This is a genomic window from Bowmanella denitrificans (assembly GCF_039522935.1).
Taxonomy (GTDB): Bacteria; Pseudomonadota; Gammaproteobacteria; order Enterobacterales; family Alteromonadaceae; genus Bowmanella; species Bowmanella denitrificans.
Genome location: NZ_BAAAEI010000010.1, coordinates 218,529 through 276,199 on the forward strand (window position 1 = coordinate 218,529; position 57,671 = coordinate 276,199).

Annotated in this window: 52 protein-coding genes and 1 other RNA gene (2 of these 53 cut by a window edge); 26 read left to right on the plus strand and 27 right to left on the minus strand. The window is 50.1% G+C overall.

Annotated features, from left to right (window positions below; translation table 11 throughout):
• Both ssrA and smpB read right to left on the minus strand, forming a co-directional pair.
• Positions 1-109: a transfer-messenger RNA gene (gene ssrA / locus ABD028_RS10565) on the minus strand (it extends 251 nt beyond the left edge of the window).
• Positions 110-209: 100 nt separating this feature from the next.
• Positions 210-689, minus strand: coding sequence for an SsrA-binding protein SmpB (gene smpB / locus ABD028_RS10570; protein ID WP_102798465.1), 480 nt, complete (start codon positions 687-689; stop codon positions 210-212).
• A 102-nt stretch (positions 690-791) separates the two neighbouring features.
• Between smpB and ABD028_RS10575 the strand changes: the two genes are divergently transcribed.
• Together ABD028_RS10575 and ABD028_RS10580 are read left to right on the plus strand one after the other, a co-directional pair.
• Positions 792-1,226 (plus strand): type II toxin-antitoxin system RatA family toxin, encoded by a 435-nt coding sequence (locus ABD028_RS10575; RefSeq protein WP_102798466.1) that lies wholly within the window; start codon positions 792-794, stop codon positions 1,224-1,226.
• Positions 1,219-1,572, plus strand: a complete 354-nt coding sequence (locus ABD028_RS10580; RefSeq protein ID WP_102798467.1) for an RnfH family protein — start codon at positions 1,219-1,221, stop codon at positions 1,570-1,572. The genes ABD028_RS10575 and ABD028_RS10580 overlap by 8 nt, the downstream gene beginning before the upstream one ends.
• A gap of 76 nt (positions 1,573-1,648) precedes the next feature.
• Here the strand turns inward: ABD028_RS10580 and ABD028_RS10585 are convergent, their stop codons facing one another.
• The 3 genes from ABD028_RS10585 to ABD028_RS10595 all read right to left on the minus strand — a co-directional run bounded on the left by ABD028_RS10585 (position 1,649) and on the right by ABD028_RS10595 (position 3,160).
• Positions 1,649-1,999, minus strand: coding sequence for an outer membrane protein assembly factor BamE (locus ABD028_RS10585; protein WP_102798518.1), 351 nt, complete (start codon positions 1,997-1,999; stop codon positions 1,649-1,651).
• Between the two features lie 182 nt (positions 2,000-2,181).
• Positions 2,182-2,739: a PepSY-associated TM helix domain-containing protein gene (locus ABD028_RS10590; RefSeq protein ID WP_343844742.1), complete on the minus strand. Its 558-nt coding sequence runs from the start codon at positions 2,737-2,739 to the stop codon at positions 2,182-2,184.
• Positions 2,732-3,160 (minus strand): DUF4920 domain-containing protein, encoded by a 429-nt coding sequence (locus tag ABD028_RS10595; protein WP_343844744.1) that lies wholly within the window; start codon positions 3,158-3,160, stop codon positions 2,732-2,734. The genes ABD028_RS10590 and ABD028_RS10595 overlap by 8 nt, the downstream gene beginning before the upstream one ends.
• A 214-nt stretch (positions 3,161-3,374) precedes the next feature.
• Between ABD028_RS10595 and ABD028_RS10600 the strand changes: the two genes are divergently transcribed.
• A complete protein-coding gene (locus tag ABD028_RS10600) occupies positions 3,375-5,609 on the plus strand; it encodes a TonB-dependent receptor domain-containing protein (RefSeq protein WP_343844746.1) in 2,235 nt (744 codons plus the stop codon).
• 135 nt (positions 5,610-5,744) lie between these two features.
• Here the strand turns inward: ABD028_RS10600 and recN are convergent, their stop codons facing one another.
• From recN to ABD028_RS10615, 3 genes are all read right to left on the minus strand, one after another.
• Positions 5,745-7,412, minus strand: a complete 1,668-nt coding sequence (recN, locus tag ABD028_RS10605) for a DNA repair protein RecN (protein ID WP_343844748.1) — start codon at positions 7,410-7,412, stop codon at positions 5,745-5,747.
• Positions 7,413-7,589: 177 nt separating this feature from the next.
• Positions 7,590-7,766 (minus strand): hypothetical protein, encoded by a 177-nt coding sequence (locus tag ABD028_RS10610; RefSeq protein WP_343844750.1) that lies wholly within the window; start codon positions 7,764-7,766, stop codon positions 7,590-7,592.
• A gap of 56 nt (positions 7,767-7,822) precedes the next feature.
• The gene (locus tag ABD028_RS10615; RefSeq protein WP_343844751.1) at positions 7,823-8,485 is read right to left on the minus strand and encodes an arylesterase; all 663 of its coding nucleotides are present in this window, start codon (positions 8,483-8,485) and stop codon (positions 7,823-7,825) included.
• Between ABD028_RS10615 and ABD028_RS10620 the strand changes: the two genes are divergently transcribed.
• Both ABD028_RS10620 and ABD028_RS10625 read left to right on the plus strand, forming a co-directional pair.
• Positions 8,466-9,164 carry an ABC transporter ATP-binding protein gene (locus ABD028_RS10620; protein WP_343844828.1) on the plus strand — a complete coding sequence of 233 codons (699 nt, stop codon included), beginning with the start codon at positions 8,466-8,468 and terminating at the stop codon, positions 9,162-9,164. The two genes, ABD028_RS10615 and ABD028_RS10620, sit on opposite strands and share 20 nt — an antisense overlap.
• Positions 9,154-11,676, plus strand: a complete 2,523-nt coding sequence (locus tag ABD028_RS10625; protein ID WP_343844753.1) for an ABC transporter permease — start codon at positions 9,154-9,156, stop codon at positions 11,674-11,676. Before ABD028_RS10620 ends, ABD028_RS10625 begins: the two co-directional genes overlap by 11 nt.
• Before the next feature lie 32 nt (positions 11,677-11,708).
• Here ABD028_RS10625 and ABD028_RS10630 read toward each other — a convergent pair whose 3' ends face one another.
• Positions 11,709-12,608, minus strand: a complete 900-nt coding sequence (locus tag ABD028_RS10630) for a TIGR01777 family oxidoreductase (RefSeq protein ID WP_343844754.1) — start codon at positions 12,606-12,608, stop codon at positions 11,709-11,711.
• Positions 12,609-12,631: 23 nt separating this feature from the next.
• Positions 12,632-12,997, minus strand: coding sequence for a dihydroneopterin triphosphate 2'-epimerase (folX, locus tag ABD028_RS10635; protein WP_102798470.1), 366 nt, complete (start codon positions 12,995-12,997; stop codon positions 12,632-12,634).
• Positions 12,998-13,086: 89 nt separating this feature from the next.
• Between folX and ABD028_RS10640 the strand changes: the two genes are divergently transcribed.
• Complete coding sequence (locus tag ABD028_RS10640) at positions 13,087-14,133, plus strand: AI-2E family transporter (protein WP_102798471.1); 1,047 nt, start codon at positions 13,087-13,089, stop codon at positions 14,131-14,133.
• Here ABD028_RS10640 and ABD028_RS10645 read toward each other — a convergent pair.
• From ABD028_RS10645 to ABD028_RS10665, 5 genes are all read right to left on the minus strand, one after another.
• Positions 14,105-15,424 (minus strand): ATP-binding protein, encoded by a 1,320-nt coding sequence (locus ABD028_RS10645; protein ID WP_343844756.1) that lies wholly within the window; start codon positions 15,422-15,424, stop codon positions 14,105-14,107. The two genes, ABD028_RS10640 and ABD028_RS10645, sit on opposite strands and share 29 nt — an antisense overlap.
• Positions 15,425-15,429: 5 nt before the next feature.
• Complete coding sequence (locus ABD028_RS10650; protein WP_102798473.1) at positions 15,430-16,104, minus strand: response regulator transcription factor; 675 nt, start codon at positions 16,102-16,104, stop codon at positions 15,430-15,432.
• A gap of 6 nt (positions 16,105-16,110) precedes the next feature.
• Positions 16,111-16,377 (minus strand): PepSY domain-containing protein, encoded by a 267-nt coding sequence (locus ABD028_RS10655; protein WP_102798474.1) that lies wholly within the window; start codon positions 16,375-16,377, stop codon positions 16,111-16,113.
• 54 nt (positions 16,378-16,431) lie between these two features.
• The gene (locus ABD028_RS10660; RefSeq protein ID WP_172449459.1) at positions 16,432-16,908 is read right to left on the minus strand and encodes a glycine zipper 2TM domain-containing protein; all 477 of its coding nucleotides are present in this window, start codon (positions 16,906-16,908) and stop codon (positions 16,432-16,434) included.
• Positions 16,909-17,034: 126 nt separating this feature from the next.
• A complete protein-coding gene (locus tag ABD028_RS10665) occupies positions 17,035-17,460 on the minus strand; it encodes a hypothetical protein (RefSeq protein ID WP_343844759.1) in 426 nt (141 codons plus the stop codon).
• A 93-nt stretch (positions 17,461-17,553) separates the two neighbouring features.
• Between ABD028_RS10665 and ABD028_RS10670 the strand changes: the two genes are divergently transcribed.
• Both ABD028_RS10670 and ABD028_RS10675 read left to right on the plus strand, forming a co-directional pair.
• Entirely contained in the window at positions 17,554-18,231 is a 678-nt protein-coding gene (locus tag ABD028_RS10670; RefSeq protein ID WP_343844761.1) for a 1-acyl-sn-glycerol-3-phosphate acyltransferase, read from the plus strand.
• Between the two features lie 92 nt (positions 18,232-18,323).
• Positions 18,324-20,276, plus strand: coding sequence for a methyl-accepting chemotaxis protein (locus ABD028_RS10675; protein WP_343844763.1), 1,953 nt, complete (start codon positions 18,324-18,326; stop codon positions 20,274-20,276).
• Positions 20,277-20,336: 60 nt separating this feature from the next.
• Here ABD028_RS10675 and ABD028_RS10680 read toward each other — a convergent pair whose 3' ends face one another.
• The 4 genes from ABD028_RS10680 to ABD028_RS10695 all read right to left on the minus strand — a co-directional run bounded on the left by ABD028_RS10680 (position 20,337) and on the right by ABD028_RS10695 (position 24,616).
• On the minus strand, positions 20,337-21,524 hold the full coding sequence (locus ABD028_RS10680; RefSeq protein WP_102798479.1) for an amino acid aminotransferase: 1,188 nt from the start codon (positions 21,522-21,524) through the stop codon (positions 20,337-20,339).
• A 102-nt stretch (positions 21,525-21,626) separates the two neighbouring features.
• Positions 21,627-22,397: an NRDE family protein gene (locus ABD028_RS10685; RefSeq protein WP_343844765.1), complete on the minus strand. Its 771-nt coding sequence runs from the start codon at positions 22,395-22,397 to the stop codon at positions 21,627-21,629.
• A 3-nt stretch (positions 22,398-22,400) separates the two neighbouring features.
• Positions 22,401-23,360 (minus strand): FHA domain-containing protein, encoded by a 960-nt coding sequence (locus tag ABD028_RS10690; protein WP_343844767.1) that lies wholly within the window; start codon positions 23,358-23,360, stop codon positions 22,401-22,403.
• The gene (locus tag ABD028_RS10695; protein ID WP_343844769.1) at positions 23,351-24,616 is read right to left on the minus strand and encodes a S1 family peptidase; all 1,266 of its coding nucleotides are present in this window, start codon (positions 24,614-24,616) and stop codon (positions 23,351-23,353) included. Before ABD028_RS10695 ends, ABD028_RS10690 begins: the two co-directional genes overlap by 10 nt.
• 138 nt (positions 24,617-24,754) lie before the next feature.
• Between ABD028_RS10695 and ABD028_RS10700 the strand changes: the two genes are divergently transcribed.
• The 3 genes from ABD028_RS10700 to ABD028_RS10710 all read left to right on the plus strand — a co-directional run bounded on the left by ABD028_RS10700 (position 24,755) and on the right by ABD028_RS10710 (position 28,736).
• A complete protein-coding gene (locus ABD028_RS10700) occupies positions 24,755-25,348 on the plus strand; it encodes a lysophospholipid acyltransferase family protein (RefSeq protein WP_102798482.1) in 594 nt (197 codons plus the stop codon).
• Between the two features lie 71 nt (positions 25,349-25,419).
• Positions 25,420-26,658 (plus strand): cystathionine gamma-synthase family protein, encoded by a 1,239-nt coding sequence (locus ABD028_RS10705; protein ID WP_102798483.1) that lies wholly within the window; start codon positions 25,420-25,422, stop codon positions 26,656-26,658.
• 353 nt (positions 26,659-27,011) lie between these two features.
• Positions 27,012-28,736, plus strand: a complete 1,725-nt coding sequence (locus tag ABD028_RS10710) for a potassium/proton antiporter (RefSeq protein WP_343844772.1) — start codon at positions 27,012-27,014, stop codon at positions 28,734-28,736.
• A 56-nt stretch (positions 28,737-28,792) separates the two neighbouring features.
• On the opposite strand, the gene ABD028_RS10715 is transcribed toward ABD028_RS10710, so the two are convergent.
• Complete coding sequence (locus tag ABD028_RS10715; RefSeq protein ID WP_343844773.1) at positions 28,793-30,202, minus strand: DUF4397 domain-containing protein; 1,410 nt, start codon at positions 30,200-30,202, stop codon at positions 28,793-28,795.
• 196 nt (positions 30,203-30,398) lie between these two features.
• Here ABD028_RS10715 and ABD028_RS10720 point away from each other — a divergent pair, with 196 nt between their 5' ends.
• Positions 30,399-31,010: an FMN-dependent NADH-azoreductase gene (locus ABD028_RS10720; RefSeq protein ID WP_343844776.1), complete on the plus strand. Its 612-nt coding sequence runs from the start codon at positions 30,399-30,401 to the stop codon at positions 31,008-31,010.
• 89 nt (positions 31,011-31,099) lie between these two features.
• On the opposite strand, the gene ABD028_RS10725 is transcribed toward ABD028_RS10720, so the two are convergent.
• A complete protein-coding gene (locus ABD028_RS10725) occupies positions 31,100-31,588 on the minus strand; it encodes an isochorismatase family protein (RefSeq protein ID WP_343844777.1) in 489 nt (162 codons plus the stop codon).
• 149 nt (positions 31,589-31,737) lie between these two features.
• Here ABD028_RS10725 and ABD028_RS10730 point away from each other — a divergent pair, with 149 nt between their 5' ends.
• The gene (locus ABD028_RS10730; protein ID WP_343844779.1) at positions 31,738-32,718 is read left to right on the plus strand and encodes a GlxA family transcriptional regulator; all 981 of its coding nucleotides are present in this window, start codon (positions 31,738-31,740) and stop codon (positions 32,716-32,718) included.
• A gap of 12 nt (positions 32,719-32,730) precedes the next feature.
• Here ABD028_RS10730 and ABD028_RS10735 read toward each other — a convergent pair whose 3' ends face one another.
• Positions 32,731-33,276, minus strand: a complete 546-nt coding sequence (locus ABD028_RS10735; RefSeq protein WP_343844781.1) for a glutathione peroxidase — start codon at positions 33,274-33,276, stop codon at positions 32,731-32,733.
• A 159-nt stretch (positions 33,277-33,435) separates the two neighbouring features.
• On the opposite strand from ABD028_RS10735, the gene ABD028_RS10740 reads away from it, so the two are divergent.
• Both ABD028_RS10740 and ABD028_RS10745 read left to right on the plus strand, forming a co-directional pair.
• Complete coding sequence (locus ABD028_RS10740) at positions 33,436-35,925, plus strand: S9 family peptidase (RefSeq protein WP_343844783.1); 2,490 nt, start codon at positions 33,436-33,438, stop codon at positions 35,923-35,925.
• A 60-nt stretch (positions 35,926-35,985) separates the two neighbouring features.
• Entirely contained in the window at positions 35,986-36,903 is a 918-nt protein-coding gene (locus ABD028_RS10745; RefSeq protein ID WP_343844785.1) for a Gfo/Idh/MocA family protein, read from the plus strand.
• Positions 36,904-36,911: 8 nt separating this feature from the next.
• Here the strand turns inward: ABD028_RS10745 and ABD028_RS10750 are convergent, their stop codons facing one another.
• Both ABD028_RS10750 and rrtA read right to left on the minus strand, forming a co-directional pair.
• Positions 36,912-37,328: a GFA family protein gene (locus ABD028_RS10750; RefSeq protein ID WP_343844787.1), complete on the minus strand. Its 417-nt coding sequence runs from the start codon at positions 37,326-37,328 to the stop codon at positions 36,912-36,914.
• Entirely contained in the window at positions 37,325-37,924 is a 600-nt protein-coding gene (rrtA, locus tag ABD028_RS10755; protein WP_343844789.1) for a rhombosortase, read from the minus strand. The genes ABD028_RS10750 and rrtA overlap by 4 nt, the downstream gene beginning before the upstream one ends.
• A gap of 114 nt (positions 37,925-38,038) precedes the next feature.
• On the opposite strand from rrtA, the gene ABD028_RS10760 reads away from it, so the two are divergent.
• The 4 genes from ABD028_RS10760 to ABD028_RS10775 all read left to right on the plus strand — a co-directional run bounded on the left by ABD028_RS10760 (position 38,039) and on the right by ABD028_RS10775 (position 45,111).
• Positions 38,039-38,803 (plus strand): enoyl-CoA hydratase, encoded by a 765-nt coding sequence (locus ABD028_RS10760; RefSeq protein ID WP_343844791.1) that lies wholly within the window; start codon positions 38,039-38,041, stop codon positions 38,801-38,803.
• A gap of 83 nt (positions 38,804-38,886) precedes the next feature.
• Entirely contained in the window at positions 38,887-40,587 is a 1,701-nt protein-coding gene (gene ggt, locus ABD028_RS10765; RefSeq protein ID WP_343844792.1) for a gamma-glutamyltransferase, read from the plus strand.
• Positions 40,588-41,042: 455 nt separating this feature from the next.
• Entirely contained in the window at positions 41,043-44,393 is a 3,351-nt protein-coding gene (locus tag ABD028_RS10770; RefSeq protein WP_343844794.1) for a dockerin type I domain-containing protein, read from the plus strand.
• Positions 44,394-44,460: 67 nt separating this feature from the next.
• A complete protein-coding gene (locus ABD028_RS10775) occupies positions 44,461-45,111 on the plus strand; it encodes a hypothetical protein (RefSeq protein WP_343844795.1) in 651 nt (216 codons plus the stop codon).
• A 157-nt stretch (positions 45,112-45,268) separates the two neighbouring features.
• On the opposite strand, the gene ABD028_RS10780 is transcribed toward ABD028_RS10775, so the two are convergent.
• The gene (locus ABD028_RS10780; RefSeq protein WP_343844796.1) at positions 45,269-45,640 is read right to left on the minus strand and encodes a hypothetical protein; all 372 of its coding nucleotides are present in this window, start codon (positions 45,638-45,640) and stop codon (positions 45,269-45,271) included.
• Between the two features lie 157 nt (positions 45,641-45,797).
• Between ABD028_RS10780 and ABD028_RS10785 the strand changes: the two genes are divergently transcribed.
• The gene (locus ABD028_RS10785; RefSeq protein WP_343844797.1) at positions 45,798-46,151 is read left to right on the plus strand and encodes a DMT family protein; all 354 of its coding nucleotides are present in this window, start codon (positions 45,798-45,800) and stop codon (positions 46,149-46,151) included.
• Positions 46,152-46,176: 25 nt separating this feature from the next.
• On the opposite strand, the gene ABD028_RS10790 is transcribed toward ABD028_RS10785, so the two are convergent.
• On the minus strand, positions 46,177-46,614 hold the full coding sequence (locus ABD028_RS10790) for a hypothetical protein (protein WP_343844799.1): 438 nt from the start codon (positions 46,612-46,614) through the stop codon (positions 46,177-46,179).
• A 300-nt stretch (positions 46,615-46,914) separates the two neighbouring features.
• Positions 46,915-47,880: a cysteine synthase A gene (cysK, locus tag ABD028_RS10795; RefSeq protein WP_102798498.1), complete on the minus strand. Its 966-nt coding sequence runs from the start codon at positions 47,878-47,880 to the stop codon at positions 46,915-46,917.
• 156 nt (positions 47,881-48,036) lie between these two features.
• On the opposite strand from cysK, the gene ABD028_RS10800 reads away from it, so the two are divergent.
• From ABD028_RS10800 to ABD028_RS10825, 6 genes are all read left to right on the plus strand, one after another.
• Positions 48,037-48,873, plus strand: coding sequence for an AAA family ATPase (locus ABD028_RS10800; protein WP_343844801.1), 837 nt, complete (start codon positions 48,037-48,039; stop codon positions 48,871-48,873).
• A complete protein-coding gene (locus ABD028_RS10805) occupies positions 48,873-50,048 on the plus strand; it encodes a vWA domain-containing protein (protein WP_343844803.1) in 1,176 nt (391 codons plus the stop codon). The genes ABD028_RS10800 and ABD028_RS10805 overlap by 1 nt, the downstream gene beginning before the upstream one ends.
• Entirely contained in the window at positions 50,048-51,199 is a 1,152-nt protein-coding gene (locus tag ABD028_RS10810; RefSeq protein ID WP_343844804.1) for an RDD family protein, read from the plus strand. The genes ABD028_RS10805 and ABD028_RS10810 overlap by 1 nt, the downstream gene beginning before the upstream one ends.
• Before the next feature lie 5 nt (positions 51,200-51,204).
• Positions 51,205-51,987, plus strand: a complete 783-nt coding sequence (locus ABD028_RS10815; RefSeq protein ID WP_343844806.1) for a hypothetical protein — start codon at positions 51,205-51,207, stop codon at positions 51,985-51,987.
• 112 nt (positions 51,988-52,099) lie between these two features.
• Entirely contained in the window at positions 52,100-53,623 is a 1,524-nt protein-coding gene (locus tag ABD028_RS10820; RefSeq protein ID WP_343844808.1) for a S10 family peptidase, read from the plus strand.
• A 190-nt stretch (positions 53,624-53,813) separates the two neighbouring features.
• A protein-coding gene (locus ABD028_RS10825) for a PAS domain S-box protein (protein WP_343844810.1) crosses the window boundary here: on the plus strand, positions 53,814-57,671 show its 5' portion. It continues 606 nt past the right edge of the window; only the first 3,858 of its 4,464 coding nucleotides appear in the window; the start codon lies at positions 53,814-53,816; the stop codon falls past the right edge of the window.

Consider the following 57,671-nt stretch of genomic DNA (forward strand, 5'->3'; position numbering starts at 1 on the left):
TAGTTTTCGTCGTTTGCGACTACTTTAAAGTGGCTTTTTTAAGAGGCCAGCCACAACCTCTGCATGCACCTCGGGCGTCCAGAATCCTGTCGAATCCAAAATCAGCCCCGAAATGTGTATTGCGCGGCCAAACACCGAACAATTGTTGTCAGTTTAACACAACTAAACTGGCTTTGTCTCACACCTTAATGCAAGTGCTTGATTTTCAATCAAGCTTTATGTTTCATCAGGCGTTCTTTCTGACGCGCCCAGTCTCTGTCCTTAATGCTGTCGCGTTTGTCCTGGCTTTGTTTACCTTTCGCCAGGTAGATCTCTACCTTGACCCAGCATTTCTTCCAATACATCGCTGTCGCAACAATGGAGTAGCCCTTTTGCTCGCGAGCACCGATTAAGCGGTTGAGCTCACGTTTATTAAGCAACAGCTTGCGGGTGCGGTCCGGATCGCAAATAACATGACTTGACGCTTCCTTAAGTGGCTGGATTTTACAACCCAACAGAAAGGCTTCGCCGTTTTGAATGATCACATAGCTGTCGGAAAGATTGGCCTTACCGGCGCGAATGCTTTTGACTTCCCAGCCCTGCAACGACACACCAGCCTCGAATTTATCTTCAAGGAAGTATTCATGCCTGGCTTTCCTGTTCAGCGCTATGGTGCTGCTTTGATTGGATTTGGTGTTCTTCTTTTTCATGGCGGCGTATTATACTGCAACGAATTTTTTTGTCTGCGACGGTGAACAAATTATTTTACGCCAAGATGTCGCCACCCCAGGAGGGGCTTTAGAGGAGAATAGATGCCAAACGTGAATCGCAGTGCGCTAGTCAGTTACAGTGCCGAATCCATGTTTGACCTGGTCAACGATGTAAATGCCTACCCCAGCTTTCTGCCTGGCTGTGCTGATACCCGGGTACTGGAAGCCGACCAAGATTGTATGAAAGCGTCCTTGCTAGTGAGCAAAGGCGGATTAAAACAATGGTTTACCACTCAAAATCAATTAAAACGCGGTGAATATATTCAGATGCAACTAGTGGATGGGCCTTTTACCCATTTACGCGGTGGCTGGCGTTTTACCCCCCTGTCTGAGCAAGCCTGTAAAATAGAATTAAATCTGGAATTTGAATTCACCAGCCGGTTGGCCGAGATGGCATTCGGTAAGGCGTTTTCCAGCATAGCCAGTAATATGGTGGCGGCTTTTACCCAACGAGCCAGAGAGGTTTACGGTGACTGAAAAGCAAATACGGTTGGAAGTGGTGTATGCCTTACCGAATAAGCAGGCTTTATTAGAAGTCGTGGTTGAAAGGGGCACTACGGTGCAAGAGGCCATTCAGGCGTCTGGATTGTTAAAGCGTTTCCCGGACCTGGATATCAGTCAAAGCAAGGTAGGGATCTGGTATCGTACCTGTAAATTAACCGATGTACCCAAAGACGGCGATCGTATCGCTATATACCGCCCTTTGATTGCCGATCCCAAGGATGCCCGGCGCAGAAGAGCTGAAAAAGCTAAAGATGAGGGCAGGGCAGATAAAGTCACAGGTGGGCGAGTTAACCCCCTGCGTTCAGGTCAGGATGAGTAACAGTGGTGAGCTAGTGGCACAATGCTTTGGTGTGCAGGCATTCCCCGCTAAGAATACGGGGAAGCCCTGACGAGTATTATTGATCTAACGGGGTATTAAAGGTCTCAGGTAGGGTGAAATCACCACTTACCTGGCTTATCTTGCCCTGGTCGAAGTCGATGATCAGTTCCTTACGAATATGTTCGTCACTCATACCACGCTTCATCGTGTAAACGTAATACCATCTGTCCTGATTAAAGGGGTCATTAACCACAGGTTGGCCCAGAATGTAGATGACCTGTTCTTTGGTCATCTGAATACGCAGTTTATCTACATCTTTCTGATCCAGATAATTGCCCTGGGGAATATCAATACGGTAAATCCAACTGCTGCAAGCTTGCAGGCTGGCCATTACCATGAGTCCTAATGCGAGTTTTCTATACTTCATATGCTTTATACTGTCGCGTGCGAGGCTGCATCCTACCCCAGTTAGTCTGCCACTGTCCATGTGCATCCAGGCATTATTCTGCTGCTGCGCGTTGATGTTTGTCATTGACCCACAGGCAAGCAACTCGAGCAACACAATTGCCTTGAGTAATGCTTTGAGCCAACAGCCTCAGATTAGTTCCGTTACAACCATAGCAGCCAGGCGATGGCGGGCAGTGTTATCCCTGATGCAGTAAGCCAGTATTTATACTTACCTTTACTCATCCACAGTCCACTAAAGGCAAGGAAAAGCAGGAACAGTGCAAAGATATCCGCTATCCACACCCACAAACCGCCAGCTTCGTTCAGATGCAATTGGTTAAATTGCTTTAGCAACGGACGAGCCTGAAGCTTTTCCTGTCTTGCCATTCCTTGTTGACGGTTGATTGATATAGTACCTTGCTCCTCAGTGAAAATCTTCAACTGATGAGGGCTTTCCCAAATGCGGGCTTTGATACGAACTGACAACCCTGATTTCTGTTGAAAACTCTTTACCATCTCGGTTGCATCGCTTTGTTCATCGATATCATCTAGTTTGAATTCGTGCAGGGCAACCTTGTAATTGGGATCCCAATCTCGGCTGTGATTCAATGCCAGGCCTGACAGACTGAACACGACTACCAAGCCAATACAGACAAAACCCACATCGCCATGTAACCGACGGATTAACCTGTGCCAGTTTGTTGAGTTGGCTCTAGTCAAGAATAGTGACTCCTGTGGGGCTGAAGCGATAGATTCGAATGCCCTCTGACATCGCTTCCGATTCCACTGGCTGGCCAACCTCTTTGGCCTGATGACTCATATATTCACGGGTTTGCTCTGGGTCCAGGTCGATAGCCTGTAATTGTCCGGTGGCCAGCGCCTTATGGCCCAATTTACTCATCGGGAAAACCATATCTCCATCTCTAACCTTAATCACAAGGCGATCAAAACTTTGTTCTGTGGCAAGTTCCATCCAGCATCCCCGTTTTTTGCAAACCTTAGTAATCACCCCTTCAATGGTCAGTTTCTGACCTAAGTATTCGTCTGGCTTTTGCATCAGGATGTTAAGTGACAGCGGAGTGGTGTCGTCTGCACCTGTGCCGAAGGTTAATGGTTCCGCCTGAGCGGACAGCGTTATCAAGGACAGAAGGCCTATAACATTAAGATGCTTTATGAGTATGTTCACTCCGTTCTCCTTTCCAGAAAGTGCCTTAAACACAATGTGTTAACAAAATATACATATATCAATTAGTAATAAATTATTATTGCATTTGCTGATTTGTATCGCTAGTCTGTGCGCGCATTTTATAATAATGCGAATGGTTAGCATTACAATTAAAGGATGAAAACAGCACATGAAATTAGGAATCTCTCATTCCCTTGTCGCCTTCGCCGTTTCCAGCGCATTGCCTCTCACCGTAAAAGCACAGCCCAATCAAGAGAACCAAATTGAGAAAGTGGAGGTCATTGGTCACAAACTGAGTCTGGTGAATCAGGACGTTGCCGCCTCGGTATCCATTTTGGGCAGTGAGGAAATACAGCGTAATCAGGAATCAGAGCTGACTAACCTGCTAAGGGAACTGCCAGGAGTAGAAATGAATGGCAGTGTCAGTCCCTTGTCGGGTCAACCAGCCATCCGTGGCTTGTATGGAGAACGGATCCATATCTCTGTTGACAATGTTAAGCGTAAAACAGAATCCGATGGTTCCAGTAATATTGCAACTATCAACAGCCTGGGGGTGGATCCGGCGCAACTGAAACTCGTGCAGGTGCTACGTGGTGCCGACTCTCTGACCGTGGGCTCTGGTGCAGTGGGCGGCAGTATTCGGATGGTTACTAAAGATGCCGCCGACTACCTGAATCACCAGGATGGTTTAGGTGTCAGACTGTCATCCGCTTATCAGGGAGCCAGTGATGCAGTGACGCTGGGCGCGTCTTCATTCAGCCTTAATGGTAACTTGGACACTGTGTTTAATGTTAGCCGGGTAGATTTTTCTGATGTGGATATTGTCGGCGACAGGCAGATCGGTGGCGAGGGTATTCCCGCTTTAGAAAAGATTCGCAATGACTCATCCCGTAGCAATGTGTCGCTGAAAAGTACCTGGCAGATTGGTCCAGTACACAGGCTAAAAGGTAAAGTTGACTGGAGTGAGACCGAATCCAAAGATCAACCATATAGTCAGCGTATGGATCTGGCACTAGCCTATCCAACTTTGAAAGAAAACTACCAGAATGACTATCTGGAAGGTTCACTGTTGTACAGCTATCAACCCGACAGCCATTGGGTGGATCTGGATATTCATGCGACCTTCTCTGAAAAGAATATGGAGAAACAAACTCGGGGTTATATTCCCAGAGGGGAAAACCGAATCAGCTACGATGCGGACAACAACTGGAGTAACAAAAGAAAAGGTCTGCGCTTGTCCAACCTGTCAATTGTGCAAGCTGCAGTTGAACATAAAGTCGCACTTGAGCTTAATTATGAGCGGGAAGACTTCAGTCAGAAGCAATGGGATCTGAGTACTGCTGAAAACAAACTGACGAGTTTTTATGGTAACAGTAATGCTACTAACGTCTCTGTGTCGCTGATTGACCAAGTCGAGTTGTTTTCCCAGCGCCTGTTGCTCACAGCGGGTGGCCGATACGACAGCTACAAAAGAGACAATAGCCTGTTTGCCAGCTATGCAGGTAATGATGATGGCGAGTTTTCCAGTGAAGTGGGATTAACCTTCAGGGCAACCGATAACCTGAATTTTTACCTGAAACGCGCTGAAGCGTTTCGTGCGCCATCAGTGCAAGAACTGTATAAAAAAGATGAATGGCGCTGTCATATAGGCGGTAAGATTTGCTATCAGGAGCCGCAGCCTGACTTGAAGCCGGAAACCTCTGACAATCTGGAAGCCGGTTTTGGCTTGCATTGGACAGACACCGCCTATGCCGATCAATTTGGCTTTAAGTTTATCTACTTTGACAATGAAATTAACAACTACATCGATAACGTTCCTTTTATGTACTACTTCGACAGCGAAGGTAACAAGCAGTTGGGCTCCCCGGGCCCTGAGCCAGCGAATGGCGTACCAGTAGCGACCCATAGGGATTACAGCGCAAAAAATATCAGTCAGCTGAAAAACCGGGGCATTGAAGTAGAAATAGACTATCGTCTTGGTGCTTTGTCAGCGTATCTGGGCTATTCCACCATAAATATGGATGTTTTTGGTGTACCGAATTTCTTCCTGGGGACGGTGGAGCAACAATGGCAGCCATATAGCGAAGCACCAGCAGACAAGATGACTTTGAATCTGAATTACCAGTTACGGCCGGATCTTAATATTGGCGGGCAGATGTTGGCCTATGGGAAACAGGACAGGCTGTCCCAGCTGTACCTTGAAAATGGTTATGGTACTGAATCCTACCGCGTGTTCAATTTGAACCTGAGCTATCAGGGGCTGGGCGTGTTCGAAGGGGTAACGCTGGTGGCTGGGGTGGACAATCTAACTAACGAACGTTACTTGCGAGCACCGGCTAGTGAAGCAAGAGATCCTGCTGAAGTGGGCAGAAACTACAAAGTCAGTTTGTATTATCAATTCTAAAGAGTTGATCGAAACACTAAAAAAGCCCGCTACTCTTGCTGATATTTGTGAGTAGCGGGCCCTCCACGCTTAACACTTTTCTTATCCCTTAATGGGGCAGTATTTATAAAACCCAATACTTGTTTGTTGGATATATTATAGGCCTAATAGTTCCCGGGCATTGGCGATTGCTGTATCCGTCAACTTATCGCCAGCCAATAGTCTGGCCAGCTCTTCAATACGTTGTTGTTGTTCAAGCGCCAGCATATGGGTTTCTGTGGTTTTACCATCACTGAATTTGGTGACCAGCATCTGATGCTGAGCACAAGCGGCTACCTGAGGTAAATGGGTCACACACAATACCTGCAGCCTTTCTCCCAATCTTCGCAGTAACTGCCCTACCACTGATGCGGTTGGCCCGCTAATGCCGGTGTCCACTTCGTCAAATATCATGGTGGGCACCTGGTGACTGGCACTGGCAATAACCTGTACCGCCAGGCCGATACGCGAAAGCTCACCACCTGAGGCGACTTTTTCGAGCAGATCAGCGGGCTGGCCTGGATTGGTGGCCACCATAAAATGAACCTGATCCAAACCATAGCGGCTGGCTGCTTGCTCGGCGGTAAAATCCACTGCAATACAAAAGCAGGCCTGGTTCATATTCATCAGCCTGATTTGGCTTTGCACCTCACCCGCCAGCTTTTGCGCGGCTTTTGTACGGGATTCACTCAATGCTTGTGCCGATTCAATATAGGCTTGCTGCAACGCATCAAGCTTACTGGCTAATTCGCCGAGCAGGTCATCATCCTGTTGTAACTGAGCAAACTCATCCAGTAACTGCTGGTGGTATTGGTAAAGTCCTTCCGGCAATATCTGGTGTTTGCGTGCCAGCTCCATCGCGCGGGAGAAGCGTGCTTCCACTTGCTGCATCCGGAAAGGATCTACTTCAAGACTGTCTATATAATCACGTAGTTGTTGCGACGCTTCGTCCACCTGAATATTGGCTTCGGTCAACATCTCTACTATTGGGGTCAGGCTGGCATCGTGTTCCTGTAGCTCTGAGAGTCTGTCTACTGCGTGCTGAATAATCGACAAGGCATTGATATCATCCGCATCGTATAACTGGTGAAAGCTCATTTGCGATTGTTCCAGCAATGACTGGCTATGGCTCAATCGTTTATGTTCCACTTCCAGTTGCTCGAATTCCCCTTCTTCAATGGCAAATTCGTTTAATTCCTGAACCTGATAATCCAGAAGCTGACGTCTGGCTTCACGTTGTTGCTGACTCTCCTGCAAGGCTTGATAGTGTTTGCGGCTTTCCTGTAACTGCTGATAACAAGCGGCCACCTGTTGTAACAGGGCAGGGTGGGCAGCATAGCTGTCCAGTAATTCGCGCTGTACATCCGCTTTGAGTAATTGCTGGTGGGCGTGTTGGCCATGAATATTCACCAGATACTGCCCCAGGTTTTTTAACTGCTGCAACGATACGGGGGAACCATTGATATATGCCTTGGAACGCCCTTCGGCAGAAATAACCCGGCGGATAACACATTCTTCGTCATCTTCCAGTAGTTCCTGATCTGCAAGCCACTGCCGGGCAACAGGAAGAGTTGGCAGAGAAAAGCACGCAGTAATCTCCGCTTTATCCGCTCCTTTTCTTACCATGCCGGCTTCTGCCCGGTCTCCAAGGCACAACCCCAGTGCATCTATTGCAATGGATTTACCGGCACCGGTTTCACCGGTAATGGCGGTCATCCCCTGTTGAAAGTCAATTTCCAGCGATTGGACAATAGCGAAGTTACGTACAGAAAGTTGCAGCAGCATATAGTTACCTGGTTATCCATACAGATTTATATGTAACTATATACAGTATTTTGGGCTTGTCTATACAGTAGCGGATAAATAATTTTGTAATCAGCAACAACCAAAGTCTGAAGCTGGCTTATCCAGATATACCTTTTGCTTCCTGATGCCTGATTATTGCTGGAAGGTCTGCTTCACTCAGGCCTGAGTGTCTACAACCGTCCCTACGCGCTGATTGGGATCGGGTTGACTACGCTGATTTTCCAACTCTGCCTGACGTTGCTGCTGGTCTGCCTGCCGCACTTCCTGCTGCTCCTGGCGGGGTTGTGGCTGTACACTTTGTACATTGGTACCTGAGACTGAACCGACTTCCATTTTAATTCACCTTGTTTTGGAATCTATTGGTTGACAAAGTGTAGACCAAAGTGGGTTTATTGGCTTGCCAATAGAATAGGCTCAAGTTGTTTACGCATAAACTCGGCAATCAATGGCTGTGCTTCTGCATTGGGATGAATACGGTCTTTTTGCATCAGCTCTGGCTTAAGCGCAATATCTTGCAGCAAGAATGGTAACAGAGGCACCTGATGATTGTCGGCCAGCTCATTGTAGCTGTCGGTAAACATTTTGGTGTAGCGTCTGCCGTAGTTGGTGGGAATTTGCATCTGTTGCAGCAGCACAGATACCCCATTTTGGCGGGCCAGTTCGATCATGGCGCTGATATTGTTTTTAAATTTGTCTACCGGGTAGCCGCGTAAACCGTCGTTACCACCAAGTTCTATCAGCAGATGGCTGGGCTGGTGTTGTTCAAGTAAACGTGGCAGCCGTGCCAGGCCACCATCGGTGGTTTCGCCACTGATGGCAGCATTAACGACAGTTATTCCTTTGTCCTGCCACGAATTTTGTAACAAACTCACCCAGCCTTGTTCTTGCTTCATGCCATAGGCTGCGCTTAGGCTGTCACCTAATACCAGTAATTTGACCTGCGCCGCCTTTAGTTGATCCGAAAAGCACAGCAGCGGTATAACAATCAGGATAACCTTGAGAGCAGAATACACGATGACGTTGACCTCCAATATGATTAGTACCAAGGCCATTACCAAAATAGTGACAACCAGCCAGGGTGAGTTGCAGATCCTTCAGCCTATCAGTTTTGATGTCAAGGCCGGTGAGTCTGTTGCCATTGTCGGTGCGTCAGGCTCCGGCAAGTCCACTTTGTTAGGTTTACTGGCCGGACTGGATCAGGTGTCTGCCGGTGAGATTATTCTTGATGGTCAGCCCCTGCACGCTATGGATGAAGAACAGCGCGCCAGGCTGCGCGGTGAAAAAGTCGGCTTTATCTTTCAGAGTTTTATGCTGGTGCAAAGCCTGACCGCACTGGAAAATATTATGTTGCCTGCTGAAATTGCCGGGCTCAGCGATGCGCGTAAACGTGCCACTGAGGCACTGGAACAAGTTGGTTTGTCGCATCGGGGTAATCATTATCCCAACCAGCTCAGCGGTGGTGAGCAGCAACGGGTGGCTATTGCCCGCGCGTTTATTACTCGTCCCAGAATTCTATTTGCCGATGAGCCGACCGGAAATCTTGACGCCGCTAACGGTGAAAAAATCGAAAATCTGTTGTTTGATTTAAACCAGCAACTGGGAACAACATTGATTCTGGTCACGCACGACAGCGAATTAGCTGCGCGCTGTCAGCGCCAGCTTCGCATGCATGGTGGTGTATTGGAGGAAGCGCCGGTGTCTGGCTTTGAGGATAAACGCCATGCGGGTTGATGCAATGTCGTTAAGCTTGTCCTGGCGGTTGTTTCGTCATGAAGCCCGGCGTGGTGAACTCACCGTAATTTTGCTGGCTATCGTGTTGTCTGTTGCTTCTGTGTTGTCGCTGTCTCTTTTTAGTGAGCGTCTGCAGTCGGCCTTGACCGACAAAAGTGCCGAGTTTCTGGCTGCAGACCGCCTGCTGGGCTCAGACAAGCCGGTGCCACCAGAATGGCTGGAAGAAGCCACACAACGTGGCCTTAAGGTCGCCCAGCGCAATCAACTGCGTTCCATGGCATTTGCCAATGACAAAATGATGCTGGCGGATGTCAGAGCGGTAGACAAACAGTATCCGCTGAAAGGTAAGGTTAAAATTTCCGAGACGCCCTTTGGTCTGCCGCAAGTGACTGATAGTTTGCCTCAACCAGGGGAGGTCTGGATTGGCTCGCGATTGTTCCAGGTTCTGGGGGTTAATCTTGGTGACCAACTGGAAATAGGTGATAAGGCATTTGTGATTACCCAGGCGGTGATTGAACTGCCTGATGGCGGCTTTAGCCTGTTTGGTGGCGATCCTGTAGTGTTGATGAATCAATCGGATTTAGCTGCTACCAATGTCACCGGACCGGGCAGTCGCACCGACTATGATTATCTGTTTGCCGGTGATGATGCCGCCCTGGATGATTATTACGAATACCTGAAACCTCAGCTTAATCGGGAGATCCATTACTGGCGCTCGGTTAAAGATGACGATTCACCACTGGGGCGTTCGGTTAAACGTGCCGAGCAATATTTTCTGCTGGCCAGCCTGCTGGCCATTGTGCTGGCCGCCGTGTCTATTGCTGTGGCGGCACAGCGATACAGTCAGCGCCATTACGATCCTGTTGCCATTATGAAGACCCTCGGCGCATCCGCCGCTTTGGTGCGGCGGGTATATTTACTGCAAATTCTGTTTATCACCGCCTTGGGTATCTTAATTGGCGGTATTGTGGGCTATGGGGTGCAACAGTTCATCGCCAGTTTAATTGCCGAAAAGGTTCAGGTGGCACTCGACAGCTGGTACTGGCGACCATTTTTAATCGCGGTATTTACCGGATTGGTATGCGCCATGTTGTTTTCACTGTACCCGCTGATGAAGCTCTTTTCTGTACCTCCCTTAAGAGTCTTGCGCCGCGATCTTGGCGCCAGCATGGGTTCCAGAAGTGTGCAGTTCGCCGTGGCCGGTTTGGCTATTTTTCTGTTGATGTGGGCTTACAGCGGCAATTTGACTATCAGTGCTATCCTGCTGGCTTGTGGGCTATTGTTAGTGGTGGCGCTGATGCTGGTGACGCTGGGGTTAATTGCCCTTGGCCGCAAATTGGGGCAGGCAAGAATGGGCGCTTGGCAACTGGCCTGGGCACGGATTTCCCGTCGCGCCATGGACAATTCGGTGCAGCTTATCAGTTTTGCGGTCACTATTATGCTGCTGTTGGTGGTTCTGGTGATGCGCAATGATATGGTGCAGCAATGGCGCGACCAGTTACCCGAAGGTACGCCCAACTATTTTATGATCAATATTACCGAAGGACAGTTGCCACAGCTCGAACAGCATTTTCTGGCGCGAGGCGTGAAAGTTGAACACTTCTATCCCGTGGTTCGCGGTCGCTTTGCCGCCATCAATGACGAAACAATCCGTACCGATGTTAGCAAAGAGGCAGACAGTAATAGCCGCGGTCGTCAAGGGTTGGGGCGCGAAGCCAACCTTACCTGGAGCAATCAACTACAGCACGAAAACCATGTGGTAGAAGGGCAGTGGCATGGCGGCGCTGCGCCGGGTGAAGAACCCAGGGTGTCGGTGGAAAAAGAAGTGGCCGAGCGTCTGGACATCAAGATGGGGGATAGGCTGACCTTTAATATTGGTAGCGAAGTGGTCAGGGCCCGGGTGACCAGTATCCGGGAGGTCAACTGGCAAACCATGCAGCCCAATTTTTTCTTTGTGCTGGAGCCATATGCGATGGCGGAGTTTTCACCTACCTATATCACCAGTTTTCATCTGGATACTGAGCACAAAGCCAAGCTGGCAGAGTTGATGGCACCATTTCCCACTGTCAGTCTGTTTGATGTGGATGCCCGCATTAATCAATTGCGCAGCATCGTAGAGCAAGTGTCGATGGCAGTAGAGTTTATTCTGTTTCTGGTACTTTGTGCTGGTACTCTGGTATTAGTGGCGCAGGTGCAAGCCAGTATGGATGAGCGTATGCAGGAGCTGGCGATATTACGAACACTGGGGGCCAGGGGCATACTGATCAGAATGAGCGTGGTGTTAGAGTTCGTTATTATCGGCTCGGTTGCCGGTTTTATGGCGGCAATGGCCAATGAGCTGGCACTCTATCTGCTGCAGACTCAGGTGTTTAATATGCAGGCCGGATTCCACTTTCAATTCTGGCTGTTAGCACCCTTGGTTGGTGCGCTGGTTGTCGGAATACTGGGGGCGCTGAGTTGCTGGCGATTGTTGTCTTTCAATACCAGCGATCTGCTGAGACGGATGATTTAGAATAAGCCTCAACATATGTTGAGGCTTACTTTTTAGCCCTTTATCAGATTCAGCAATGCTTTATCCAATTGCTGGAATTGGAAATGAAAGCCAGCCTCTTCCAGGCGTTTGGGGATCACCCGTTGGCCGTACAGTAATAAATCGGACATTTCACCAAACAGGCCGCGAAGTACAAATGCAGGCATAGGGAATAAACAAGGCCGCCCTAATGTTTTAGCCAAAGTCTGGCTGAATTTGGTGTTCGTCACCGGGTTCGGCGCGCAAAGGTTATAGGGCCCCTGGCAATCCGGTGTTTCAAGCAAAAAGCGCATGGCGGCCACCATATCACTGATATGGATCCAAGGCATAAATTGCTTGCCACTGCCCATTCTTCCCCCTAATCCCATGCGAAAAGGCGGCAGCATTTTAACCAATGCGCCACCCTTGCGGCTCAAGACAATCCCGGTTCTGAGCAAACATACCCTGGTACTGGGGGACTGGGCTTCCAGGGCGATTTTTTCCCAGCGTTCGCAAAGCTGATGACTGAATTCGTTATGCGGGCTCTGATGATATTCACTGATGAAGTCATCGCCCTGGCGTCCGTAGTAGCCTACGGCTGACCCGCTAAGGAAGACCTTGGGTGGATGCACGCTGGACTGGCAGAGTTCCACCAGTTTCTCGGTAAGTTGCCAGCGGCTCTGACAAATCCGCTGCTTTTGTTCTTCACTCCAGCGCTTATCTGCGATGGGCTCTCCGGCCAGATTTATGACAGCATCAAAGCCATCCAGGTTTTGTAGTCCCTTAAGTGAGGATATCCAGGCAGCCCGCCGCCCCAACGCCAGTTCGGCCTCGGCCAGATTGCGGGTTAACACTGTGACCTGATAGCCTTCTGGCAAACGGGACAATAGTCTGGTACCAATTAGCCCGGTGCCGCCAGTCATCAAAATCTGCATAATGCCGAAAAATCCTTAGCTGTTCAGGCCTTGCTACAAGATAAGCACAGAGAGACAGAATCAGCAAAACGCAATGCGTGCGGTTTATCCACTTCTGCTTCGGCATGGATAACCCAGGGATGCTCTGCGGCAATAGCCAAGACATCTGAGGTGAGTTTCTCTAGCAGCGAAAATCGGTTGTTTTCCACCAAATCGATAATGCGTTTGGTGATAGTACGATAGTTCAGGGCATCCTGCATATCGTCGCTATTGGTAGCCTGTTCAGCACGGTATCTGATAGTGACATTAATTAACACGTCCTGCTTGTTATCAATCTCGTCCTGCTTAATGCCGATAAAAGTGCGTAAGCGCAGGTTCTTGATACGAATTGTGGCTGGGTTAAGCTGCATCTGAGTACATCCGTTAATGACTTAATTTATTTTAAACACAGTGGCTTTTTGGTAATTTTGCCACAACCTGAGGCCAATCTCCTTTGAATATGGAAATTAAACGTTCGTCTTCCTCCAAAGTTCTGCTGACTATGGCAGCGCTGGTCATCATTCTGGCCGGTGTAAAAGCCGCCAGCACGATCCTGGTGCCTTTTCTGCTGTCGGTTTTCATTGCCATGGCCTGTAACCCGTTGATTAATTGGGCCAGTCGCTATCGGGTACCACGCTGGCTGTCGGTAATACTAGTAATACTGCTGATCGTGATTTTTGGATTTATGCTGGCAGGCCTGGTGGGAAATTCCATGAATGAATTTTCCCAAAATCTACCTGTTTATAAGGAACAACTGGCCGGTGAATTAAACTGGTTGGTAGGGCAGCTGGCCAATCTGAACATTCATCTGGATCGCACACAACTGCTGTCTTACCTGGACCCTGGCCTAGCCATGAATATGGCATCCAATTTACTCTCCGGGGTAGGCGCGGTGATGACCAATTTCCTGTTGATCCTGCTTACTGTGGTATTTATGTTGTTTGAAGCCGAGTCTGTGCCGCGCAAGGTACATATCGCCCTGGATGATCCAGCCATGAAGATTCAGCAGATTGATCGCTTTTTATCTTCAATCAAGGATTATCTGGCCATCAAAACCCTGGTCAGTTTGGGCACCGGCTTCCTGGCTGGCTTGATGCTGTATTTGTTGGATGTGGACCATTTTCTGCTGTGGGCCGTGTTGGCCTTTCTGCTCAATTATATTCCCAATATTGGTTCCATTATTGCCGCAGTGCCTGCAGTGTTATTGGCGCTGGTACAGCTAGGGCCCGGAACCGCTGGCCTGGTGGCGATTGGCTATGTGGTGATTAATACCCTGATGGGCAATGTCATCGAGCCGCGCTTTATGGGCCGTGGTTTGGGTTTATCTACCCTGGTGGTATTTCTGTCGTTGATTTTCTGGGGCTGGCTGCTGGGTACGGTAGGCATGTTGCTGTCTGTACCGCTAACCATGATTGTTAAGATTGCCCTTGAATCGACCCAAGGGGGGCGTTGGTTTGCCTTGCTGCTGGGCGACGATGTTAAACCGGCAGTGCAAAACGCAGACTGATTCTGGCCCCGCCCAGTTCAGAGTCACGCAGTAATAGCGTGCCATTGTACGCGGCGACTAAGTCTGACACTACCGCCATGCCAATTCCCTGGCCGCTGGCGTAGGTGTCCAGCCGGCTGCCCCGATTCAACAGAGTTTGGCGCTGGTCTGCTGGGATCCCAGGACCGTCGTCCTCAATATCAATGCACAACTGGCTATTCAGGTGCAGGCTGATTCTGACCTGCTTTTTGGCGGCTTTGCAGGCGTTGTCCAGCAGGTTGCCAAACAACTCCATCAGATCAGTTGTATCACCCGGTAGCCTCAGTGCACTGGGATCCAGCAATTGAATGTCCAACTGTTTGTCGGCATGCACTTTGGCCATGGCGTTAATCAGCTTTTGCAGCAACGGCGCCAGCGGTTCAGCCTGTTGCCAGCCGCTACCCACACCGGCCACCGCACGTTTCAGTTGGCGGGCGATAATGTTCTCTATTTGTTCCAATGGTTCATGGGCACTGGCGGGGATTTCCGGGTTACCTTTTAACACCGCCAGTGGCGTTTTTAGATTATGGGCCAGATCGCCAAGGCTATTATGATAGCGGTTGCGTTGCTGCTGTTCTGAGTCCAGCAGATGATTCAGACTGGCTTTCAAATGTTCCAACTCAGGTGGATAGTTGCCCTCGGCACGGCGCGTTTGCCCTGATTCCACATCACTGATTTGCCGAACCAAATCACCAATAGGTTGCAAAGCCGCGTTGAGACTAAATGCCAGTAACGCAATGAGTACCACAGCCACTAAGGCCAGCCACTGCCATAGGGTGTAACGGAATGTAGCCAGCTCGGTGTCGAATAAACGTCCTTCCATCAGGATATGGAAGGTCACCGGGAACATCAGCTCTCTGTCTTCAAATTCGGCGGTGTAGCTGAACTGAAAGAAAGTACGACCGTTAATCTGCTTGGACAGAAACAGTTCTTCTCCTACGGCAGGGCGTTGTAGTTCAGGGACTTTTTGCCAATGCAAAGTGGATTCGGATTGCCAAAGCGGTAGTCTGTGCATAGAGATAAGTGCATAGGTACCAGAGTCAGGAATATTCAGACTGTTATTAAACAGGGTTTCCGGCATCTGAATCACGCCCCTAACCACTTCAAACTCAGATATCAGGCCCAGATTCTGAATGCGCAACTGATCCTGCATGGATTGTGTCAGGCTGCTGGTATGGGCTCGCTCAAGGGTCAGGGCCGTTAAGGGTAAAAAAACCAATAAAACCAGCAGAGCGGCAGCAAAACTGCGGGCCTTGAGTGACCACTTACGCATATTTGTCAAAGTTGTCGGCTTATTCTGTAACCACGACCACGTAAGGTATCTATGGGCTTGATACTACCATCTGGGTCAATTTTTTTACGCAGGCGGCCAATAAATACCTCAATCACATTGCTGTCCAGATCGAAGTCTTGATCATAAATATGCTCGGTAAGCTCGGTCTTGGAGACAATCTTGTTGGGGTTCATCAACAAATATTCCAGCACCTTATACTCATATGCGGTAAGTTCTACGTAGGCGTTGTTGACGAAAACCTCCTCTGAGAGCGTATCCAAGCGAATGGGGCCGCGTTCGATAGCTGGATTTGGTTGACCTGCAGCGCGCCGTATCAGGGCCTTGGCCCGGGCCAGCAGTTCTTCGTTATGGAAAGGTTTAGTCAGATAGTCATCGGCACCGGCTTCCAGACCTTCTACTTTTTCCTGCCAGCGATCCCGTGCGGTCAGAATAAGGATCGGGCTGGTAACATGGTCCTTACGTACCTGGCGAATCAGATCAAGTCCATCTAACACCGGCAAGCCGATATCCACAATGGCTAAATCGTAGGGATATTCGCGGAATAGAAACAAAGCCTTCTGGCCATCATCGGCTAAGTCCACACTATAGCCATTTTGCTGCATTAACTGATCCAACTGAGTTAACAGTCTGGCATCATCTTCAACTATCAGTACTCGCATCAGACATTACTTCCTGTCTTTGTGGTTTTTGTTCTGCGTGACCTTGCCGGATTTTTTATCCACATCCACCGTCACTACCCGGCCATTTTTTTGCAAAACCTTGACCCGATAGTTGTCCTTTTGCTGCTCAACTTTCAATACGCGGCCATCCACCTGTTGTTTGGCGCGCTTGGCTGCCTGGGCTTCATTTAACTGATCCTTGTCTTGTTGTGCCTGAACCGTGCAGCAGACCATGCAACTTAGTAAGAAAATCAGCACCTTGCCCAATTTCATTATCACTACCTTAGACTTGTCTTAATATCGACAAGTCTACCTGTAAAGGCGCTATCAATAAAACGCAGGGCTGACATTTATTTTTACCTTCAGGCGTTTACCTGGGTGCTGCTGAGTCACAGTGTGATACAGATCACCCTTGTATTGATAGGTCACATCATAGCCGGTCAATTCTCTGATTCGACGTTGCGTTCCTGGCCGGGTTTCGCAGACTTGCCGATAACTATTGCGGCCAACATCATGACCAATGGCCCCACCCAACGCAGCACCGGCCACCATACCGACCTTCTTGTTTGAGGAACTATGGCCTAAAGCATGGCCTACGGCGCCGCCAATGATGGCGCCAACGACGGTTGGTGTTGCATCATGGCGTCTGCCCGTGGTGTAGCATACTTGCTCGGGTTCGCTACTTAGCAGAATGGTTTCGTAGATAGGTGTTACCTGCTTTACTTTGGCGTAATCGTAACGCTCAGCAGCTTGTAGATTGGTACTTAAAGCCAGCATTGATAATGGGATAAACCAGGCTTTCATCTTTTGCATCCTCATCCAGTTGTTATGCTTAGATTAGGACGACGAGCATGAATATTGGCTGAACTTTTTCTTAAGCTAGAAAACAAAACAGGGGCCTTAGCCCCTGCCGTTCAGCCCTGGCATGATTTAGGCCAAAGGATTAGCACATTCGGCATGCACACTGAATTTCTTATTAAAGGTGTAAATATGCACAAACAACGACATTTGCCCCATTTCCTGCCAGAAGTCATGTTGCTCTTTGGAAGGGCAAACCGACTGACGTAAGTAGTTTTGCTGGTATTCCAGTTCTATATCCAGTTTTGCTGGAATTTGGATATAGGCATTAATGCTACCTTTAACTACCTGTGCCCCTTGATAATACCAGTCGCCCATCATAAAGGAGGTTTTAAAGCTATGATTGACGCGTTTCAGGGCCTGCTGAGCCAACTGAGGATCCTGAGGAGCCGCAGTGAGGGATTGGCTTTGGATACAGGCAGATAAGGACAAAGTGGCCAACAATGCCAGTGTGGCAGCGAATAGCTTGCGTGCTTTAAGGCTAACTTGTTTGGACATTGTGTGACTCCGTCTTGCGCTTTCACAACAGGTATCGGCCTGCACAGAATTTCCTTTAAGATAAATATGCGGACGCGAAAGGAGTGACAGAATGTGACTAAATTTCTGAGTTTTCTGTTGATGGGACTGGTGAAAGTTTTAGCCCATATGTTTTATCGTGGTCAGCCAAACTGGTTAAGTAAAGAACAGGAATCATCACTGAAAGATGTCCGGCTGGTAGTTTTTCTGAATCATACCAGTCTGTTCGAGCCGTTGTTTATCCGCTTTGCTCCCTGGTCGTTTGTATGGCTAATTGCCCATAAAGTTATCGTGCCAGGCGCGGATGTTACCCTCGACAGACCCTTGGCCGGCACGTTGCTGAAGACCTTACTGCCGGGTGTGATCCCTATTACCCGCAAGGCTGATGAGTCATGGGAGCATTTTCTGTCTCTGGTCAATACCGATGTGATTACTGCCATCCTGCCGGAAGGCAGAATGAAAAGGCGTAATGGCCTGGACAAGGACGGTAAACCGATGAGTGTCCGAGGTGGAGTGGCGGATATTTTGGCGCGGCTTGATAACGGCAAAATGCTGTTTCTTTACAGTGGCGGGCTGCATCATATTCAATGCCCCGGCGAGAAGTTGCCAAGGCTGTTTAAAACGCTGACCGCTAATTTGCAGATTGTGGATATTCAAGCATACAAACAAACAGTCAACCAGCGCAGTGAAGTCAATTTTAAGGCCAAAGTGATGGCGGATATGAACGCCCGGCTGGACGCCTTTGTACCCTGAAAATTAGCAAACTCGCTAAATAGATTAAGTTTTCTACACTTTTGACAGGATAACTTGTCGATGGAATTGGCAAACTTAATCTGGAGGTTCGCGTGTTTTCTAAACTTACGTTGCGTCAGCAGTTGGCCAGCGGTTTTATGATTTTGGTTGCCATTATTTTTGTTGTTGTGGCATTGGCCTATGTGGCTCTGTCAAAAGGTAACAATAATCTTGAGACCTATCGGCAACTGAATATCGACCGCTCGGTAGTCCAGGATATGACGATTTCGTTGATGGAAATGCGCATATCGGTGATTAATTTTCTCAAGCAGCCCAGCGAGACCAATCTCAATGCCATTGCTGATACGGTAAAGTTGCTAAATGAAGAAGCAACTAATACCCGGCAACAATTGCATAGGCCTGAATTTACCAGTGCGGTAGATAACATTGTCACCGCCATATCTCAGTATCAGGACGTATTCAACCAGGTCGAAGTGTTGTTTCGACAGCGCAACAAGCAGGTTATTGTTATGGATAGTGTAGGACCTCAGGCATTAGGCAGCTTGCACGACCTTCTGCGGCTTAGTCAGCAAATTGATGACCGGGAAGTTGGATTTAAAGTGGCATTGGCTTTGGAGCATCTTATGCAGGCACGGCTGGCTGCAAATAAATATATCAAAACGAATAATGTCGAAGACGCCCGGCAGGCGAATCAGGCGCTTTCAGACCTTCAGATGAAATTAACCACGCTGTCTGGCATAAGCAGCGCTCAAGGCAAAGCTCTGGTCCAGCAATGTCAGCAACTGACCAGCGAGTATGAAAGAGCCTTTGTCAGCTTGCATGAAATTATCAATAAGCGGAACCAACTAATCGATGGGCAGTTAAATCAAATAGGCCCAAAGGTATTGGCAGAACTTAAAGGTGTTGCTGACCTTATTGAAACCGAAGAGCGAGATACCGGACAGCAGGCGATTGCATATAACAAAAAAGTGGAGTGGGAGGCCATCATGCTTGCCGTTGCATCGGTGGTAATTGCCAGTTCAGTCACCTTTGTGGTCAGTAACCTGGTGATTCGCCCCATTGGCGGCGAACCAAGAGATATTGAAGCCATCGTCAGGAAAGTCGCATCAGGGGATTTTACTTTGGCCAAAACATCAAGTTCTAAACCCCTGACCGGCATCTATGCGTCTACTATGCAAATGGTGGAACAACTTTCCGGGCTAATTAAACAGATTAATGCGGCCAGTGACGAGCTGACTGTCGCGGCACAGGGCTTGTCACAGGTCACTCGCCAGACGGCGGATAATTCAGAAAATCAGATGCATATGTTAACGCAAACAGCCACGGCCATGGAGGAAATGACAACGACCGTACAGGAAATTACCCGAAGTGCGCACAATGCAGCAGATGCGGCAAGAGAAGCCGATCACCAGGCGCAATTGGGGCAACAAGTGGTGGCCACCACCGGGCAAAACATTAACAAGTTGGTAGGGAACATTCGTTCTGTCAGTGAAATGATAACGGGTCTTGAGCAGGAAGCAGAAAACGTTGGCGGCATATTGGGGGTCATAGGTGGCATTGCAGAGCAAACCAACCTGCTGGCGCTGAATGCAGCTATAGAGGCAGCGAGAGCTGGAGAGCAGGGGCGGGGCTTTGCTGTGGTGGCCGATGAAGTTCGCACACTGGCCAGTCGCACCCAGGACAGCACCGAAGAAATACAGAAGAAGTTGTCCAGTTTGCAGAACCAGACCAAGCGCTCGGTTGAGTCCATGCTCAAAACCACCCACGAAGCCGAACAAACGGCTACTGCCGCGCTGGAAACCAATAGTGCGCTGGAAAACATCATTGCTGCCATAGGAACCATCAATGATATGAATCACCAGATTGCCAGTTCATCGGAAGAACAAAACCTGGTTGCTGAGCAAATCAACCGCAGTGTTGGAGATATTAATCTGATCGCCAAAGGCACTGCCGAAGAAGCCAGTGATACTGTGCAATCCTCAAATAACCTGTATGAGCTTGCCAAGCATCTGAAACAGAGCTGTGAGCGATTTAAAGTGGCTTAGTCAGGCGTTAAGCAAGAAAGCCGCTTTAACGCGGCTTTCTTTTCCTGGTTGGCGGTCTGATTACAGAACTGCAACCAGCGCTTCGGCAATATAGTCAACATTCTGGTGACTGATACCGGCAATATTGACCCGGCTGGAATCAACAAAATAGATGGCATTGTCACTACGCATTTTTTTTACCTGTTCAGGGCTGATACACAGGTAACTGAACATGCCTTTCTGGCGGGTGATAAAGTCAAAGTCCCTACCACTTTTTTCTTTGATTTTGTCGGCCAGCAAGCGGCGTAACTGCTGCATACGCTCGCGCATTTCGGTGACTTCACCCAGCCACTGAGCTTTCAGCTCTTCACTGTTAAGAATAATATCTACCAGTGCACCACCGTAGGAAGGTGGCATCGAGTAGATAGCCCGGGCGATAGATTGGATCTGGCTTTGCAGAGCATTACGCACCTGATTATTGGCGCAAATCATGGCGGCCAGACCAACGCGCTCACGATACAAGCCAAAATTTTTCGAGCAGGATGCCGCAACAATCACTTCCGGCAGGTTGTCGGCCAGCAGGCGCAAACCGTAGACGTCTTCTTCTACACCATCACCAAAGCCCTGATAGGCAATATCCAAAAACGGCAGAAACTCTCGCTGCTGGGCCAGTTCCAATACTTTGTGCCATTGCTCTTTAGTCAGGTCTGCACCGGTCGGATTGTGACAGCAGCCGTGCAGTAGCACCACATCGCCCTTGCTGACCTGGGCCAGACAAGCCGCCATTTCATCGAACTTTATGCCGGCTTGTTCTTTGTCGAAGTAGGGGTAGGTTTTAATTTTCAGGCCGGCACTACCAATCAGTGGAATATGGTTGGCCCAGGTGGGGTCGCTGACCCACACGGTTAAATCACCGTTTGCACGCTTCAGCAGCTCAGACAGAATACGCAAAGAACCGCATCCGCCTGGCGCCTGAACGGCGGCGACACGCTGTTCGATGAGGGTTTTGTGGCCTTTACCTAACAGCAGTTCCAGCATACCGTCGATAAAACCTTGCACACCTTGCGGGCTGATGTAGGTTTTGGAATCCTCGTTGGCCAGCAGAATATTCTGTGCCTTAGCAACGGCGTGCAGAATTGGCGTACGGCCCTGTTCGTCTTTATAAACGCCTACACCCAGGTCAACCTTCTTGGGGTTGGCATCCTGTTTGAACGCGGCGGACAGGCCAAGGATTGGATCGGCAGGTAACTGCTCTAGCACTTCTAACATGGTTTCCCTCAACTAATTATGTGCGGTTGGTATGGTGCGCAAACGGCGTCCTATTATGACAGCAGTACGACAAAATTCGAGTGCCGTTTTAGACAATAATGGTTATAGATATTCGCGAAGTGGAAAGTGAAAGCTGACATCTTTGTAAACAACCCCTGACGCAGAAAAACTGCGCTCATACCAGGATGCCTGAGCATGTTTGTTGACCATCAGTAAGGTTGATGTGCGGGTTCCGTATTGCTCTGACTGAATAAAAATGGCCGACAGGCGTTTTTCCCATTCTTTTGCCACACCGGTGCTGGGCAAAAGATGGTCTTCGGCGGGCACATCGTCTTTTAGCAAGGAAAACAGGATTTCTGTATTCGTCTGCCCTTGCTGGCAGAACTGCGTCAGGCGCGCCACCCCTTTACTGGTTTTAGGCCAGGGGCTGTGGATGTCGGCGTTGGACAGCCCGTATATCCCGTCGGTAAGCATCGTCAGCTCATCGCGTTTGTTATTGTAAACGGCCAGATTCTGCCAGTTGCCAAACAGCAGGTTGTAGCCATTGTAAGCCGTTTTGCTTCGCTTTAAGGCCGCGGCGTAATCCTGTGGCGTGGTATTTGTCAGATAGCCGCTGACAAGGTGGCCACGACTTGGGCTATTTGCCTTGTGTTGCGATGGTTCGCGGATATTGGTCAGGGCGGCGACCCGGCCATCCTCACTTACCCCCATCCAGGTTCCGCCAGCCTGCAGATCCTTGCCAGCCAGAATGCCTGGGGCAGCGGGCCAAAAACCCGATGGGGTGGTGGGCCTGGCATGAAACTCATCACGATTAGCCGCGATCAGCAGCGGAAACTCGGGATGAGCCCTCAAAGCTACAAACAGGATGCACATAGCCTATTTCTTTGTTCTGTTGGCGGCTGAATCTGCATAGCTGCCTTGCAAGCTTTGGATAAATTGATCGGTTGTCATGCCATCGTCCAGTGCATAGCTATCGGGTAACAAAATAAACTGGTAGACGGGCCTGGGGGTAAACTCCGCTTGTTTAATCTGCTGCCAACCCATAATGCAAGACAGCAGAATCAAGCTGCAACCCAGGGCAATACGATTGCGTTTGTAGGTCGGTTGGTGAAAGGCAATTAGCAATGTTAACCAAAATAGCACAAACAGCAGCAGCGCCAATACGCTTAGTTCCACCAGGTTCCAGGCAGGTAGCTGCGGATAGTTAAACTGAATCCATTGATTTATCAGTGATAGCCCCATGCCGATTAATACCATGATTAAAGCGATGGAATACTGGCTGGCCAGCCTGGCATCCTGCTTCTGCAGCCTGGATAACATGCCAAACAGCAGGGGCCATGCCGACAGAATTAGGAAATCACTGATCAGCCGCGGCAGCATTTTGCCCAGTTCAAATTCGACAAAGGTATTCAAATAGGTCTGATAGGTCAGCGCTAATGCGTAAACAAAGCCCAGCAGCAACGCAAATCGCCAATGAGAAAGAAAGTTCAGCCTGGATTCAATCACACTCAGGCGTAGCGCAGGATCTACCTGCTCTGCACTGTCAAATATACGCAGGCGGGTTTTACCAAGGACAATCACATCCTGTTTAGTGACAGCCGATTGCGTTGTGGCCAGTCCGTTTACCCGCAACCCGTTAACGCTCTGCTTGTCACTGATCCGTATCTGGCCGCTATCCAGGTCCTGTTCAATCAGCACATGATCTGCGCATACATAAGGATCGTCCAGACGAATATCGTTGTCATAGCCACGACCAATGCTGATTTGCTGTTGGTCAAAGCGAAAGTGTTTGACCTGACGGTTATTGCCCCCCAGTTTTTCAACAATTATTGCCATGCCAATGCCTCCACAAAACGTTGCGTAAAGGCCTGACTCATTTGCTGAGTAACACCGGCCAGGGTGAAATGACTGATCAGACCCTGATTGGCCTGATCGTAACTGGCACCGAGAATTAACACGTCATATAACTGGTCAAAGTCTTTATAGGCACGAGTACAAAAAACAAATCTCAGCTTCATGTTATGGCTATTGGCCATACGCTGTTGCTGGCAACTGTAGTTGGTCACATTCTCCTTGCCGGCATTATTGCCCGGCCCGGCGCTTTGCATACCTTGCTCATAAAGGTTGTAAAAGGTCGCGGAAGACAGCTTGTCGGAGGTCAGCCATTCATATTCAAGTTCCAGCGTACCGGTACGTAAACGCTGATGCAGGTAGATTTCTTCATCCAAACGGCAGCGCTTTTGCACGGTCAGGTAGCGGGCATTTTTGTCATTCGCGTTGGAATCGCCCCAGCAGGGCAGGAAGCTCACCACTTCGCCCGCCACTTGGGCTTGTCCAAGGGTGGCAATGGGCCAGGGGTTTTCCACAAAAGGTGTTAATAAACGTTGTTGGTTATCTATTAATTGGCGCTGGATTTCCGCCATGAAATCATCAGGTGTTGGATCAACCGCCCTATTTACCAAAGCCTGCAGGGGGGCCAGCGGCACCAGAAAGCCAATCTGGTTACCTGCCGTCGCTACGTTAACGCCCACCACCTGACCATAAGCATTGACGGTTGGGCCGCCACTCATACCTGGATTAATGGAACCGGTAAAATGGATCTTTTGGTTAAAACTGCTTTTTTTCAGACCATTGTATGTTCCGGGTACCACTATCATACCCAAATCATGGGGGTTACCCAGTGAAAAGATATTATCTCCCTGGGCCGGCAGATTTTCACCCAGGACAAAGAAGGGAGCATTTGCCGTTTCTCTTTGCACCAGTGCCAGGTCATTAACCACGTCAATATGCAGTAACTTTAAGGTGCCGGTTTCACCTTCGTGGGTAAGGTATTCAATGCGGTATTTTTTGGGATAAAACACAGAATCCGAGATAACGTGGTAATTGGTGACAATCAATCCATCCGCACTGACCTGAAATCCTGAACCGATAGAGGATTTATTGCCTGACTCCACTTCAATCATTCTAATTTGAAACAAAGCCGGTTGATAATGTCCGAAAACATCCTTGGCATTTTCCTGTGCCGCCAGCGATGCATTGCTCAGACAACAGAGCAGGGGGATGAAAATCCTGAATAAAGACATCAACTTCATTGTGATACCAGAAAGAAACGAATAGCCTCATTCTGCCTCAGGCTACTGGGCTTTGCCACGCTTATCCGCGATCAAATCTCCTCGACAAGCGAGTTTGCCTCAGGGATCATGGGGTAGGTGTAATGACAATTTGGTTTTATGCAAGATTCACTGAATATGCCGGAAATCGGCAACAATGTCCCAAGAATTGGTGGTAACTTTACGTTTTGGCTTGGCTGTAAAGTACTGAAACTCAAAGGCTGGAAAATGGAAGGGCAATTTCCAAACCTGGGCAAGATGGTAGCCTGTGTGGCACCGCATACATCAAACTGGGACTTTGTGGTGGCACTGGGCACGGCCTTTGCCCTGCGCTTAAGGATTTCCTTCCTCGGCAAGCATAGCTTGTTTAAAGGAGCGCTGGGTTGGTGGATGCGCAAAATTGGTGGTATTGCGGTTGATCGCAGTGCCCCGCAAGGCTTGGTCCAACAGGTCGCTGATGTCTTTGCCCGCCAGAATATGGTGTTGGGCGTGGCGCCGGAAGGCACGCGTAAAAAGGTGGAGCACTGGAAGTCCGGCTTTTTACATATAGCTCGCGCAGCCAATGTTCCGGTGCTGTTGGTCTATCTTGATTATAAGAAAAAAGTAATTGGATTTGGTCCTTTGCTTGAAATCGGCGATGATATAGCCGTAGAGATGGCTAAAATCCGAGAGTTTTATGCCACCGTTCATGCCAGGCATCCAGATATGGCGTAACGACAGCACAATTTTTACGGGCGGCATGGTCGCCCGCAAATGGCCTGAACAGGCCTATGACGAGGTGAGTTTTGGAGTTTAAAGGTTTTACTACCAGGTTGGTGCATGCTGACAGGCTGATTAACCAACCGCAGGATGGAGCGGTGCATCAGGCAACCAGTAACTCGGTGTTGTTTGAGTACCAGCGGGTTGAAGACTTGGTGGATGTGTTCCAGGGGCGCAACAACGGTCATGCATATTCGCGCCAATCTTCGGCATCCATTAACGCCCTGCAGAATATGTTGAGTCAATTAGAAGGTGGTGTCGGCGCACTGACCTTTGCGACAGGCATGGCTGCCATCACCACGACTATGCTGGCGCTGTTTAAGCAGGGCGATCATCTGATTTTCAGCCAGTTTTTGTTTGGTAATACCAACAGCTTCGCCCATACACTGCGGGGCTTGGGCATTGATGTCACCTTAGTGGATACAACCAATCTGGCCAATGTGGAAGCGGCCATTCAACCCAATACCCGCGCCGTGTACCTGGAAACTATTGCCAATCCTGTGACTCAGGTGCCGGATTTAAAAGGCATTGGTAAGTTGTGTGAAAAGCATGGCCTGTTGTATCTGGTTGACAATACCATGACCCCTGCCAATCTGTTTGACGCCAAGTCGGTTAAAGCCTCCATGCTGGTTGGCTCGTTAACTAAGTACATAGCCGGACATGGCCATGTGCTGGGCGGTGCAGTGGTGGACACCGGGTTGTTTGACTGGCAGACGTTCCCTAATATCAATGAGTCATACAAATCCCAGCCAGCACATATGTGGGGATTACTGCAGGTTAAGAAGAAAGGTCTGCGCGATATGGGCGGTTGTCTGACTCCTGATTCCGCACATCTGATATCCATCGGCATGGAAACCCTGGCACTGCGTATGGATAAAATCTGTAAAAACGCACTGACCCTGGCCACTTATCTGGCCAGCCATGCCAAGGTGGAAAAGGTGTATTATCCTGGCCTGAGCGACCATCCCCAACATCATCTGGCCGGTGACCTGTTTGCGCAATATGGCGGCATATTAAGCCTTGATCTAAAAGAAGGTACCGATTGTTTCGCATTCTTAAATGACCTGAAACTGGTGTTAAATGCTACGCACTTGGGGGATACCCGTACTCTGGCGATTCCGGTCGCCCATACCATTTATTTTGAAATGGGCGCGGAGCAAAGGGCCAAAGCCGGGATCAGCGACAATATGATTCGTCTCAGCGTCGGTATTGAAGATATTGACGATATTATCGCCGACTTCGAGCAAGCGCTGGATAAACTCTGACAGTGACTCTGACGACCAGCTATTGAAGGCTGATTGAAGGTCAGTTCGAACCATAAACCTGATAACCCAAAGGCGCGTATCTCGCGCCTTTGTTATGTCCAGGGATGGACGGTATGCCGATGTGGCAGGAGCATTCATCGGCGATGTCCAGGGATGGACGGGCAGAAAAGCTGCTCCCTGCGTTTTCTGCACTACCACCATCCCTGGCGGGCGTATAATGAAGCGGATTAGCCCCATGTTGATGAACTCTTAAAATCAGATGAAATGGGGGAATTTGAAGGGGTAAGGAATTCGTGCCCATCCTGGCTTGTGGTAATCTTATTCTTTAGTGGATGATGCCTGAAGGAAACACCATGAATGATGTGATGGGCATAATGTTGCTGGGTGGGGCACTGCTGGTGTTCAGTATACTGGCCAGTGTGCTATCTAATCGGATAGGGGCACCACTATTATTGGTGTTTTTATGTATTGGCATGCTGGCGGGTGAAGACGGTGTGCTGGGTATTGAGTTTGCCAACCCGCAACTGAGTTTTTTTATCGGCTCCCTGGCGCTGGCCATTATTCTGTTCGATGGCGGTATGCGCACCCATCAGGACCGATTTCGTGTGGCCCTTTGGCCCGCTATCAGCCTGTCCACACTTGGTGTGGCACTGACCTGTACTATCACTGCGGCCGGTGCAGTGTGGTTATTTGACTTGCCCTGGCCAACCGCCATGCTGATTGGTGCGTTACTCAGCTCTACTGATGCTGCTGCGGTTTTTGGCATTTTTCAGTCCAGGGGCGTGACCTTAAAACAGCGTGTGGCCTCTACTCTTGAGATTGAGTCGGGTACCAATGATCCAATGGCGGTGATCCTGACCATGACCCTTACCACGGCGCTTGCTACTGGTGCGTCGCTGGATATGCTCAGCCTGGGGACTAACGTATTATGGCAACTGGTTATCGGTCTGGTTGCCGGCTGGATAGGGGGGCAGGCGTTTATCCAGCTGGTTCGGCGTATTCCGTTAGATTTCACCTTTGTGCCGTTACTGGCCGCGGCCAGTGCCATTTTAGTGTTTTCACTAACTGCCAAAGCCAATGCCAGCGGTTTTTTGGCGGTGTACCTGATGGGGTATCTGATAGGCAATGCGCGATTACCACAACTGGTGCATATTCTACAGGTGCAGGACGGCCTGACTTGGCTTGGGCAGATTTTAATGTTTCTGATTCTGGGGCTGCTGGTGACACCCTCACAACTGATGGATAACGCCGCTTTATCTTTGTCTGTGGCGCTTATTCTTATCTTTGTGGCCAGACCGCTGGCCACGCTGATTTGCCTGGCACCCTTTTCCTTTCCCTGGCGGGAACAGGTGTTTATCAGTTGGGTAGGGCTGCGCGGGGCAGTCCCTATTATTCTGGCATTATATCCCTGGTTATCCGGGTTGGAAGACCAGGCGCTGTATTTTGACGTGGCCTTCTTCGTGGTGCTGATTTCTCTGCTGGTACAGGGCTGGACCATGGCGCCTCTGGCGCGTTGGTTAGGGCTGGAAGTGCCGCCAACCCCCGAACCGGCGCAGCGAGTGCCGCTTGAATCGCTGCCAAGTGCCGATCCTCTGGAAGTTTGGTGCTTTCCCATTGGCACCGACAGTCTGGCGCTTGAACATCATTGGCAGGAACTGAATTTCACTCATCGTCCCTGTTTTATCGGCGTACTCAGAGACAATGAATGGTTGCAGGCCGACCCGGCGCTACGCTTTAAGCAGGATGATCAGGTGCTGGTCATGGGGCGAGTGGCGGATATGGAAAGCGTCAGTCGCGTGCTGGCCAGCAGCAATGAAGGCAAGCAACTACGGGAAAGTGATTTCTTTGGCGCTTTCAGTCTGCATGCCAGTCTGACCCTGGCCGAAGTCGCTGAGTTTTATCCGCTGGGGGAGTTACCTGAGGAAAAGCGGCAGCTGAGCTTGGCGGCCTTTTTTGGCCGTAAGTTTCATCGGCGTGTTGTGGTGGGAGACAACCTTACCCTGGGCGGGGTGGTGCTGACCGTGCGTCAGGTGGATGAGGCAGGTAATATAGAAAGCGTTGGTATTAAAGAAGCCTGACAAGCGGATTTAAAGGGGGAGCCTTTGGCTCCCCCTGCTGTGCGTATTTTACACCGTTAAGGCTGGCTGTCATCCAGCAGTATGACCTGCGGAGGCAGTCCGCCACCATCGCCATCCAGCGCGATTGCTGTAAATACCTGACCTGCGGTAAATTCCAGCATTAACGGGCCAATGGCTGCATCTTTACTGCCAGCCCCTGTAACTGTGACATAATAGCTGCCTTCTGCCAGTTCCACATAGCCAGTTGTGGCCAAGTCTGGTGAACTGAAAGGGACGGCACTGAAAGCTGGCGCATCATCACTGATATCATCATCCTGAGTGACATAAATATCCACGTCACCTGCAGTTGGCGATGCGTGCACGATGCGAACTTTTGCCGCTGTGGCCAAAGATCTGGGGGTATCGGCTAAAACGCCCAGAGCAATGTCGGCCAGTTGATTATGTGCAATGACCGTGTAAATCATGCCTTGCGCTGGCATCAACTCAGCATCATCAATAACCACCAGGCTGTTATCTGCATCAGCCAACACATCCACCAGATAATCGCCAGCCGCTACCGGCAGGTAACCTGAGTCTTGTTTAAAGGCAAGCGCATCGAGAGTGGGAGCTGCCGGGGTAGTGGCATTATTCAGCAAAATATCCACTGCGGGTGCATCTGCCACACCGTGCACCACGCGTAAATGTGCGCCTGCATTGGCATCCCAAATCAGGCTCGAGCCTTCTGGTGTAGACAGCAACAGACTAACCGGCGCACTGCCAGCACCTACATTGTCTGTAGCGGTGACCATAGCGTCCAGACCATCAGGTAGCGTGACGGTACCGGAGTCAAATACCACATCCAGGCTACCTGCTGGCGTGATCCTGATTCGGTAGTCGCCAGCCGACACTTCCATTTGTGCTGTATATTGCTTAAATGCCAGCGTGGCCAATGCCTGGGCACTGCTTAAATCATCATCCGGCGCTGTAACGTAGATATCCACGGCCGGTGCATCGGCCGCACCATGCACTACCTGCACTCTGGCATTGCCAGCGCTAACGTCAGTGACATCGTTTTCGATCACCAATGGCTCAATCGTCTCGACTTTACCCACAGCCAGAATGTCGTAGCTTTTGTCTGCGGTGAAAGTTAATGAAACCGGGCCTATGACGGCTGCCAGATTATCCCCTGGCAAGCGTGCATCCACCTGAATGTCATAGCTACCCTCATCGACTGTGATCCAGGGCGATGACACCTGATAGTCGACATTTTCCAGGCCCGCCAGTATGCTGTTGCCCGCAAGAATATTGACCCCCGGCGCATCAGCGACGGCGTGAGTTATTCGCACAAAGGCATCAGCAGGCTCTGGAGCGGGTTGCTCTGGAGTTGGGGTTGGCACGGGAGCCGGATCATCGTCGTCATCAAGCCAGCACCCGGTCAGTGCGGCAGTCATCAATGAGATCGTCAACAGCTTTGTGATCCCTTGCATGGTTTTCTCCTCATTGTTGTTTAGGCAAATTCAACTACGGGGATAATCCGGCGAGGGATCACATCCTTTCCCTCGGGTGTGAAAATAAAACGTTCAATTTATTGGAATGGTTTTGCCGTTTTTTTGTGATTTTCTTTCGTATGTGTGCGACTAAAATACACTCGTCTTCTAAATTAAACCTGTTGGAGAACGAGCGATGAACAAGCTGCTTCTGATTAATTCAAGCCTGAATGGTAAACAAGGTAATTCCTGGCAACTGGCTGAAAAATTTGTTCAGCAGTTGGCTAAAGCGACTGACATTCAAATCACTGAGCGCGATTTGGACGGTACTGACCTGCCACATCTAAGTGGGACGGAGATGGCCGCATGGATGACACCCGCCGATCAGCGCAACGACGAACAACAGCGACTGGCAGGTTTGTCAGACAAACTCATTGAGGAGCTTAAGGCGCACGACATTATTGTTATCGGTATGCCGATGTACAACTTTGGTGTGCCTTCTGTGTTTAAATCCTGGGTGGACAGGGTTGCGCGTGCAGGTATTACTTTCCGTTATACGGAAAATGGTCCGGTTGGCCTGCTGGAAGGCAAAAAAGTCTATGTACTGGCAGCCCGTGGCGGCTTGTATCAGGGCACACCTAAGGACAGTCAGACCCAATATCTGCAAGACGTACTGGCATTTATGGGCATGACAGAGGTGGAGTTTGTGTACGCCGAAGGCTTGAATATGGGGCCTGAAGCGGCTAACCAGGGATTTTCTCAGGCAGATGAAAAAATTTCTGAACTTATTGAAAAAATGGTTGCCTGAATAAGTGCAGTGAGTGAAGGCAACGCCTTCACAATGTGTGTTCCTAGTTGAGTGTGCTCTTTATGCCCCGCCGCCCGGCGGGGCTTTTTTTATGCCATTCGGCAATGGGCAGACAGGCCGCGAATGGCCAGGTCATGCAGAAATTGAGTTGGTGCGGCACAGGCATTGGCATAAATAAATGCCTGGCCGGGCAATTGTTTTGATAATGCCGTATGGGTAATACAGTGCTGTGTCATCATGCCCAGCAAATATACGTTTTGCACGCCATGATGTTCAAGTAACGGCGCCAATCCTGTGGCAAAGAAACTGTCAGCTTGATGCTTAGTAATAATTGGGGCATCGCCTAATGCAGCAGCAATTTTCGGGTGCAACTCAGCACCAGGGGTATCAGCGGCAAAAAGCGTCGCATCATGGCTATTTAAATGCTGTATTCCTACCGCTAACCAGCCAGCAGATTTGGCTTGCTTTATAAGAGGTAAGGCTGCCTGACAGGCTTTCTCCGCGTTGTGCAAAGGAAAAGCGCCATTAGGAAAGTAGTCGTTTTGAATGTCTATCACTAGTAGGGCGTTGGTTGGCATCGGTGTTCTCGTTAACGGCAGGCTATCAATCTGATGCACTGCGATGAATGAAGCGCTGATTATCAAGGCAAATTGCGCCATGAAATATTGACCCAAAAGACAAATATCGAAAGAATTGGGCCAATGTTGCTAAAGATATTCCAGACCCTATGCCTTTACCTCAAGTAGGAGTGGTTGTTTACCCAGACTTCAACCCATTTCATTTTGCTGTACCGCAGATGGTTTTCAGTCTGCAACTGCCGCAAGGCCCGTTATTCAGCCTGCATACCCTGGCGGTTACGAGTGAACATCAGTTGGGGCGCGGCGGAGTATCGGTCAAACCCACTGGGGATGTGCGACAGATGGACAATATGGACATCCTGGTGGTGTCCGGCTGGCATGACATTCATCAGGCACCTGAGCCAGTGCTTGTTGATGCTTTGCAGCGGGCCCATGCACGCGGTGCTTGCGTTGTCGGCTTATGTTACGGCGTGTACGCCTTAGCGTATGCTGGACTGCTTGATGGCAAACCGGCCTCAACACACTGGCTGGCTGAGCAGGATTTTGCCAGGCGCTTTCCCAGGGTGAAACTCGATCTGAATGCGTTGTACGTGGAAAGCGATAATCTGATTACCTCGGCAGGAACGGCAGCAGGGCTGGATTGTTGTCTGCACATAGTGCGCCGCTATCATGGTGCCAGCATGGCCAACAAAGTTGCCAGGGTAATGGTGGTGGCGCCACATCGAGAAGGTGGGCAGGCTCAGTTTATTGAACAACCGGTGGCGGCAACCACTCAGGATGCAAAAATTAACCAACTGCTTGACCATCTGAGGCAACATCTGGCTAAGCAGCACAGGATTGAAAAGCTGGCTGACACGGCGGCCATGAGTCGTCGCACTTTTACCCGCCATTTTAAGCGTGCGACCGGTTTAACTCTGGTGGACTGGCTAATCAGTGAAAGAGTACGCTTGAGTCGTGAGTTGCTGGAAACGTCCAGTCTCTCTATTGAGCAGATCGCGCAGCGCTGTGGTTTTCATACTGCGGTGTCGTTCAGACAGCATTTTCGTAACAAACACCATGTCAGCCCGAGCCAATGGCGTAAGGTTTTTATTGGCACCAACACAAACCAGTCGGCTAACGCCGACCAGTGAGTGAAACCTGGCTTATTCGCCGGACAAGGTTTTTTCCAATGTCTGGATAAAGTCTTTATCCTGCGGTTCGGTGCGGGAGCCGAATGATTCCACCACGTCTCCCTTGTTGTTGACCAGATATTTATAGAAGTTCCATTTGGGGGTAGTACCGGATTTTTTAGCCAGCATGCGATATAGCGGATCGGCATCATCACCCCGCACGGCAATAGGTTCGAACATGGGGAATTTAACCCCATATGTCAGCTCGCAAAGTTCCGCCGTTTTGGCTTCGTCCTGATCTTCCTGGTTAAAGTCGTGGGACGGAAAACCTAACACCACCAGACCTTTATCCTGATAGTCAGCATAGAGTTTTTCCAGGCCCTCAAACTGCGGTGTAAAGCCACAATAACTGGCGGTATTCACAATCAGCAGGGTTTTTCCCTGATAGGCCTGGCACAAATTTACTTCTTCCTGAGAATTCAGCTTACGCTTTACAAATTTAAGCAGGTCAGGGCATTGGTCTGCCATAGCGCTGCCGGCAGCCAGACTGAATAACAAAGCAATCAAACGCGTTTTCATGGTGGTCCTTTTCAATTTGAGGTAAATAAGACTCGTTGTACAACAAGAACTGGGTTTACGCCATTGTCTTTCAACAAGATCAATTAGCATGGCGATTAACGACACTTTACGTTTTAATAGCTCGTTCACACACCCCATCAGTCACGGGAACATAACAATATGTATAAAACCACAAGATCCTATCTGGTGTTGCTGATTTGTGCAGGTCTGAGTGCTTGTGCCACTACCTCACAGACATCAAATACAACGTCAGGTGTGCAGACCAAACCGCTGCCACAGCCCATCCAGGCACAGGCGGCTGTCAGTCAGGGCGACGATATAATTCGTCTTGAGCAAATCATGGCAGATCCGGACTGGATGGGGCGTTTCCCCGAGAACCCATACTGGGGGCTGGACAGTCAATCCGTGCGTTATGAACGAAAGCGCGAAGGCAGTCCGGTCAATGATCTCTGGCAAGCCTCTGTCCGACAGCAAGGTAATGGCAGCATTGTACCTCTGGGCGAGCGGCATCTTACCGATAACGGTAACCGAATCGTTAACCAGGATGCCACAAAAGCGGCCTGGGTGTTTGAGGGCAACCTGTTTGTCAAAGATCTTAAAACCGCACAGGTGACCCAGCTCACCCGCAGCAGTGACGGGGTGCAGCGCCCTATGTTCCTGTTGGACGGGCGTATCGCCTATCAAAGTGGTGACAGTATTCTGGCAATTGATGTGCAAAGTGGTTTGACCCGCCAACTGGCCAGTTGGAAATTTGCCGACAAGCCAAAGGCCGTGCAGGAGCCTAAAGACTATCTGGCCAAAAAGCAGTTGAAGCTGATTCAGTATGTCAATAAGGAGCGGGCAGAGCGCCAGGCCAGATTCGATCATCAGCAGGAGCTGCAAGCTGAGAATGCCAGTCTGACCCCTCAGCCGTTCTACCTGGCCACACAATTTAAGACCGCTGAAGCCAGCCTGTCGCCCGATGGAAAACGCCTGGTCCTGGCCATAGAAAAAGATGAACCCAGCCGCGATGATAATGACATCATGCCCAATTACATTGGTGAAGATGGCCGTATCAAATCGGAAGCCGTGCGCCGTAAAGTGGCGGATGCCAAACCGAGAAACCAGGAATTGTGGTTACTGGATTTGCAGTCAGGCAGCCAGATGCAACTGAGCTATCAGGAACTACCTGGATACAATGAAGATGTGCTGGCCGACGTGAAAAGCGAAAATGCCAGAGCCAACGGAGAGAAATATCAGCCTAACCGTTTACCGCGCGACATCGGCCTGATTACCGACTGGTACTGGAGCGAGAGTGCGATTAAATGGCACGCCAATGGTCAGCAGGTGGCGGTAATGCTCAAAGCCTGGGACAACAAAGACCGCTGGATTGCTACAGTGGATCTGGCCAAAGGTAAGCTGGTGACACAGCACAGATTGCATGACAAGGCCTGGGTAAACTACAGATTTAACAGCTTTGGCTGGTTGAATCACAGCGAAACCCTGTATTTCCTGTCGGAGCAATCCGGGTATGCGCAGTTGTATCGCCAGGAACTGGGGGGTAAAGAGCTGGCCCTGACCTTTGGTGACTACGAGGTGGACAAGCTGACCCTGACCCGTGACGATAAATTTATCTACTTCCGGGCGAATATCAAACACCCAGGTATTTACGAAATTTACCGGGTTAATCTGCAAAGTGGCGATATTGAAGCCCTGACTGATTTGGGCGGTGACAACGAATACGTACTTAGCCCGGATGAACAGAGCCTGTTGCTTACCCACAGCCAGGTGACCCGTCCGCCAGAGCTGTATGTGCAGGCCGCGCAGGTTGGTGCTAAACCCATGCAATTGACTAACACGGTCAGTGAGGCTTTTAAAGCCATGCCCTGGATTGCGCCCAAAGTGGTTCCGGTGCCTTCCAGCCATGGCAGCCAGCCGGTCTATGCCAAGGTTTATCTGCCGGCAGATTATCAGCAAGGGCAAAAACGCAAAGCGGTTATCTTTAACCACGGTGCCGGTTATTTGCAAAATTCCCACCTTGGTTGGTCAGGCTACTTCCGTGAATTTATGTTCCATAGCATGTTGGTACAACAGGGCTATGTGGTGATGGACATGGATTACCGTGCGTCAGCTGGTTATGGCCGTGACTGGCGTACTGCCATTTATCGTCAGATGGGCACACCGGAAATCCAGGATCTGCAGGATGGCGTTAACTGGTTGGGCGCCAATGCCAATGTCGACACTCAGCGCATTTGTACCTATGGTGGCTCATACGGCGGGTTTATGACCTTTATGGCGTTGTTTACCAGCCCGGAGCTGTTCCAGTGTGGTGCGGCCTTGCGCCCGGTTACAGACTGGGCTTACTACAATACGCCTTACACGGCCAATATTCTTAACACACCGCAGGTGGATGATATTGCCTACCAGCGCAGTTCGCCGATTTATTATGCAGAAGGCCTCAATAAGCCGCTGCTGATCAATGCGCCTATGGTGGATAATAACGTGTTTTTTGTGGATGTGGTCAGACTGGTACAGCGTTTAATTGAACTGGAAAAAACCGATTTTGAAACGGCTATCTATCCGGTTGAATCCCATGGATTCCGTCAGCCCAGTTCGTGGCTGGATGAATATCGACGCATTTATAAGCTGTTCGAGGAAAACCTCAACTAATCCGGTCTGCATTTCAGCCCCGCGATTGCGGGGCTTTTGTTTGAATGTAGGGAGCAAAATATGAAAATAGCTTTGATTGGTCTTGGGGATATTGCGCAAAAGGCTTATCTGCCGCTTTTACATCACTGGCCACAGGTGGAGTGGCTCTTTTGCAGCCGCAACCCTCAGGTGCTGGCCAGCCTGGCGGCGCAGTACCGGATTGTAGACAGCTATACCGATTACCAACAATTGCCCGAGCTGGATGCGGTAATGATCCATAGTGCCACCGCAAGCCATCTTGAATTGGCGGCGTATTTTCTGGCTCGCCGTGTGGCGGTTTTTGTCGATAAGCCCTTGTGTGACAACTATGCTGATTGTGAAAGGCTGTACGCGTTGGCTGCCCGCTTTAATGTCCCCTTGTTTGTTGGCTTCAATCGCCGCTACCTGCCTTTGCTGCATCAACAAGCCGGTGCCGCATTAGCCAATAGCAAAGATATTCGTAGTATGCGCTGGGAAAAGCACCGCCATAACCAGCCCGGAGATATCCGCACTTTTGTGTTTGACGATTTCATTCATGCCCTGGATGGGGTAAACCTCAGTGGCAGGGTGAATCCCGCGGATATGCAGATATACAGTCAGATGGACGGGCAGCAGTTAGCCCGCCTGGATTGTCATTGGTATGCAGACGGCGGTATGTATCATGCCTCAATGGACAGATGTTATGGCATGACCTGCGAACGTATTCAGCTTAGTCAGCTTAATCAAACCCTGGAGCTGGATGGTTTTCTGCGAGGTACCAGATGGTCGGAAAATCGCGCAGAGCAACTTGCGTTGGCCGACTGGACGCCGATGCTACACAGCAAAGGTTTTTATGCCATGTTAGTGCATTGGCTGGAGGTGGTAAAAAGCGGCAGACTGGCTGACGAGGTAATTGGACGTAACCTCAACAGCCACAGACTATGTGAAGAAATCTGCCAACGCTTAACCAGGGCGTGCTGATCTTTTAGCTATTCTTTCGGGGCAAACTGAGCAAATACTTCAGCGCCGGTCATATTGTGGGTTTGATTGGCGAAGCTGTAATAATGTGGTTTTTCATCGATAAAAATCTGATGATCCAAGCTAAAGTCAGATGACACATCGAACAGGCCGGCCGAGACAATATGTTGATTATTCTGTTTCAGCCGGTAAAACAGCGCACTGCCACATTTTTTGCAAAACGCCCGTTCTGCCCAGTCTGATGAGCTAAAGCGCTCAACATTTTGCTCACCCGTAACTGTGAGTTCTGTGCCGGCGTCAACCGCCAGAAAAGGACCGCCTACCCATTGCCTGCACATACTGCAGTGGCAAACGCCGACCTTTTGTTCAACCTGGCCTGCCACTGAAACGGCTCCACATAAACACTGACCCTTTGCGGAAATTTTCATCTGGTTCTCCTTTTTTTGATGAAAGGGGTTAAGACACTGGCAGCCAGTGCCAGCATACCTGCCAGCGCACCGAAAAGATGTGCATCAATGGCAACATTGGCGTTGATAAGCTTTGCCACTTCCTGGCTGGGACCTGCCCATTGTTCATATAATACTTTGCCCCATAATCCCATCAGCAGCAACCAACCAGATTTTATGCCATGGCGAATATCCATACCTGCACCCCAGGCAAACAAACCGTGCAGAATCCCTGACAGGCCTACGTACCGGATAAGCTCGGGGGAACCCCAATACAAACCAATGCTGCAAATCAATGCACAACAGAGCATTAAGCCCAGGTAGGGGAAAAACCGGTAGTAATGGCCATGCAATGCCCACAACAGCAACATCCCGGCTGCATTTAGCAATAAATGATTAAAGTTAGTGTGCAGCAGATGGCCGCTTAACAGACGCCACCATTCACCGCTTTGCAGCATGGTACGATCATATGTCAGATGCACCTGACTCCATGGCTCCAGAAAATAAAACAGGAAGCTGAGGAGCAGCACAAGCAGCGGGCCACTGAATTGTTGTGGCTGGCAAGGCAGTTTGAGCATAACTAAATGATTCTGCGTAATTTTGCATATAATACGGTGCGAAAAATCAAAATGGAAACTGGCCCAGTTATGGCCGGGGCTGGTAAAGTGACAGAAAAATGACTGAGTAATAGCATGTCTGACATCCTGCTGAAAAAAGAATCCCAGGTGCTGAAGATCCTGATTAACCGGCCGCACAAGAAAAATGCGTTGTCGATGCCAATGTATCAACACATGGCCATGGCTATTGAACAAGCCAAAGAAGATAACGAAATACGCGCCATTTTGATTGCCTCGACGGCAGATGATTTTACGGCGGGTAATGATTTAGCGGACTTTGCCGATTTTTCCGAACATGAGCAGATTGGCGACACAGTACGTTTTATGAATGCCCTGATGCATTGCCCTTTGCCTGTAGTGGCCAAAGTGCAGGGTCTGGCAGTCGGCATAGGTACGACCATGCTGCTGCATTGCGATCTGGTTTATTGTGCAGACAATAGCCGTTTTTCATTACCTTTTATCAATCTAGGTCTGGTACCTGAGTATGCCTCCAGTTATCTGTTACCTAAATTGGCCGGTCATGCAAAGGCCGCCCAGTGGCTGATGTTGGGGGAATCCTTTTATGCCGAAGATGCAAAAGCCTTCGGTATGGTGAATCAGGTTTTTAACCTTGACCAACTGGATATTGAGGTTGACAAGGTATTGGCAAAGCTGGTGGCGAAACCCCGCCAGGCCATGGCACTAACCAAGGCACTGATGAAGTCCAATCTGGAAGAGGTAAATTTACATATGAACGAGGAATTGGACTTTTTTATTGAACAATTGCGCACACCTGCAGCCAAAGAAGCATTTGCTGCCTTTTTACAAAAGCGTCAGCCCGATCCGGATATTTACAACTAATTATTATCAGCTATCGCGAGTTTTATACTTTGAAGGGGAAAGGTTTGTTTAGAGTCGGGTTTTTTCTGAGCTTGATGTTATGTATGCCTGTGGCTTTAGGGCAGGATAAGGTACTTGAGGACAGAGAGCCAGAAGCGGCCACTGGATTTGCCAATAAATCGGCTGTAGTGGCAAAGGAATTTATGGTCAGTGCGGCTAATCCATATGCTGCCTGGGCAGGGAAGAAAGCGCTGATGCAAGGAGGCAGTGCTATCGACGCCGCTATTGCTGTGCAAGCCATGTTAACTCTGGTCGAACCCCAAAGTTCGGGTATCGGTGGTGGTGCGTTTATTTTGTACTGGGACAACACTACGCAAACGCTCTATACCTATGACGGCAGGGAAACAGCTCCTCGGCAAACCAATGCGGCGCATTTTTTACAAGATGGAAAGCCTATTCCCTGGCGTGATGCCATAGTGGGAGGAAGGGCGGTGGGGGTGCCGGGAGTATTGCGGGCGCTGGAAATGGCCCACCAAAAGCACGGTAAATTGCCCTGGATAGGCTTGTTCCGTGATGCGGCTATTGCTGCCGAGGAAGGATTTAAAGTCTCGCCGCGTTTGGCAAGGTTAGTGGCAATGGAACTGCATCCAGGTCTGAAGGAGTTTATTGCCAGCAAAAATTACTTCTATCCGGATGGTAAGCCCATTCAGGCTGGTGTGATCCGCAAGAATCTGCCCCTGGCCCGCACCTTCAACACCATTGCCGAGAAAGGCGCTGATGCTTTTTATCAAGGTGATTTGGCCGAGAAAATCGTTGCGGCGGTGCAAAAGGCCAGTATCAACCCCGGTACACTGACCATGGCGGACTTGCAGGAATATAAAGCCAAGGCCCGCAGTCCGCTGTGTGGCGGGTATCGCAGTTACCGGGTGTGTGGTATGGCCCCCCCCAGCTCGGGCGGTGTGGCTACATTGCAGATCCTGCGGATGCTGGAAGGTTTTGAGATGGGCCGTTTTGCCCCAAACGATCCCCAGGCGCTGCATTTGTTCACTCAGGCTTCCCGACTGGCGTTTGCGGACAGGGAGAAATTCTCTGCTGATCCCGAGTTCTTCAGCCACCCAGTGGCAGCGATGATCAGCGGCTCTTATATTAAAGATCGCGCCAAGGCGATAAAGCCAGGTCAGGATATGGGCAAAGCTTTTGCAGGCGACCCGTTTCCACATGAAAAACTGGCCAGAGATAATGCCTATGAACTACCCAACACCAGTCATATCTCTATTGTGGACGGTCAGGGCAATGCCTTGTCGATGACCACCAGTATTGAGATGGCCTTTGGCTCAGGCTTGATGGTGGAAGGTTTCCTGCTTAACAACCAGATGACCGATTTTTCTTTTGTACCGGAAGTAAACCGTGCATTGGTGGCGAACAGGGTGGAACCGGGCAAAAGGCCACGTAGCTCCATGAGTCCGACTATGGTGTTTAACAAGCAGGGCGAGCTGTACCTGGTGGTGGGCTCCCCCGGTGGTAGCCGTATTATTGATTATGTTGCACAGACCTTGGTGGGGGTGTTGGACTGGCGGCTGGATATTCAACAAGCCATTAACCTGCCGAAAATCACTAACCGTAACGACTACACGGCGCTGGAAAAAGGCACAAGTCTCGAACAACATGCCGCTGAGTTTGAAAAATGGGGGCATAAAGTGAAGGTACAGGATCTCAATAGTGGCCTGCACGGTATTATGCTACTGGATGATAAGTTGATTGGTGGCGCAGACCCAAGGCGCGAAGGCGTTGCTGTCGGCTTATAATGGCTTTGATGACCCGCCGGTGGCGGGTCTTTGCGTAGTGCGTGCACCGGGTATGCTAACTTCTTGCCTATATTACGCGTGAGCCCGGCCTCACTATCAACCCGATAGTTAGCACTTTGCTATTCCCTGCACCCACTGCCAATGCGATAAACAATAAAGCCACGTGGAACAGTTGGCAGACTGTTCCAATTACAACAACGAAGTGTGACATCCGCAATCCTTCTTGTTTTGTCAGCAAATGTCGCCTTAGTGTCAGATTATTTTTCAACTTCACCCTCTTATATTTTTGGTTGAAATTTAACCTTTTGTTTTCGTTGTAGTAATTTGTACTGGTGTAATTCTTGCTCACTGGCTGACGTCGTATCTTCGGGGCCACCAGCAGGTATTCGGTTGGCCATATCTTATGACCAGGGTTTGGTCGCGGTTTTGCCAGGCCCGCATAAAAGGAATTTAGGATGATTAAAAAAGCCCTGGGTCTGACGACCCTGTTGTTATCCTCCTGTTACTGTCTGGCTGATGTGCCTGCTGCACAAGATGGTGACCGTGCTCAGGAAGCCAGCAGACAATTCAGTATTTTGTCGCGTTCTTCCCCATTTGACCCACCCACGACTAACAGTTTTGTGGCCGATGCTGGCCCTGGGTTGGACACCGGCTGTACATTTAATGACGACCCCGAACATCCGCTGATGATTGACGTTATGATCGATAAAGCGGTGGGACCGGTGGATGCTAACGGATATTTGCAAGATGCCAATGCATTGATTGCTCAAGGCATTATTCCTTCCACCGTTGGCATTCTGCTGCCAGCTTACGATGTGGACGTCAACGGCAGTCCGCCACCTGAACGGAATGAAGTGGTGTTCAACGGTGAGTCTCTAGGCACCCTGACCGGTGATAACGGTATCTGGAAGTTAAATAATTTCACCGTGGATGTGCGCAAGCTGAAATTTCCCGCTCCTGGCAGCGGTGCGTCACAGGCTAACCGGGTGCAAATCAATATTGATACGCTGTCTTCCGGCCGCTGGTGTACTGCGATTGATTGGGTGGCGCTGAATCTGGAGATAAAACCCGTAGTTGCCCTGACACTGACCCCCAGTAATGGCAATCCGGTCTGGAAAGATGCTGCCACCCAAGTGACGGATATTTTCTCCCAAAGCCTGGATGCGGCCTGCAATCTTAGCGACGATACGTCCTCAGCCACCGACAAGCCTTTCTCTGCGGCCAGCGATACAGCATTGGTAGATGTGGATACGCAGTTAAGTTCCTGTCCCAATGATTTGCTTGACGATGCACAAGTTCAGGCACAGTGGGCTATTCAGGGGACCTCCAAGCAGGGCAGTACGTCCTGGACCGGGGCGTCAGGCACGGTGTCTCTGGATGTGCCTGCAGAAATTGGCGCTTATAGTGTTACTTTTGATTACGAGGTCAATGGTGAGGCACTGCCAACCGTCACCCGCACCTTGTATGTGACTAAAAGTGCGCCGACCATTAGTCGCCCATTGGCTTATTGGTATGAGCAAGCCACTGACTGGGCCAATGGCGAGACAAGTGAAACACAGATCCTCAATAAAGTGTTGCAAGGCGTCTACAGCTACGGCAACAGCCATTGGGAGTATGGTTATAGTTTTGGCGCGGCAACCAAGTGCGATTGGCAGCAACTGATGGCCGATCCCATCACCTGCAACTATTCCGATTGTTACGTCTTCAGTGATGTATTTGAAAATATGTCAGGTCTATTGGGCGTCAGTGGACTTAATCCAGTGCGCAAAGTGGGAAGCGGTGCAAGGGGGAGCTTTATTACTAATGCCACGCCATCGCTGGATCCGGCATTTCCTGGCAGTGCTAAGCCCGTTGGCGGTAGCTACGACAGATACCTGTTTTCCAGCCACAGCCTGAGATTAAGAAGTGCCACTTACTATGATGCCACTTTTAACGGTCGGTATAGCAGTGATAGTGAGTTTATCGCCTGGAACATTGAATCCGTGGCGTCGGATGCCAGAGGGCCGCACTTTACAACCCTTGAAGGGGCAAAAGTGTATCCCTTCTCGCCAGCAGTGCCGACCAAATATGAAACTGCCTGGGGGGCATATGAGTATTTAGCTCCGGTACCTATTGCGCCCATTGCACCACTTGTTTCAGCTCCTGAGCCTGAAGCAATGGCAGTGGTGGCCGAAGCGCAGTTTGAGTCCATTGATGATGACGCTAATGGGGTATACGAGCAACTTCAGGCCAGAGTGATGGTGGATTTCCCCAGTGGTGGTTTCTACTTTATTCAGGCCACGCTGCATAAAGGTGGATTACTGATTGCGAATCAAAGCCAGTTTGATGACTCAAGACCTGTCAGCCTGTTTTTCGATGTGGCAGGTGCTGGGCTGCATGAAGTGAGCTTGCGTTTCTCTGGTCAGCAGATTCTTGATTCTGGTGTAGATGGCCCTTATGAGGTCAGATTGCAAGGTGTTGGACCCGCGGGTGCCAATCTGGAAGTCACCGCCATGTCATCAGCTTTAGACCATACCACCTTCGGTGAGAAACCTGTGGCAGTGCTTGGCGGGAATGATAACGCAGTCGACCTGGACAGTGACGGTCTGTTTGACCTGCTCAGTGTTGCTGTAGAGCTACGTGCGTTTAACCCCGGTGACTATCAGGTTAAAGCGACTCTGCTTGGCATGGGCGGTACCATCCAGAACTTGTTAGTCCCCGTGACACTTACTCAGGGCGTACAGAGCCTGAAGTTGGATTTCCAAGGGGTGGCAATTTACCGTGCGCAAACCGATGGCCCGTATGAAATAGTGGTCAATGTCACCGAGGATGACACTACGGTGGCCAGTTTGGTGCTGAATAGCCAGTCATATCAGTATCTGCAGTTTGAAGGATTGCTTGAGTTCAACGGTAATCTGCTGGCGCAGGGACTGGATACCAACAGCAACGGCAAATTTGAGCAGTTGCAAGTGGAGATCCCGGTGCTAACCCGTACTACCGGCAACTTCCAGATTCGTGCCACCCTAAAAGACAGCAGTGCTAACAAGTCTATCGTGGCCAGCCAGAATGTACGCTTTGACAACAGTGCTATGACACTCAGCTTCCTGTTTGACGGGCTTTCAATTCATGATTTGCAAATGGATGGACCTTATTCACTGACCCTGGTGTTAAGCCAGGATGCCAATGATTATGTGTCTGATGTGGTGTTGGTACCACAAATGACCCAGGCATTCAGTTATGAAGAGTTTGAAAGTGCAGGGCAAAACCAGTTGCTGAAGTTAAATGGCAATAACAGTGACCAAGGCATTGATAACAATGGCAACAACCTGTTTGACATTCTGCAGGCAAGAATCGGCATTGATGTGGCCGCCGCGGGTAATTATACCTGGTCTGCCAGTTTGACCGACGTGAATGGTAAGGACATCGAGATTGTATCCAGTCAGGGCTATCTGAACCTGGGGAGCCAATCAATGACCTTTAACTTCTCGGGACAGGCCATTGGCAGCAATGGTGTCGCTGGTCCGTATTTCGTTAAGAATCTGCTGGTGTTTAGCAATACCGGCGCCAACCTGGTGTCCACTGATGGCTCCATGACTCAGGCCTATGCAGCCAGCCAGTTTGAAGGCTATAGCGGGCAGGTGGAAGGCGATTTGGACAGTGACGGCGATGTGGACCGGCAGGACCTGGAGGTTTTGATGGGCCAGTTAAACCAACCGGTAGATAGCCAAAACCAAGCCATGGATCTGAATCAGGATGGCGTGATCAGCATACTGGACGCACGTTTGCTAAGACTGCGCTGTACGCGCGCCTTGTGTGCGACTGAATAGCCGTCTGACATAACAGGGGGGGCCGTGTGCCTCCCCGGATTTTTATTTCAACCGAAAAGGACAAATAATGAAAAAACTCAACTTCCTTAAGGCCTTGCTGGGGCTGACGGCATTGATTGCCAGCAGTGTGAGTCAGGCTGCGCTAATTACCTTGGTGCCAGGGCAAAACACGGTGTCAACCGGACAGAATATCAATCTGGATATTGTTATCAGTCAATTGGCCCCAGGGGGCGCGCCCTCGTTGTCGGGCTTCGATATCACGTTATCGTTTAACAACAGCCTGGCGGGACTGGATACCAGCGACACCGACAGCGATGGCGTATTTGATGCTGTGACCATTGATCCTGCCAGTCAACTGGATTTATTTGGTCTTGGCCTGAATATCCTGGGCACCACGATGCTGGCGCCAGGCCAGCTACAAATTTTTGATTTATCCTTTGACCTGCCCACCGATCTGAACGATCTTCAGGCTAACAGCTTTGTGCTGGCCAGTCTGACGCTGGCCGCTCAGAGCCCTGGGTTGGTGGACTTTGTAGTGAATATCAATGGTTTGGCCGATGGCCTGGGTAATGCCATTAGCAGCCAGGTTAGTAATGCCTCAGTGCTTATTGAAGGTAGCACGACGGCTATTGATGAGCCCTCTGCGCTACTGCTGTTGCTTGTGGGGATGATTTTACTTGGCCGTCGGCATAGAGCGGGTAAGTATATCTCTGCATAAAGCCATCATTAACCACAGAGACACAGGGAACACAGAGTTTTCTGGGGCATATATTTTCCTGTGCTCTCTGCGACTTAGCGATAAGTAATATTCTCTTCGTGTTCCTTTTGATCTTCGTGGTGTTATTGGCTCTTGAATGCTTTTTAAGCATCAGAGATTAAAACCAATTATGCCAAACCCATAAACCCAGCAAGGCCATAAAGACTATGCGGATAACTTTACTGAAAGGCGAATAACCTAACTTAAGTTGCCTTACCTGATAGGCCAGGTTGAGGTGTTTAAAGGGAGTGGCCCAGGGATTGAAACCAAACTGGTAGTTACCTGTCTCAGTAACAAGCTGAAGCACATTGACCGGTATCAGCATTTGCCTGGTTTTATAGAGATAAGCGGTCTGAATTTCAGCATAGGGAATAAGCCAATCTCCGCATTCAACCCTGTCGTCGAACACCTTAAACATCGCCCTTCTTGCCGTTACCCAGTTGTGGGAGTATCTGGGTACCTTGTCTTCCCTGTTTGTTCCTTTGAGCATAGATTTGTTCAAAAGGTCAACAGACCCTACACCGAAGTACCGTGAGTCAATGGTTAATAGAGCCGGTATTTCAAACATTAAATATCTGTGTTCGGCATTGGCGAAGTGGCCAATCCTGAAGCAAAATAGCGGCCTGTCTTCTGATACTTCACAATTTATGCAAAACCCGGTAGTTGTTTGTGTGGTGCTGCTGATTTGCAGCAATCTGTTTATGACGTTTGCCTGGTATGGTCATTTGAAAGGCATGAGCAGTAAACCCTGGCTGATAGCGGCACTGGTGAGTTGGGGAATCGCATTATTTGAATACTTGTTGCAGGTGCCCGCGAATCGTATCGGTTATACCGCAATGTCGGTCGGACAGCTTAAAATTATTCAGGAAGTGATTACCTTAAGCCTGTTTGTGCCCTTTGCGGTGTTTTATCTTAAAGAGCCATTAAAACTGGATTACTTGTGGGCCGGGCTGTGCCTGATGGGCGCGGTGTTTTTTATGTTTCGGGATAAGCTGGCCTGAGATTGTTTGAAGGGCCTTGTGGCCCTTACATAAACTTATCGACTTCTACTTCGTCTATTTTCCAGTCGCCGCCGATTTTAATCAGATTGACGGTGCGTAGGTCTTCCTTTTTATCACCGTGGTCGGTGCCGGTAAAGAAGATGACAACGCTGGCTTTATCGGCAAACTCAGAACGCATCCGGTTGTTGCCTGAGTCCACCATCATTTCAACCTTCTCGTAGGTCAGATTCAGTACATGACGCTGGAAGTTACGATTGGTTTTGTAGTTGCGGATCAGGCGGGCCATTTTGGGGGAGCTGATGCGTAGCACGTCTTCCATGCTTTCGTCATGGTAAACATGATCAAAGAACTCGATGGCGGTATATTCCGGTGTACCGGACTCCATCATGCCATAGCGGCCCACACCTTCGCGTTTTTCAGCCTTATCACATGCCGACAACATTAACGTGGCGGCGCTCAGCACAATTATTAGCAGGCATTTGTACATCGTTGTATTAATTTATGACCCTGATGAGTCAAAGTCTGCAAGCAATGGCTAAAAAAGTAAAGCAGCCATGTACTCGTCTTTTTAGCTAACGAGCTAGGACATTCATTCTCGCTAACCGGCTGAGACCATAATGAAAAGCCTGTTCCAGGGGCAGTTCCTCTAGTCTTAGTGGGCTCTGCGGGAAATCATTTTTCAGAAATAAAAAAGGCGCCCAGAGGCGCCGTAGTGACCATTGACCTTTTAAATAAGGTCAATGGTCACTAAAGGGAGAGGGAATTACTGTTCCAGTTCGGCGTCGGTAAAGGCACCGGCAAACAGCGGGCTGGACAGGTAACGTTCGGCTGAGCTTGGCAGGATCACCACAATGGTTTTATCTGCGTTTTCAGGTTTCTCAGCCAGACGCTTAGCCGCAACCACGGCGGCACCGGATGAAATACCGGCCAGAATACCTTCTTCGCGCATCAGGCGGTGGGCCATTTCCATGGCTTCGTCATTGCCGACCTGTTCAACCTGATCCACCAACGCCAGATCCAGGTTGCCCGGAATAAAACCGGCACCAATGCCCTGAATCTTGTGCGGCCCTGGGGTGAGTTCCTGACCGGCTTTGGCCTGGCTTATCACCGGCGAGTCGGTTGGTTCCACCGCTACTGATAAAATGGCTTTGCCACGGGTATTTTTTAGGTAACGGCTTACCCCGGTGATGGTGCCACCTGTACCGACCCCTGCGACAAAAATATCGACCTGACCGTCTGTGCCTTCCCAGATTTCCGGGCCGGTGGTTTTCTCATGCACTTCTGGGTTGGCTGGGTTGTCGAACTGCTGCAGCATCACATATTTGGATGGATCGGAATCAACAATTTCCTGCGCCTTGGCAATAGCACCTTTCATGCCTTTGGGGCCTTCGGTCAGTACCAGATTGGCACCCAAAGCTTTTAGCAGTTTGCGACGCTCCAGACTCATAGTGCTGGGCATGGTCAGGGTCAGTTTATAACCGCGGGAGGCGGCCACAAAGGCCAGGGCAATCCCGGTATTACCACTGGTGGGCTCGACCAGCTCTTTGTCTTTGGTCAGCACACCGCGTTTTTCTGCATCCCACACCATATTGGCACCAATACGGCATTTTACGCTGAAGCTGGGGTTGCGGGCTTCAATCTTGGCGTACACCTTGCCGCCAGTTACCCGGTTAAGCTTAACCAGTGGGGTATTACCGATGGACTCGGAATTGTCTTTAAATACTTGCATGGTGATTCCTTGCGTAACGAACAGCGCCAGGCGCCATTCTGGAATTTCTGGCCCCAAGATGGGGAATGTTTACTAGATTAAGGCTCTGACACTAAAAACAAACTGCTTTTTCGCTATATGATATTGTGAATATTCACAATCCAATAAAGGTAGTCCATGTCCTTTACCGGTACAGACCAATATATCGCCAGTCAGGAACTGCAACTGGCTGTTAATGCCGCCATTCGTCTTGAACGCCCGCTTCTGATTAAAGGCGAGCCAGGTACAGGCAAAACCCTGCTGGCCGAAGAAGTGGCTAAAAGTCTGGATACGCCCTTATATGCCTGGCACATCAAGTCCACCACCAAAGCCCAACAAGGGCTGTACGAATATGATGCGGTATCGCGCTTACGTGACTCGCAATTAGGTGACGCCAAAGTACAGGATATTGGTAACTACATTATCAAGGGCAAGCTCTGGCAGGCTTTCGAAGCGCCGAAACGGCCGGTACTGCTAATTGATGAAATCGATAAGGCGGATATTGAGTTTCCCAACGACCTGCTACTGGAGCTGGACCGTATGGAATTCCATGTGTATGAAACCCGCCAGACCATTAAGGCAGCGCAGCGTCCGGTGGTGATCATTACCTCCAACAACGAAAAAGAGCTGCCGGATGCCTTTTTACGCCGCTGTTTCTTTCATTACATCCGCTTTCCTGATGCAGACGAAATGCGTCGTATTGTGGAGGTGCACTTTCCGAAACTAAAACAGGCCTTGCTTAGTCAGGCGCTGGAGACATTTTTTAATCTTCGCGAGATACCCGGACTAAAGAAAAAGCCGTCCACCTCGGAGCTGATCGACTGGCTTAAATTGCTGGTGGCCGAAGACATTCCGGCCGAAGCCCTGCGAAGTAAAGACAACAAGCAGGCGATTCCGCCGCTGTATGGCGCGCTGCTGAAGAACGAACAGGATATCCACCTGTTTGAAAAACTGGCTTTTATGGCCAGACGCTGATGTTGGTTGGGTTTTTCTTCCGTCTGCGCCAGCATGGTCTGCCCGTCAGTCTGCGTGAGCTGCTGGACCTGCTTGGTGCTTTGCAGCAAGGGCTGGTGTTTGCCGATATGCAGGCGTTTTATTATTTATCCCGCACTGTGCTGGTCAAGGACGAAAGCCAGTACGATAAATTTGACCGTGCGTTTGCCGATTATTTTAACGGGGTGCAAGGCTTGGACTTGTTCGCAGATATTCCCGACGACTGGCTTCGTAGGGAAATAAACCGACACTTCAGTGAAGAAGAAAAACGTCGGATCCAGGCTTTAGGCGGGCTGGAAAAACTGATGGAAACCCTGCGTGAGCGCTTGCAAGAGCAGCAAAAACGCCACCAGGGCGGCAATAAGTGGATAGGTACCGGCGGCACATCGCCTTTTGGTGCCTATGGCTATAACCCTGAAGGGGTGCGAATCGGCCAGGATGGCAATCGTCAGTTCAGCGCGGTGAAAGTCTGGGACAAACGTGAGTTTGCTAATCTGGATGCGGATGTAGAACTTGGCACCCGCAATCTTAAAATCGCCCTGCGTAAGTTACGTCAGTTTGCCAGGATTGGTGCCAGCGAAGAGTTGGATTTACCGCAGACTATCGCCGCCACGGCAAAAAATGCCGGCATGCTGGACTTACATATGCAGCCGATACGGCACAACAGTATTAAGTTACTGATGTTTTTTGATGTCGGCGGCTCAATGGACATGCACGTGCAGGCTTGTGAAGAGCTGTTTTCGGCGGCCAGAAGCGAGTTTAAGCATCTTGAGTACTTTTACTTTCATAACTGCGTTTATGAAGGGGTGTGGCAGGACAACCGCCGACGCGATGAACGTCTGCCGGTGTGGGATATCATGCACAAATACGCGGCGGATTATAAAGTGATTTTTGTCGGGGATGCGGCCATGGGGCCTTATGAAATTACCTATCCCGGCGGCAGTGTTGAACACTGGAATGAAGAACCGGGAGCACTGTGGCTGCAACGCCTGTTGGGGCATTTTCGTCACAGCGTGTGGTTGTGCCCTAATCCCCAACAACAATGGCATTATTATGCATCGGTGAATATTATCCGTCAGTTAATGGAACAGCGATTCTACCCCATGACCTTACAGGGCATTACCGACGCCATCAAAAAACTGCAGGAAAAACAATAATGACTCAAGGCGCTCAGGAAGCAAATTTAACCCAGGTTGAAACGCGGGACATCATTACCCCTTACGCCTTTAAAGTGGCTGACGACTTACTAGGCACAGCGCTGGCCAGCCCGATGCGCCGCGGTATCGCTATTTTGCTGGATTTACTGATTATTGTATTGCTCACCGGCGTAGACAGTATGATTCTGGCGGCCTTGTTCTGTTGGATGTTCTGGCGAGCCTCTAACAAGCTGCATGCCCGCCAGCCGGAAAAAAAGCGCAGTAACCTGGCGTTACGCATTGCTTCGGTATTGATGTTGTTTATTTTTGCCATCGGCCTGATTGAAGTGTTAAAGCCCGAGTCCGAGTTCGCTTCTGATGGCCAGGAAATCAGCGCGGAGCAGGGATTGATGGTGGTGGCTCTGACCGCTAAACACCTGGGAAATATGGGTTCGCTGCAACGTGAGATTGCCAGCGGTGCTTGCCAGCCAGCGCTGGATTGCTGGACGCCCGCCGGACAAAGCCTGGTGGATGATCTGGCCAAGGCCAGTTTGCCCAAGCAGAGCGCAAAGGAGCTGGTCAAGGAGTTTGTCAGAGCCACCTCTGACAGTCTGGACAAGACTCAGCGTGATGCCCTGAAAGAAGACCTGATAGCCCGTTACCAAACTCTTGAAGTCGTGCAACCTGAGTCGCCACCCAAGGCTGAAAATCTACTCCCTGTTGTAACGCCGCAGCCAGATAAGGAAAAAAATACAGACAGTGATCTTAGTCTTATCACCTTGGCTAAAACACTGGCCGAAGACCTTGGCTTGGGCTTTGGCTGGGCGGCGTTTTATTTCTCGGTATTTACCGCCTGGTGGCAAGGACAAACCCCGGCCAAGCGTTTACTGGGCATCAAAGTCATCAAACTTGATGGCAGTAGCCTTAATCTGTGGGAAAGCTTTGGCCGTTACGGTGGCTATGGCGCCGGTGTTGCCACCGGCTTACTGGGCTTTTTGCAAATTTACTGGGATGCCAACCGCCAGGCCATTCAGGACAAGATTTCTGAAACCCTGGTGATTGATCTGAAAAAACCAAAAGTTGCGCTTAGCGGGCAACAAGTAGCTACACTGGAACAACAAGCGGAGCAAGCCAAACTGCCCGCGCAACCTCAACCCATCACTAAGGGATAATATCGATGAAGCGTAAGTTGAACCTGATCCTGGCCGGCCTGGTTGCCAGCAGCATGACAGCCACGGCCGATACCCTGATCACCTCAGTGGATCAGGATGGCGCAACCACCAGAATCTATGTGTCTGCCGGGAAAACCGGTGCCGTAAATGAAAACGGGCAAACCGATTTTATTTACGACGGCAACAAAGGCGAAATGGTTGCCCTAAACCATGAGGAAAAGGGCTATCTGCAAATGGACGAACAGGCGATGGCCAAGATGGCCAGTGGGCTTAACCAGATGCAGCAACAAATGATGAGTATGATGCAGGAGCAGATGGCCGATATGAGCCCCGAAGAGCGTGAGCAAATGCGCCAGATGATGGGCAGTATGATGCCAGGCATGGACAACAAAAAAGAAGCATTGAGTATCGATGAAACGGGCAAGTCAGACAAAGTCAACGAGCATAGCTGCAAGTGGGTCAGCGTATATAACGACAAGACCTTGTTGAGCGAAGCCTGTGTGGTGACATTATCGAACCTTGATATCGACAAGGACGACTTTGAGACCCTGTCTGCCTTTTTGAATAAAATGAGTCAGTTTGCCGGTCAGTTTGGCGCCCAGGATGAGATGATGCTGAATCAGCATTTATTTGCCAACAAGCTGTTGCCGGTGCAAATCAGGGAACATGGTGAAGAGGGCGCACAAACCACCACCTTGAGTTTTAAAAAGCAGGCGGTGTCTGCCAATATTTTTCAGATCCCAACGGGGTATACGTTGCAGCAGATGCCTGCTATGCCAGAGTATTAGCGACAAAATAAGGCAAATGGCCGCAGGTGTGCGGCCAATGTTGCCTGACCAGAAGGGCAGACCTGCTACCATCGACTGTTCATTATCCAATCTATAAACAAAAAGAAAGCTTATGTTAGTGACAAGACAAATAGCCAAGCCGCCTCTGTTACTGCTGGCGCTGATTTTCAGCCTGTTTGCCCAGGCTAATAACCGCGACATCGAAGTGGACCATAAAGTGGTCACTGAGCATAAAACCCTGATTGAAGGGCAGCGGGTGAGTTACTCCGCAACCACCGGTACGCAACCTGTGTGGGACGACGAAGGCAAAGCCATTGCCAGCTTGTTTTATACCTATTATCAGCGCACGGATATCAAGGACCAAAGCAGCCGGCCATTGGTGATTTCGTTTAATGGTGGCCCCGGCTCGGCGTCGGTGTGGATGCACATTGCCTATACCGGTCCGCGTATTCTGAAAATTGATGACGAAGGCTACCCGGTGCAACCTTATGGTATCGACAGCAACCCCTATTCGATTCTGGATGTTGCTGACATTGTGTTTGTTAACCCGGTCAATACCGGCTATAGCCGTGTGCTGAAGGATGCCGAGGGTAAATTACCGCCTAAAGATAAGCAGCAGGAGCAGTTTTTTGGTGTCAATGCCGACATCAAATACCTGGCAGAATGGGTCAATACCTTTGTCAGTCGCAACAATCGCTGGCTGTCGCCTAAATTTTTAATTGGTGAAAGCTATGGTACCACCCGGGTATCTGGCCTGGCACTGGAGCTGCAAAATAGCCAGTGGATGTACCTCAATGGTGTGATTCTGGTGTCTCCCACCGATATCGGCATCGAACGAAACGGCCCGGTGAAAGCCGCCAACCGCTTGCCGTACTTCGCTGCCACCGCCTGGCATCACGGTAAGCTGGACAAAGACCTGCAAGCATTGGATTTAGAAGCGTTACTGCCGCAAGTGGAAGAGTTTACCCTTAATCGCTTGATCCCAGCCCTGGCTAAAGGCGGCTTTATTGACGCACAGGAAAAAGCGGCGATTATCAGCCAAATGGCCCGTTATTCCGGCTTAAGTGAACAGATCATCGCGCAAAGTAATCTGGATGTCAGCACCGCGTTTTTCTGGAAGGAACTACTGCGTAATGAAAGCAAAACCCTGGGGCGCCTGGACAGTCGCTATCTGGGCATTGATGCCAAGGATGTGGGCGATAAGCCAGATTATTGGGCCGAACTGACGTCCTGGTTGCACTCTTTCACCCCGGCGATTAATTACTATCTGCGCGAAGAACTCAATTATAAAACCGACATTAAGTACAATATGTTCGGCCCGGTGCACCCCTGGGACCGCAGTGACAACAAAACCGGTGAAAACCTACGCCAGGCCATGGCGCAAAATCCCTACATGAAAGTGCTGATCCAATCCGGTTATTATGACGGTGCCACCAACTATTTTGATGCCAAATACAACATGTGGCACCTGGACCCCAGCGGCAGAGTGAAGCAGCGTCTGAGTTTTAAGGGCTATCGCAGCGGTCATATGATGTATCTGCGCCGTGAAGACCTGAAAGCCTCTAACCAGGATCTTCGCGAATTTATCCGCGCGGCCTTGCCCGCCAAAGAGCAGTCGGCGCGTTATCCCAGATAAAATTCCATTTCTATTCATTCGCCCCGTTTTATCGGGGCTTTTTTATACCTTTTGCTTGCAGCAGACCTTATTAGCGCACATAAGGTATTAACTGGTATATCCAAAAACTGATGTTTGGCTCTTATCTGTGATGTGGCTACATTGTAAGCTATAGCGCCTTAAGACCAGAACAACAGGGTCCGGACCCATTATGCTAACTCATTCAGCCACGCGTGTTGTGCTTTGCAGCCTGTTGTTCAGTCCGTTTTCTTATGCAAGCATAGATTTGGTACATAAGCTGGATGCCCAGATTATTGTCGCAGCCTTTTGTGCTGTGCTGTTGCTTTCAATCGGTATTTGGTTATGGCTGAGGGCCAGGGTAAAGCGTCAGCAGAGCCAAATAGCGCAACTGAATGAACAAACTCAGGCGAAACAAGCACTATTGGATGGTTTTAATCTGGGTATGCTGCACCTGGATGAACAAGGCAGCATCCTTTATATCAACCGTATCGCAGCATTCTGGCTGGGTAGTAAGGCTCAGGATCTGACCGGCAAATTACTGAGTAATGTTTTGCAGGGGGACGCGGCGGACAAGTTACTGGGTGCACTAAGCTGTCTGGTGGACTGCAAAACCCAGTGGTACTGCGAAAAACATCAGCGCCATATATTATTGGGCGCCCACCCCCTGGCAAAACCCAAAGACCAGCTGGCGATGGTGGTAACACTGCAGGACGTTACCTATTACCAGGCACAGATTGATACACAGCAAAGGCAGTGGCAGGTTAGTTGTGAACTTAACCAGCGAGCCGGAATAGGCAAGCTGGATATCAATCTTAAGGAAAAACTGGTCAGGCTCGACAAGCAGATGATGACATGGCTGGCGCTCACCGACCCGGAACAAAGCCTGGACAGCTTTAGAAGCAAGCTGGACAGCAGTTGCTGGGCAAACTGGCAGATAGCACTGGAACAGGGCGGTGAACAAGGACAACTGTCGCTTAGTGGTGTACTGGCGAGTCAGTCCGGACCATTACCGGTTACGCTGTTAGGGCAGGTGGTCAAATGGGATAGCGAACACAAACCACTGAATATTCATCTGCAGGTTAGTGACCAGCTCGCCTTTGAACAAGCTAAGCAACAGCTAAAAGCCGCCAGAAACCAGTTTAAGGCCTTGCTCGGGGCGTCTGCGCAGCCCTTATATCTGTTGGATAGCCGAGGCTGTTTCAGCGACTGCAATCTGGCTTTTCAACGTTTGTTTGGTATTAATCAAATGCAGGTGCAGGGCAAAACCCCCGCCGAGGCAGGGCTGTTTGACGAGGCCATAAACACCTGGCAGCAAAGCAGCGATCTGGCCTTGTCATCGATGGTCGGGCAGGGCCGGGAATTCAATCTGACACTCAAAGACGGTAAGGTACATCCGCTGCGTTTTCGCTTGCAGCCACTAAAAGACAGCGAGGGTAATAGTGGTGGTTTACTGGGCCAGATTGAAGATTTAAGTGAACTGAGGGCCATGCAAGCACAGGTGGAGCATAAACAGCAGCAGCTTGAACAGTTTTTACAGCATTCGCCTCTGGCGATTGCGCTAATGGACGAAGAAGAACATCTGCGTCAGGCCAATAACCTGATGTTAAAGCGTTTTGGCTATTCAGAGCCGGAGTTAAATAAGCTCAGCTTGTATCAGCTGTTCAGCGAGCCGGGCCAGGCGGCCAGGGCCGCAAAACAACTACAGAAGGGCAATTTAGACAGCTTCCATGCCAGCTTAAAAGACAAGCAGGGTAAGCTGCATCCCAGCGAGATCTTTGTGCAATCTTTGGGGCAGGGGCAACATCTTTGCTGGATTGCAGATGTCAGCGAGAAAGCCTTTCAGCAGGACAAGTTCGACAATCTGCTTGAACATAGCAGTCTGGCCATGGCGGTACTCACCGATACGGGCTTTAGCCGCTTAAATCCGGCTGCCTGCGCCTATTTTGGTATTCAGGATGAACAGCAGTTATTTGGCTTTTACCCCTATTCTGAAGGGCTGAATACCGATGCCGAGGCCGCCGCTAGGCTTAAACAAAAACTCGACCAGCTTAAGCAGGACGGCAAAGCATTATCGCTGGTATGGCAGCATCAACATGGGCATGAAGCCTTGCCTTGTCAGGCCACCTACGTGCCTATGTTTAAAGGTGGCGTGCTGGACTCAGTACTGTGTATCTGGATGGATATGCGCGCCATTCATCAGGCGGCGGCTGAGCGGCTGGAAGCCATTAATTTGCGCCAGGCGGCCGAACGGCAGATGGCCGAGCAACAGCAATTGCTGCAAAACAGTCAGGACCAGTTGGCCAGCAAGGCTAAAAGCCTGGTGGACACACAAAGCAAACTGCAAAGTGCCGAGCAGAACCTGTCGCAACAGCAAAGCCAGCTTAAGGATTTGCAGCAGGCTCATCAGAGCGTGACCGAAAATCTGCAGAAGTTGCAACAGGATTACAGCGACAGCCGTGCGCAACTGGCCGACAGCCAGCGCGACAACGCTGAACTGGAAGAACAACTGGCACAGTCCAGCAGTAAAGTCGGCGCGCTGGAGAAGCAACGTAATGATATTGCCGATGCCTTGCAGCACAGTGAACGACAGTTTCAGCGGGCTCAGCAGCAACTGCGTGCAAGCGAAGAAGCCAGTAATCAGCTTAAGGCTGAGCAGGGCAATCAGGCTCAGCGTATGCAGCAACTGGTGGAACAAAACAATAGCCTCAAACAGTCCATGGGTAAAAAAGACCAGCAAATTGCCGAGGTGAGTGGCCAGATAAGCAGCTTACAATCACAGTTGCTGAGTTCCGCCCAGGCCAGTGAGAGTTTGCGGGAACAACTGGCGAACCAGCGAAAAGCCAGTGAGCAGGCTCAGCAACAACACCGGGAAACCGAGCAGCGCTGCAGGCTGGCTCAGGCGGAACTGAGTAATAAGCTTCGCCATATTGAGCATTTGCAGTATGAAATGCAAAAGGTCGAAGAGATGTCGCATCAGCAACGCGACGATCTGGAAGAACAACACAAAGCCCTGCAGCAGGAACTGCAAGCCAAGCAGCAACAATTGCAGGATACCCAGCAAGCCCTGGATGAAACCCGTAAACAGTCAGAGCTGGAGAAACAAGAAAAAGCCGCTAAGCAGGCCGATTTAAACCGCCTGCAACAGGAACTGAATGACATGCAGGCGCAGGCCGGGCAACAGCAGCAGCAAGCCGAGCAGGCCGACCAGCTCTGGCGGCAACAGCAACAGGCACTGCAGGCCGAACTGCAGCACAAGCAACAGCAATTGCAGCAAGCCGAAGCGGTGCTGGCCGACGCCAAACAGCAAACCGAAGCAGAAAAAGCAGAAAAGGCCAGACAGCAGCAAGTATATGCCCAGTTGCAGGCCGAGCTGAAGGAAGTGGAACAGCGCGCTGCCAAGCAACAGGCACAGATATCGCAAAGCGATCAACAGTGGCAGTCCCAGCAGCAGACCATGCAGGCAGAGCTCGCGGCCAAGCAGCAACAGCTGCAGGACAGTCAGGCCCGTCTTGATGCCTTCCAGCGTCAGGCCGATGAGGAGAAGCAGCAACGCCTGGAACAACAGATGAAGCTGGAACAACTGAAAGTCGAGCTTACCGACGTGGAAGGACGTGCCACCCGCCAGAAGGAAATGATGCAAGGCAGTGACGAGCAATGGCGCCAGCATCAGGCTGAGATCGAAGCGCAGAAACAACAGTTACAACAGGCCCTTGAACAAGCCAGACAGCAAAATCTGCAGATGGAAGACAAACTTAAAGACAGACTGGCAGAACTGCAGCGTGCCGAGAGCCAGGTTCAGCAGAATCAAAGCGGTGAGCAAAAACTGCAACACGAACTGGAGCAGGCCAGACAGGCCGCAGACGCCTTGCAGGCTCGCCTGGCCCAGCAGGAAGCGCAGGAAGTCAGCCTGCAACAGCAACTGGCCAGCCAGCAGCAGGTGTTGAAAGACAGTGAACAGAATATTCACAAGCTGGAACAGTCTCAGGCCAGCCTGACCGCACAATTGCAGCAAGTACAGCAGCAATACGAGCAAAGCCGCAAGCAGCTT

Coding starts and splice junctions, on each gene's coding strand:
- smpB (WP_102798465.1), bottom strand. CDS start 689: ATGAAAAAGAAGAACACCAAATCCAATCAAAGCAGCACCATAGCGCTG.
- ABD028_RS10575 (WP_102798466.1), top strand. CDS start 792: ATGCCAAACGTGAATCGCAGTGCGCTAGTCAGTTACAGTGCCGAATCC.
- ABD028_RS10585 (WP_102798518.1), bottom strand. CDS start 1,999: ATGAAGTATAGAAAACTCGCATTAGGACTCATGGTAATGGCCAGCCTG.
- ABD028_RS10600 (WP_343844746.1), top strand. CDS start 3,375: ATGAAATTAGGAATCTCTCATTCCCTTGTCGCCTTCGCCGTTTCCAGC.
- recN (WP_343844748.1), bottom strand. CDS start 7,412: ATGCTGCTGCAACTTTCTGTACGTAACTTCGCTATTGTCCAATCGCTG.
- ABD028_RS10610 (WP_343844750.1), bottom strand. CDS start 7,766: ATGGAAGTCGGTTCAGTCTCAGGTACCAATGTACAAAGTGTACAGCCA.
- ABD028_RS10620 (WP_343844828.1), top strand. CDS start 8,466: ATGATTAGTACCAAGGCCATTACCAAAATAGTGACAACCAGCCAGGGT.
- ABD028_RS10615 (WP_343844751.1), bottom strand. CDS start 8,485: ATGGCCTTGGTACTAATCATATTGGAGGTCAACGTCATCGTGTATTCT.
- ABD028_RS10625 (WP_343844753.1), top strand. CDS start 9,154: ATGCGGGTTGATGCAATGTCGTTAAGCTTGTCCTGGCGGTTGTTTCGT.
- ABD028_RS10630 (WP_343844754.1), bottom strand. CDS start 12,608: ATGCAGATTTTGATGACTGGCGGCACCGGGCTAATTGGTACCAGACTA.
- folX (WP_102798470.1), bottom strand. CDS start 12,997: ATGCAGCTTAACCCAGCCACAATTCGTATCAAGAACCTGCGCTTACGC.
- ABD028_RS10640 (WP_102798471.1), top strand. CDS start 13,087: ATGGAAATTAAACGTTCGTCTTCCTCCAAAGTTCTGCTGACTATGGCA.
- ABD028_RS10645 (WP_343844756.1), bottom strand. CDS start 15,424: ATGCGTAAGTGGTCACTCAAGGCCCGCAGTTTTGCTGCCGCTCTGCTG.
- ABD028_RS10650 (WP_102798473.1), bottom strand. CDS start 16,104: ATGCGAGTACTGATAGTTGAAGATGATGCCAGACTGTTAACTCAGTTG.
- ABD028_RS10655 (WP_102798474.1), bottom strand. CDS start 16,377: ATGAAATTGGGCAAGGTGCTGATTTTCTTACTAAGTTGCATGGTCTGC.
- ABD028_RS10660 (WP_172449459.1), bottom strand. CDS start 16,908: ATGAAAGCCTGGTTTATCCCATTATCAATGCTGGCTTTAAGTACCAAT.
- ABD028_RS10665 (WP_343844759.1), bottom strand. CDS start 17,460: ATGTCCAAACAAGTTAGCCTTAAAGCACGCAAGCTATTCGCTGCCACA.
- ABD028_RS10680 (WP_102798479.1), bottom strand. CDS start 21,524: ATGTTAGAAGTGCTAGAGCAGTTACCTGCCGATCCAATCCTTGGCCTG.
- ABD028_RS10685 (WP_343844765.1), bottom strand. CDS start 22,397: ATGTGCATCCTGTTTGTAGCTTTGAGGGCTCATCCCGAGTTTCCGCTG.
- ABD028_RS10690 (WP_343844767.1), bottom strand. CDS start 23,360: ATGGCAATAATTGTTGAAAAACTGGGGGGCAATAACCGTCAGGTCAAA.
- ABD028_RS10695 (WP_343844769.1), bottom strand. CDS start 24,616: ATGAAGTTGATGTCTTTATTCAGGATTTTCATCCCCCTGCTCTGTTGT.
- ABD028_RS10700 (WP_102798482.1), top strand. CDS start 24,755: ATGCAAGATTCACTGAATATGCCGGAAATCGGCAACAATGTCCCAAGA.
- ABD028_RS10710 (WP_343844772.1), top strand. CDS start 27,012: ATGAATGATGTGATGGGCATAATGTTGCTGGGTGGGGCACTGCTGGTG.
- ABD028_RS10715 (WP_343844773.1), bottom strand. CDS start 30,202: ATGCAAGGGATCACAAAGCTGTTGACGATCTCATTGATGACTGCCGCA.
- ABD028_RS10720 (WP_343844776.1), top strand. CDS start 30,399: ATGAACAAGCTGCTTCTGATTAATTCAAGCCTGAATGGTAAACAAGGT.
- ABD028_RS10725 (WP_343844777.1), bottom strand. CDS start 31,588: ATGCCAACCAACGCCCTACTAGTGATAGACATTCAAAACGACTACTTT.
- ABD028_RS10730 (WP_343844779.1), top strand. CDS start 31,738: ATGCCTTTACCTCAAGTAGGAGTGGTTGTTTACCCAGACTTCAACCCA.
- ABD028_RS10735 (WP_343844781.1), bottom strand. CDS start 33,276: ATGAAAACGCGTTTGATTGCTTTGTTATTCAGTCTGGCTGCCGGCAGC.
- ABD028_RS10740 (WP_343844783.1), top strand. CDS start 33,436: ATGTATAAAACCACAAGATCCTATCTGGTGTTGCTGATTTGTGCAGGT.
- ABD028_RS10745 (WP_343844785.1), top strand. CDS start 35,986: ATGAAAATAGCTTTGATTGGTCTTGGGGATATTGCGCAAAAGGCTTAT.
- ABD028_RS10750 (WP_343844787.1), bottom strand. CDS start 37,328: ATGAAAATTTCCGCAAAGGGTCAGTGTTTATGTGGAGCCGTTTCAGTG.
- rrtA (WP_343844789.1), bottom strand. CDS start 37,924: ATGCTCAAACTGCCTTGCCAGCCACAACAATTCAGTGGCCCGCTGCTT.
- ABD028_RS10760 (WP_343844791.1), top strand. CDS start 38,039: ATGTCTGACATCCTGCTGAAAAAAGAATCCCAGGTGCTGAAGATCCTG.
- ggt (WP_343844792.1), top strand. CDS start 38,887: ATGCCTGTGGCTTTAGGGCAGGATAAGGTACTTGAGGACAGAGAGCCA.
- ABD028_RS10770 (WP_343844794.1), top strand. CDS start 41,043: ATGATTAAAAAAGCCCTGGGTCTGACGACCCTGTTGTTATCCTCCTGT.
- ABD028_RS10775 (WP_343844795.1), top strand. CDS start 44,461: ATGAAAAAACTCAACTTCCTTAAGGCCTTGCTGGGGCTGACGGCATTG.
- ABD028_RS10780 (WP_343844796.1), bottom strand. CDS start 45,640: ATGCTCAAAGGAACAAACAGGGAAGACAAGGTACCCAGATACTCCCAC.
- ABD028_RS10785 (WP_343844797.1), top strand. CDS start 45,798: ATGCAAAACCCGGTAGTTGTTTGTGTGGTGCTGCTGATTTGCAGCAAT.
- cysK (WP_102798498.1), bottom strand. CDS start 47,880: ATGCAAGTATTTAAAGACAATTCCGAGTCCATCGGTAATACCCCACTG.
- ABD028_RS10800 (WP_343844801.1), top strand. CDS start 48,037: ATGTCCTTTACCGGTACAGACCAATATATCGCCAGTCAGGAACTGCAA.
- ABD028_RS10805 (WP_343844803.1), top strand. CDS start 48,873: ATGTTGGTTGGGTTTTTCTTCCGTCTGCGCCAGCATGGTCTGCCCGTC.
- ABD028_RS10810 (WP_343844804.1), top strand. CDS start 50,048: ATGACTCAAGGCGCTCAGGAAGCAAATTTAACCCAGGTTGAAACGCGG.
- ABD028_RS10815 (WP_343844806.1), top strand. CDS start 51,205: ATGAAGCGTAAGTTGAACCTGATCCTGGCCGGCCTGGTTGCCAGCAGC.
- ABD028_RS10820 (WP_343844808.1), top strand. CDS start 52,100: ATGTTAGTGACAAGACAAATAGCCAAGCCGCCTCTGTTACTGCTGGCG.